Source organism: Chitinophaga caseinilytica, from assembly GCF_038396765.1.
GTDB lineage: Bacteria > Bacteroidota > Bacteroidia > Chitinophagales > Chitinophagaceae > Chitinophaga > Chitinophaga caseinilytica.
In genome coordinates, this window is the sequence record NZ_CP150096.1 from 5,239,848 (window position 1) to 5,297,518 (window position 57,671).

The 57,671-nt window shown below is 55.9% G+C and carries 42 protein-coding genes and 2 tRNA genes (2 of these 44 cut by a window edge); 22 read left to right on the forward strand and 22 right to left on the reverse strand.

Annotated elements, in window-relative coordinates; genetic code table 11:
- The 3 genes from WJU22_RS21535 to WJU22_RS21545 form a co-directional block, all read right to left on the reverse strand.
- Window positions 1-365, reverse strand: the 5' end (the start) of a protein-coding gene (locus tag WJU22_RS21535) for a DUF4349 domain-containing protein (protein ID WP_341840238.1). Its footprint begins 508 nt before the window's first position; the window shows 365 of its 873 coding nt (coding positions 1-365); the start codon lies at window positions 363-365; its stop codon lies beyond the left edge, outside the window.
- 58 nt (window positions 366-423) lie between these two features.
- The gene (locus WJU22_RS21540; RefSeq protein WP_341840239.1) at window positions 424-1,683 is read right to left on the reverse strand and encodes an ROK family transcriptional regulator; all 1,260 of its coding nucleotides are present in this window, start codon (window positions 1,681-1,683) and stop codon (window positions 424-426) included.
- Window positions 1,684-1,964: 281 nt separating this feature from the next.
- Entirely contained in the window at window positions 1,965-3,035 is a 1,071-nt protein-coding gene (locus WJU22_RS21545; protein WP_341840240.1) for a WYL domain-containing protein, read from the reverse strand.
- A gap of 244 nt (window positions 3,036-3,279) precedes the next feature.
- On the opposite strand from WJU22_RS21545, the gene WJU22_RS21550 reads away from it, so the two are divergent.
- The 7 genes from WJU22_RS21550 to WJU22_RS21580 all read left to right on the forward strand — a co-directional run bounded on the left by WJU22_RS21550 (window position 3,280) and on the right by WJU22_RS21580 (window position 9,224).
- Window positions 3,280-3,400: transfer RNA gene (locus tag WJU22_RS21550), tRNA-OTHER, on the forward strand.
- Between the two features lie 154 nt (window positions 3,401-3,554).
- Window positions 3,555-3,686, forward strand: a tRNA-OTHER gene (locus WJU22_RS21555).
- A 138-nt stretch (window positions 3,687-3,824) separates the two neighbouring features.
- Window positions 3,825-6,065: a hypothetical protein gene (locus tag WJU22_RS21560; RefSeq protein WP_341840241.1), complete on the forward strand. Its 2,241-nt coding sequence runs from the start codon at window positions 3,825-3,827 to the stop codon at window positions 6,063-6,065.
- 42 nt (window positions 6,066-6,107) lie between these two features.
- Window positions 6,108-6,857: a nucleotidyltransferase domain-containing protein gene (locus tag WJU22_RS21565; RefSeq protein WP_341840242.1), complete on the forward strand. Its 750-nt coding sequence runs from the start codon at window positions 6,108-6,110 to the stop codon at window positions 6,855-6,857.
- Window positions 6,851-7,918: a DNA polymerase beta superfamily protein gene (locus tag WJU22_RS21570; RefSeq protein ID WP_341840243.1), complete on the forward strand. Its 1,068-nt coding sequence runs from the start codon at window positions 6,851-6,853 to the stop codon at window positions 7,916-7,918. The genes WJU22_RS21565 and WJU22_RS21570 overlap by 7 nt, the downstream gene beginning before the upstream one ends.
- 192 nt (window positions 7,919-8,110) lie before the next feature.
- Window positions 8,111-8,683: a hypothetical protein gene (locus WJU22_RS21575; RefSeq protein ID WP_341840244.1), complete on the forward strand. Its 573-nt coding sequence runs from the start codon at window positions 8,111-8,113 to the stop codon at window positions 8,681-8,683.
- A gap of 28 nt (window positions 8,684-8,711) precedes the next feature.
- The gene (locus WJU22_RS21580) at window positions 8,712-9,224 is read left to right on the forward strand and encodes a hypothetical protein (RefSeq protein ID WP_341840245.1); all 513 of its coding nucleotides are present in this window, start codon (window positions 8,712-8,714) and stop codon (window positions 9,222-9,224) included.
- 74 nt (window positions 9,225-9,298) lie between these two features.
- On the opposite strand, the gene WJU22_RS21585 is transcribed toward WJU22_RS21580, so the two are convergent.
- From WJU22_RS21585 to WJU22_RS21610, 6 genes are all read right to left on the reverse strand, one after another.
- Window positions 9,299-11,044, reverse strand: coding sequence for a right-handed parallel beta-helix repeat-containing protein (locus WJU22_RS21585; protein ID WP_341840246.1), 1,746 nt, complete (start codon window positions 11,042-11,044; stop codon window positions 9,299-9,301).
- 267 nt (window positions 11,045-11,311) lie between these two features.
- Window positions 11,312-12,133, reverse strand: coding sequence for an alpha/beta hydrolase (locus WJU22_RS21590; protein ID WP_341840247.1), 822 nt, complete (start codon window positions 12,131-12,133; stop codon window positions 11,312-11,314).
- Window positions 12,134-12,418: 285 nt separating this feature from the next.
- Complete coding sequence (locus tag WJU22_RS21595) at window positions 12,419-12,814, reverse strand: hypothetical protein (protein WP_341840248.1); 396 nt, start codon at window positions 12,812-12,814, stop codon at window positions 12,419-12,421.
- Between the two features lie 143 nt (window positions 12,815-12,957).
- Window positions 12,958-14,739 (reverse strand): RagB/SusD family nutrient uptake outer membrane protein, encoded by a 1,782-nt coding sequence (locus WJU22_RS21600; protein ID WP_341840249.1) that lies wholly within the window; start codon window positions 14,737-14,739, stop codon window positions 12,958-12,960.
- An 18-nt stretch (window positions 14,740-14,757) separates the two neighbouring features.
- Window positions 14,758-18,126, reverse strand: a complete 3,369-nt coding sequence (locus WJU22_RS21605; protein ID WP_341840250.1) for a SusC/RagA family TonB-linked outer membrane protein — start codon at window positions 18,124-18,126, stop codon at window positions 14,758-14,760.
- A gap of 238 nt (window positions 18,127-18,364) precedes the next feature.
- A complete protein-coding gene (locus WJU22_RS21610) occupies window positions 18,365-19,393 on the reverse strand; it encodes a FecR family protein (protein WP_341840251.1) in 1,029 nt (342 codons plus the stop codon).
- A gap of 316 nt (window positions 19,394-19,709) precedes the next feature.
- Here WJU22_RS21610 and WJU22_RS21615 point away from each other — a divergent pair, with 316 nt between their 5' ends.
- Window positions 19,710-20,279, forward strand: coding sequence for an RNA polymerase sigma-70 factor (locus WJU22_RS21615; RefSeq protein ID WP_341840252.1), 570 nt, complete (start codon window positions 19,710-19,712; stop codon window positions 20,277-20,279).
- Window positions 20,280-20,341: 62 nt separating this feature from the next.
- Here the strand turns inward: WJU22_RS21615 and WJU22_RS21620 are convergent, their stop codons facing one another.
- Window positions 20,342-21,646 carry a hemolysin family protein gene (locus WJU22_RS21620; protein ID WP_341840253.1) on the reverse strand — a complete coding sequence of 435 codons (1,305 nt, stop codon included), beginning with the start codon at window positions 21,644-21,646 and terminating at the stop codon, window positions 20,342-20,344.
- Between the two features lie 924 nt (window positions 21,647-22,570).
- On the opposite strand from WJU22_RS21620, the gene WJU22_RS21625 reads away from it, so the two are divergent.
- The 4 genes from WJU22_RS21625 to WJU22_RS21640 are packed head-to-tail and all read left to right on the forward strand — an operon-like array spanning window position 22,571 to window position 29,557.
- A complete protein-coding gene (locus WJU22_RS21625; protein WP_341840254.1) occupies window positions 22,571-24,883 on the forward strand; it encodes a PSD1 and planctomycete cytochrome C domain-containing protein in 2,313 nt (770 codons plus the stop codon).
- 21 nt (window positions 24,884-24,904) lie between these two features.
- Window positions 24,905-26,359, forward strand: a complete 1,455-nt coding sequence (locus WJU22_RS21630) for a DUF1501 domain-containing protein (protein WP_341840255.1) — start codon at window positions 24,905-24,907, stop codon at window positions 26,357-26,359.
- Window positions 26,360-26,369: 10 nt separating this feature from the next.
- Window positions 26,370-27,395: a 6-bladed beta-propeller gene (locus WJU22_RS21635; protein ID WP_341840256.1), complete on the forward strand. Its 1,026-nt coding sequence runs from the start codon at window positions 26,370-26,372 to the stop codon at window positions 27,393-27,395.
- Window positions 27,395-29,557, forward strand: a complete 2,163-nt coding sequence (locus WJU22_RS21640; RefSeq protein ID WP_341840257.1) for a chitobiase/beta-hexosaminidase C-terminal domain-containing protein — start codon at window positions 27,395-27,397, stop codon at window positions 29,555-29,557. The genes WJU22_RS21635 and WJU22_RS21640 overlap by 1 nt, the downstream gene beginning before the upstream one ends.
- 52 nt (window positions 29,558-29,609) lie before the next feature.
- Here WJU22_RS21640 and WJU22_RS21645 read toward each other — a convergent pair whose 3' ends face one another.
- From WJU22_RS21645 to WJU22_RS21670, 6 genes are all read right to left on the reverse strand, one after another.
- A complete protein-coding gene (locus WJU22_RS21645) occupies window positions 29,610-30,245 on the reverse strand; it encodes a response regulator transcription factor (RefSeq protein WP_341840258.1) in 636 nt (211 codons plus the stop codon).
- A 152-nt stretch (window positions 30,246-30,397) separates the two neighbouring features.
- The gene (locus tag WJU22_RS21650) at window positions 30,398-30,847 is read right to left on the reverse strand and encodes a hypothetical protein (RefSeq protein WP_341840259.1); all 450 of its coding nucleotides are present in this window, start codon (window positions 30,845-30,847) and stop codon (window positions 30,398-30,400) included.
- A 218-nt stretch (window positions 30,848-31,065) separates the two neighbouring features.
- Window positions 31,066-31,962 carry a DUF5017 domain-containing protein gene (locus tag WJU22_RS21655; RefSeq protein WP_341840260.1) on the reverse strand — a complete coding sequence of 299 codons (897 nt, stop codon included), beginning with the start codon at window positions 31,960-31,962 and terminating at the stop codon, window positions 31,066-31,068.
- Window positions 31,963-31,980: 18 nt separating this feature from the next.
- A complete protein-coding gene (locus WJU22_RS21660; RefSeq protein WP_341840261.1) occupies window positions 31,981-33,546 on the reverse strand; it encodes a RagB/SusD family nutrient uptake outer membrane protein in 1,566 nt (521 codons plus the stop codon).
- A gap of 25 nt (window positions 33,547-33,571) precedes the next feature.
- Window positions 33,572-36,997: a TonB-dependent receptor gene (locus tag WJU22_RS21665; protein WP_341840262.1), complete on the reverse strand. Its 3,426-nt coding sequence runs from the start codon at window positions 36,995-36,997 to the stop codon at window positions 33,572-33,574.
- A gap of 92 nt (window positions 36,998-37,089) precedes the next feature.
- Window positions 37,090-38,052 (reverse strand): FecR domain-containing protein, encoded by a 963-nt coding sequence (locus WJU22_RS21670; RefSeq protein WP_341840263.1) that lies wholly within the window; start codon window positions 38,050-38,052, stop codon window positions 37,090-37,092.
- A gap of 134 nt (window positions 38,053-38,186) precedes the next feature.
- Between WJU22_RS21670 and WJU22_RS21675 the strand changes: the two genes are divergently transcribed.
- Window positions 38,187-38,708, forward strand: coding sequence for an RNA polymerase sigma factor (locus WJU22_RS21675; RefSeq protein WP_341840264.1), 522 nt, complete (start codon window positions 38,187-38,189; stop codon window positions 38,706-38,708).
- Window positions 38,709-38,781: 73 nt separating this feature from the next.
- Here the strand turns inward: WJU22_RS21675 and WJU22_RS21680 are convergent, their stop codons facing one another.
- The gene (locus WJU22_RS21680; protein ID WP_341840265.1) at window positions 38,782-39,876 is read right to left on the reverse strand and encodes a Gfo/Idh/MocA family oxidoreductase; all 1,095 of its coding nucleotides are present in this window, start codon (window positions 39,874-39,876) and stop codon (window positions 38,782-38,784) included.
- A gap of 178 nt (window positions 39,877-40,054) precedes the next feature.
- On the opposite strand from WJU22_RS21680, the gene xth reads away from it, so the two are divergent.
- Window positions 40,055-40,828: an exodeoxyribonuclease III gene (gene xth, locus WJU22_RS21685; protein ID WP_341840266.1), complete on the forward strand. Its 774-nt coding sequence runs from the start codon at window positions 40,055-40,057 to the stop codon at window positions 40,826-40,828.
- A 5-nt stretch (window positions 40,829-40,833) separates the two neighbouring features.
- Here the strand turns inward: xth and WJU22_RS21690 are convergent, their stop codons facing one another.
- Window positions 40,834-41,571 (reverse strand): hypothetical protein, encoded by a 738-nt coding sequence (locus WJU22_RS21690; RefSeq protein ID WP_341840267.1) that lies wholly within the window; start codon window positions 41,569-41,571, stop codon window positions 40,834-40,836.
- A 253-nt stretch (window positions 41,572-41,824) separates the two neighbouring features.
- Between WJU22_RS21690 and WJU22_RS21695 the strand changes: the two genes are divergently transcribed.
- From WJU22_RS21695 to WJU22_RS21725, 7 genes are all read left to right on the forward strand, one after another.
- On the forward strand, window positions 41,825-42,418 hold the full coding sequence (locus WJU22_RS21695) for an RNA polymerase sigma factor (RefSeq protein WP_341840268.1): 594 nt from the start codon (window positions 41,825-41,827) through the stop codon (window positions 42,416-42,418).
- A gap of 76 nt (window positions 42,419-42,494) precedes the next feature.
- A complete protein-coding gene (locus WJU22_RS21700) occupies window positions 42,495-43,709 on the forward strand; it encodes a FecR domain-containing protein (RefSeq protein WP_341840269.1) in 1,215 nt (404 codons plus the stop codon).
- Between the two features lie 234 nt (window positions 43,710-43,943).
- Window positions 43,944-47,372 carry a SusC/RagA family TonB-linked outer membrane protein gene (locus WJU22_RS21705; protein WP_341840270.1) on the forward strand — a complete coding sequence of 1,143 codons (3,429 nt, stop codon included), beginning with the start codon at window positions 43,944-43,946 and terminating at the stop codon, window positions 47,370-47,372.
- Window positions 47,373-47,383: 11 nt separating this feature from the next.
- Window positions 47,384-48,799, forward strand: a complete 1,416-nt coding sequence (locus WJU22_RS21710; RefSeq protein WP_341840271.1) for a RagB/SusD family nutrient uptake outer membrane protein — start codon at window positions 47,384-47,386, stop codon at window positions 48,797-48,799.
- Window positions 48,800-48,831: 32 nt separating this feature from the next.
- A complete protein-coding gene (locus WJU22_RS21715) occupies window positions 48,832-49,581 on the forward strand; it encodes a DUF4843 domain-containing protein (RefSeq protein ID WP_341840272.1) in 750 nt (249 codons plus the stop codon).
- 30 nt (window positions 49,582-49,611) lie between these two features.
- Window positions 49,612-51,060 carry a PKD-like family lipoprotein gene (locus WJU22_RS21720; RefSeq protein ID WP_341840273.1) on the forward strand — a complete coding sequence of 483 codons (1,449 nt, stop codon included), beginning with the start codon at window positions 49,612-49,614 and terminating at the stop codon, window positions 51,058-51,060.
- A 79-nt stretch (window positions 51,061-51,139) separates the two neighbouring features.
- On the forward strand, window positions 51,140-52,510 hold the full coding sequence (locus WJU22_RS21725) for a TlpA disulfide reductase family protein (RefSeq protein WP_341840274.1): 1,371 nt from the start codon (window positions 51,140-51,142) through the stop codon (window positions 52,508-52,510).
- 59 nt (window positions 52,511-52,569) lie between these two features.
- On the opposite strand, the gene WJU22_RS21730 is transcribed toward WJU22_RS21725, so the two are convergent.
- Entirely contained in the window at window positions 52,570-53,289 is a 720-nt protein-coding gene (locus WJU22_RS21730; protein WP_341840275.1) for a LytTR family DNA-binding domain-containing protein, read from the reverse strand.
- A complete protein-coding gene (locus tag WJU22_RS21735) occupies window positions 53,286-54,362 on the reverse strand; it encodes a sensor histidine kinase (RefSeq protein ID WP_341840276.1) in 1,077 nt (358 codons plus the stop codon). The genes WJU22_RS21730 and WJU22_RS21735 overlap by 4 nt, the downstream gene beginning before the upstream one ends.
- 200 nt (window positions 54,363-54,562) lie before the next feature.
- Here WJU22_RS21735 and WJU22_RS21740 point away from each other — a divergent pair, with 200 nt between their 5' ends.
- Window positions 54,563-56,896 (forward strand): TonB-dependent receptor, encoded by a 2,334-nt coding sequence (locus WJU22_RS21740; RefSeq protein WP_341840277.1) that lies wholly within the window; start codon window positions 54,563-54,565, stop codon window positions 56,894-56,896.
- Window positions 56,897-56,977: 81 nt separating this feature from the next.
- Here the strand turns inward: WJU22_RS21740 and WJU22_RS21745 are convergent, their stop codons facing one another.
- Entirely contained in the window at window positions 56,978-57,424 is a 447-nt protein-coding gene (locus tag WJU22_RS21745) for an SRPBCC domain-containing protein (protein ID WP_341840278.1), read from the reverse strand.
- A gap of 115 nt (window positions 57,425-57,539) precedes the next feature.
- Window positions 57,540-57,671: the 3' end of a hypothetical protein gene (locus WJU22_RS21750; RefSeq protein ID WP_341840279.1), read on the reverse strand. 468 nt of this gene lie beyond the right edge of the window; 132 of the gene's 600 nt are visible here — the last part of the coding sequence; its start codon lies beyond the right edge, outside the window; the stop codon is at window positions 57,540-57,542.

Genomic DNA, 57,671 nt, shown 5'->3' on the forward strand with positions numbered 1-57,671 from the left:
CCGCCTTTGAGCCCGTCGGCGTTTTCGTACTGGATCACGCCTTTGAATGCAGCGGTTTTGGAACGGATGGTCTGATCGTCTTTCTCGAAATCGGCGGAGCGCGACGTTACTTCCGCCGTTTTCTCGTATTTCTGGGAACTGGCCAGCGAAACGTCTGCCAGTTGCACCATTGCAGGAGCGAGCTTTTCGGAAGCGTAGTTTTTCCGGATGTTGGCGAGCCCGTCGAAGAAGCCGCTGCGGGAGTTGGAGCGGGCGGCCGAGGGCTCCACATAACCCAGAACGATCCGGAAAATAAAGAGCGCGGCAAAGCCGGCGATGAACCAGCGCCCGAGGCGCCAGGCGCGTTTGAGGAAAGGTGATTTCATGGAGGGATGTTATTTCAAGTGTATAGGATGTGGGGATCGAAAAATTCCATAAAAGACATCACCGGTCCTTCGCATCGGCGATCATGGCTTCGAAAAACCAGGTGATCCCCGCCGCAGCGTACCCCAGCAGCCGCGAATCGTCTCCCAGTTCGGACGATACGATCTGCGTCTTTTCCCGGATCTGCGTCATGCAATACGTATTGATCGCCTGCTGCATGGGCAGGGTGATGTATTGCCGCGCCGCCGCGATCTTCCCGCTCAGGATCACCATTTCCGGGTTGAACAGCTGGATGAGGATGGAAATGCCCTTGCCGAGGTTCGTCCCGATGTTGGACAACAACTGGATGGAATACTGGTCGCCCTTGTTGGCCGCGCGGATGATCAATTCCGTTTCGATGCGGTATATTTCTTTGTTGGACAGGTCGTTGATGATGGAGTTCTGTCCCGACAAAATCCCTTCCCGCGCCATTTTCGACAACGTCATCCCCGACGCCACCGTTTCCAGGCAGCCATATTTGCCGCAATAGCACAGTTCCCCGTTTTCGACGAAAGGCATATGCCCCATTTCCCCCGAAAACCCCGAACTGCCGTGCTGCACCTTTCCGTCCATGATGATGCCGAGGCCGATACCCCAGTCCATAAGGATCACCAGTACATTCTTGCGGCCGATGGCGTGGCCGTACCGTAATTCGGCGAGGGCGGAACCTTTCACATCGTTCTGGATCACTACGGGCATGCCGAGTTGCTGTTCGAAGGCTTCGCGCAGGGTGAGGCCGTCGGTTTCATCGAGGAGGTAACTGTAGTTTTCGCCGGAGATGGGGTCGATGAGCCCGGGCATGCCCACGGAGCAGCCTACGAGGCGGGATTCTTCGATTTTGGCGGTGCGGATGAGGTCGCGCACATGTTCGATGAGCGTTTCGAAGAAGGCTTTCCGGTTGCGGGAAAGGGCCACAGGCACGGTTTTGACGGGCGTTACGAAGTGGTTGTTATTGTCCACGATCGCCATGCTCGTTTTGAACAGTTCTATATCGATGCAAATTTCGAAGATCACGTTGCGCTGGAGGCGGAAAAGGTCGGGTTTGCGCCCGCCGATCGATTCCCCGACCCCGCGTTTCTCCACGATCTTCTCCCGCGTCAGCTCCGCCAGCATTTTGAAAACCGTAGGCGCGCTGATGCCGATGGTATCGCAAAGGCTCGAGATGGACGAGGGGCCGTTGGAGTACAGATGTTGCAGCAACCTGTATCGCAACTGGATTTGCTTTTTGCTCAAAGTCGGGTCCATCGCGAAAGGTTCGCGGTTTAACAAATTAACGTTCATATGACCTGCGTTTTCCGGTTCACTACAAATCTTTGAAAAATTTTTTAATGAAGTCACTAATTTCTATTAAAAAATCAAAAAAGATTTCGGCAAGGAAAAATTAGTCCCGTTATTGTACCTGCATACATCAAATTAATGGGGAAGGCCGGCTACAACATGCAAAACGACCGGCCTGCAGCAGCGGGGATTTCTACAACAGACAGGCATTTTGGCAACAAAGCAGCAAAAAGCGACAGAGATGATGATTGAAAAAACCGGTCGGCAAGGCCGGTTTTTCTATTTTATGGGACGGCAGACCCGTTTTGCCCGAAATCGGTGGTTTTCAATTCCTTTTTGACCACGGTATACTGTTCCGCAGCCTTTTGGAGCCTTTTGCGGATGAACCCCACGAGGTTCCTGGGCGCCAGTACCTGCATCATTTCCCCGAAACCCAGGATCTCGCGCTCCAGTTCGAAGTTCAGCGTAACGTCGATCCGGACCATGATGCTCCCGTCTGCCTCCTGGCGGAGGAGTTGCTGCGAATGATGGAGGGGCTTGGTCAGTACGTAGGGTGCCTGGTTGGGATGCACCCACAGGACGACCTTTTGCGGGCGGTCGCGCTCCGACCGCGTGACCCCGAGCGTTTCCGCGAAATACCGTTCGAAGTCGACGCCCGTGTAGGGAACATAGTCTTTGGGGGACATTTCCATGAACTCCACGATCCGGTCGAGCGCCAGGGTCACCAATGCGCTGCCTTTCCGCGGATGGGTGATGAGGAACCACCGGTTCCGGTATTCCTTCAGCAAATACGGATGGTACACGGCCGGGATGGGGGCTTTGGCCTTGAAAGACTGGTAGGTGATGAGCAACGGCACCTTTTTGCGGATGGCCTGGTACAGGGGCAGGATGTGTTCCAGGCCTTTTAATAATTTATTCCCTTCGAGCTGGATGTGGTTGTGCTCGCGGTTCACGGATTTATGGAGGCTGTTTTCCAGCCGGGCGATGATATCGTTCATATCATCGAAATAATCGAACCCGTTCATCTGGCGCAAAACGCTCACGATCTCCGACATTTTCTCCACATCGGCATCCGTCACTTTCGAATGGTTGATGCTGTAATCCCTGTCTGAATACATGTAGTACCGTTTGTTCAGTACTACGATGGGCGCATTGTAGCCGAGCTTGTTGCTGCGCATGAGCTGGATATCGGCCTGAACGGTGCGTTTGCTCACGCCGCCGGTGATGCCTTCGTATTCGTACAGGGCTTCCGACACTTTTTCGATCAGCATGTCCAGCGTCCATTTGCGGTTGCTGTTGCGGAGGCACTGGTCGATCGTCTTATAACGGATCAGGGCAACTTTATGTATCGCCATGGGAAAAGGGGATTTCCGGTAAATATATCCCACGCCGTTCAATTACGCAACAAAACTGCGCAATACAGTTGCGCAGTTCTTCCAACCCCTCATTTATCCTTCCAATTTGTTTTGACATACATAAATGATTATCAAATAATTACAAAATATTTTAAAATTTCTTTTCACTACGCAAGTCCCCTGCATCCTACTGCGCAAATATTTGCATTGTCAAACAACGATAGTTCTTTACGACGCAAAAAACGGAACAGTAGCTCAGCTGGTAGAGCAGGTTAGTTCAGCGATTGCCCAATATAGCGGCCAGGCTGAACTTACTTCACGCGCCTTTAACGCCCGGGTCGCGGGTTCGAACCCCGCCTGTTCCGCAAACGGTCAAGTCCGGCTTACTTCCAACACGGCTCATGCAGGTTCGAATCCTGCCTTTTGGAGCCGGGCCACCACCGGTCAGGTCAATGTCTGCTTACTGCCAACTTCCTTTTAGAACGCAGCAGACAGCTTACCTAAGTTCTTTATTTCGACGGAACAGTAGCGCAAAGTGGTTAGCGCACATCATGTATGAAATCCACCGGTTACCTGTGTGCAGGTCAAGCTGGATTTACTTCTCATTTTTGGATGATGGGGTTGCGGGTTCGAGTCCCGCCTGTTCCGCCAATGGTCAAGTCCGGCTTACTTCGCCTGTAAAAAAGGCTTTCCAAGCAGCCGGGCGATTACTTCACCGGAGGTCAACCGCCGCTTACTCCCATCACTCAAAATGACGAGCGGCGGGATCACCTCCTTCAACAAACCAACATGAACAAACAATTACAAACAGTCGCCATCCGCCACCAGGCGGTTTACATCCCGGAAACGAGCGCCTGTGTTTCCAAAACACTCCGGGAGCCCGCGGCCAGCCTGGCCGTGAACCTCGCGAAGCTGGGATTCAGGATGGACGAGCCCCTCCTCCACCAGGTGAACCAGCTGCCCGCACCGGCCGTACTCGCCGTGTACGATGCTTTCCGCGAAACCCTGCAGGTCAACCGGAACTGGACGCCCCTCGTGAAAGGATGGGACCAGCCTACCAACGAAAAGCGCTCCCATCACTGGATCACCGCCATCGCCAATATCTTCCGCGAAGATTTCGAAGGCACGACGCTCGCCTGCGGGCACCTCATCCCCGACCATACGTTCCCCCTCGAGCGTTACAACGGCTGTCCGTTCTGCGGAACGCCGTTCGAAACCGGTGGAAAGATTTTCACGGGACAAGGCTCAACATACAAACTGCTCACGCTGTGGACGGATGCTTCCATGCAAACCGCGCTCCACGACCTGCTGACCTCCAAAACCGCGCTGGACGCCACACAGGCAGATTCGCTGCGCATTTTGCTGGCACATTACCCGCTGCCCGACGTGGCCATCGGGATGAAAGAAACCCTCATGCTCGTGATCTCCGCGCTGGCAGCCGCCGGCAAGGGAAAGGAAGCGGGAAAGTTCCTGCAAGCGCCCGGAGACATCCTGCGATACCTCTGGTTCCGGCATACGGGGTTCCTGCAGATCGTGCAGCCGTCGGTTATCGTAAAGCGCACAGCGCGGAACCACCTGCACGTAGTGCCCGGTAACAGCAAGGCACAAAAAGCACAGGCTGCCTCCAAAGCCCGGCTGAAACTGAAGTACGGAAGAAAGGAAGCGCGCATGGTGGCGGGATGGATCAACGACATGCCCCTGTCTGCCGAAAAAGCGGCGGAACAGATGCACCCGAAAAGGGAAATCTGGGTACGCTACATCCGGGCGCTCCGCCTCGCTGAATTCAGCCACCGGCCGGGCATGGAAAAACTGGCACGGCTGCTGGACGTTTTTTATCACCGGAAATACGAAGTATGGGCCGGAAAACTGGAACAGGCGCGCATCCGCCACGACGCAGCCACTGCATTCGGTTTGCTGCAGGAACGCCCCGGGCAATTCGCGCGGGCGCTGTTCTCCAACATGCTGTGGTTCGGGAAAGAAGACACGCTGCAGGCATTCGGGCAAGTGAAGGGACAAGTGCCCGCACGGTTGCTGCTGACGCTGAACAGCTACGCAGAAAACTACTTCGTGCTGAAAATGCCGCGGGCGGTGAAGCCCCTGGGAGGTACTGCCAAACAAGTGAAACCCAACCAGCTGCTGGCCCTTTACCCCGACGAACAGCGGGAGGCCATGGCACAGGGGATCGAACAAGTGTTCCTGGAATCGATGTTCGACCGCTATGCCGCACAGCCCACCGCGAGCCGCACCCTGTTCATCGACCCGGTATTGCAGATGATGCCGATGCCCGTGGGAGAACGTTCGGAGAACGTGCAAGACCTCCCGTCTGCCCTTATGGGAACACGCTTTTCCGTTCCGGGCAACCAGGTGCGCCTCTTCATGCAATGGGGGAAAAACCTCCCGGCGCAGCACCTGGACATGGACCTGAGCGCAGCCATCGTTTACGAAAAGAAAACGGAGATCTGCAACTTCGGAAATCTGAGCATCACCGGCGCGCGACATAGCGGAGACATCCGCGCCATCCCGAACTGGAATGGTACCGCGGAGTACATCGATATCGACATCGACGTACTGCAAAAAGCCGGTGCTCGATATGCCGTGTTCACCTGCAACGCCTACAGCCATGGCGCCATCTCCCCCAACCTCGTGACCGGGTGGATGAACAGCGCACATCGAATGCAGGTGGATGCCGATACCGGAGTGGCTTACGACCCTTCCTGCGTGGAGCACCAGGTGCGGATCACGCAGTCGCTCACCAAAGGACTCATCTTCGGCGTGCTCGACATGGCCGCCGGCGAGATCATCTGGCTGGAACAGGCGTTCAACGGGCAAACGGTCCACAGCCTGAACCTGAAGACGCTGCAACTCCAACTGGCAAAGCTCCAGGCGCGGACCACTGTGGGCCGGCTGCTGGAACTGAAAGCACAGGCTCAGGGGCTGACGATCGTGCAGGAAGCGCAGGATGCCGACGAGGCTTACACAAAAGAATGGGCGCGCAACATCGCCGCCGTAACACAATTACTGACCGACTGACGACGCCCTTCGGGGCATCGCCGGCCTTACATCCATAACCCAATGAGACAACAAATAACGACATCGCTGCAATCCCTCGCGGCTGCCCACCAGGTGAAAATACTCTTCGCCTGCGAATCGGGCAGCCGGGCCTGGGGGTTCCCATCGCCGGACAGCGATTACGACGCAAGATTCATATACGTTCAAAAGCCGGAAGCCTACCTTTCGCTCAGCGACGCCAAAGAGCATTTGTCGCTGCCGCTGACCAGCGAGCTGGACGTATGCGGATGGGACCTCCGCAAGGCGCTGCGCCTGCTGTACAAATCGAACTGCACGCCTTTCGAGTGGCTGCAATCGCCGGTGGTGTACATGGAGCGGGAAGGTTTCCGCGAAAGCATGACAGACCTGCTCCCGCTGTATTTCAATGGCCGCAGGCAGATACATCACTATCTCGGCATCGCGCAGGGCGCGCTTGCCACGATGCAGGGAAAGCAGATAGGCGTCAAGAAACTGTTCTATGTATTGCGCCCGCTGCTCGCCGCCAACTGGATAGCGACAAAGGGCGCATATCCGCCCATGACCCTGCAGCCCTTGCTGGAACTCGCTCCTGCCAGCATACAGCGGATAGTGGATGATTTGATACGATGGAAAACGGAAGCCGTGGAAAGTGCGCCGGTGGAAGTTCCCGGAGAACTGATGCAATTTATGACCGAACGTATGCGATCGCTTGCGGAAGCGGCATCTTCCGAAAACAGGATGTCCATATCCACCGCGCCGCTGGACGCGTACTTCCAAAAAATGCTGTCATGTTAGACATAGCTTACCTGAAAGCGAATGGCCTCGTGCTTTTCGAAGCCCTGAGCGGCAGCCGGGCTTATGGGCTGGACACGCCGTCGTCCGACACCGATGTGAAAGGCGTGTTTTTCCTGCCGCGGCATATGTTCTTTTCGGGGGAATATGTGCCACAGGTGGCCAACGCTTCGAACGACGTCGTGTATTACGAACTGGGGCGGTTCGTGGAGCTGTTGTGCAAGAACAATCCCAACATGCTGGAATTGCTCTGCACGCCGGCACCTGCGGTAAATTTCCGGCACCCGTTGATGGACGCGTTCCCGGTGGAAATGTTCCTGTCGAAACTGGCGGAAGAAACCTTCGCCGGGTATGCCTGGTCGCAGATCGGAAAAGCGAAGGGACTGAACAAGAAGATCAACAACCCCGAGCCCGAAACGCGCAAAACCCCGATGGACTGCTGTTACGTGACGGCAGGAGGCAAAACGGTATCGCTGGCGGCCTGGTTGAGGGCCACGCGCAGGCGCCCGGAATATTGCGGCCTCACGGCGATGCCGCACACCAAAGGCCTGTACGCCCTGTATTACGATGAAGCTGCGGGATACCGGGGGATCGTTTCCGGTGCGGATAGCGATGATGTGCATTGCTCACCCGTGGCAAAGGGAACGGCGCCGGAAGCGTACCTTTTCTTCAACCAGGAAGCGTATTCCGCACATTGCCGGTCTTACGCCGCGTATTGGAAATGGGTGGGCGAGCGTAACGAAGCGCGGTTCACCGGCAACCAGGCGCACGGCAAAGGGTTCGATGCCAAGAACATGATGCACACCACCCGGCTGTTGCGCATGGCGCATGAACTGTTTACCGAAGGCGAACTGCGGGTATGGCGGCGCGACCGGGAAGAACTGCTCGCCATCAAGCGCGGGGAACGGGATTATGATGATTTGCTCCGGGACGCGGAAACGCTCATGGCAGCCATCGCGTCCGCCGCGCGGAAGAGCCCGCTACCCGATAAGCCCGATCCCGGCGCCGCGCGAAATGCCCTGGCGGCCGTGCGCGAAAAACTGTATTACCCTGCTGTTCTCTGATAAGGGCGGGCCTGGCCCGCCGATTGTTGCCCTATACCAAAACGGAATGCCCCGCCCCTGAAAAGGCGGGCTTCCGGATTTCGGGAGTTCCCCGGAGAAAATATCCTGCATCGGTCATGGATGGGCGCTTCAGGCTTCCCGCTTCCGTCTGTTTTGTTTATTCAATGAACGGATGCTATCTTTCCTATCCCTATGTCTACGAATAACAAAGAATTGAGCATTGCCGGCCTCCTGCTTCTCCTCGGAATTCTCGGCCTGTATTTTACCATTTCCGATCGCAGCGAAAGATTTTTCCTCGGCGGGGAAACGGAGAAAATTACGATCGAGTTGATCGACATATCGAATTATTATACCGGTAAAAGAGGGACATTGTCAGGTAAAACCCTCCTCAGTGCGCAATACCGGAACAAATTACGGGTGGCGCACGGTGCATGGGAAGCTTTGCAAGAATACCGCGATCTGGATTTCCTGAAGGCTGGCGATACCCTGGAGTTACAGGTCCCTGTTTCGCAATACCAGGAACTGAAACAATATTCCAATCCCGGAGCCGTAAGGGTTGTGGGTATCCGCTATAAAGGCGTGACTTATCTCACGCCCGAATCCGTCGAACAAGCCGAATCGGGCACATTCTGGCTATACATCTTAGGCTACTCAACCTGCGGGATCACCGGCCTGGTGTTGTGGATAGTGAACCGGCGGAAAAAACACGCTGCTACGCAGGGTGAACTTATCGTTGCTCCCCTCGATGCTGAAAATCTTCCGTAACTTCCGATCGATGACAAAATCGCCCGGCATGAAAACCCACATCCTCAACCAGCTCATCAACTTTTTCTGGATGGCACTGTGCTGTACTCCCCTGCTCTGGTACTGGCTCCTGGCCGGATGGGACGTTTGGGCCTGGATATTTATCACCGTTTCATGCGTGATGGGCCTGCTGCCCCGCCCATTGCTGCGATGGACGCAATTGGCCACCACGCGCCGGGGATTCGAGAAACTGGGCGTCAAAACCATCCGGAAACTCACGCAAAACGGCGACTGGGCCAATGCCGCCACCCGCAATACCGGCAACACCGTCGTCAACCTCACCGGTGCGGAAAAATACCGCGCCACCATCAACATGTACGAACGTTTCCACCTCATCTGCGGCTTCTTTTTCCTCTTTTCCGGTCTGCACGCTTTTACGTTTGGCCATTGGATGCTGGGAGTGCTTATCCTTGCCGCTAATCTTGTTTTTAATGTAGCGGCCATTATCCTGCAACAGTATAACAGGATGCGGATCGATCGGTTAACCCGTGAAGTGCTGTAGTGTCACGGTCAGGCCTATGTCCTAAACAAGAAAACCTGCGCGGGCGCAGGTTTTCAGCAGCATATCAAATTCATTTATTTCGACACCGAGATTTTCCCGAAACCCTTTTCCGTATTCTTCTCCACTTTCACATTGGCGCAATCTTCCAGCCGGATGTTGGCCCTGGCTTCGCCGGAAGGCCGGAAATCCGTGCGGATGATGCGGTTATGGGTGAAGGAAAGCCCATCGGTACTGCGCGCGAACAGCACCGGATAATCGTATTGTAAAAAGGTATTGTCGTAAATCCGGATGTTCCGGTGTACGAAGTTCCCCGGCGCCGCCTTCTTCACTTCGGGCTCGATGGCGATGGTATAATTGTGGCCACCGCTGTTGTAGGCGCATTCCTGGAAGGTATTGCCGCGGATAGTCACGTCCGTGACGGGGCCGGATTCGAACCAGCCGGAAGCATCGTCTGCGATGAGGATCGCATGCATGCCGGTGCGGAAAAAGACGTTGTTTTCGATGAGGACTTTCCGGCGGGTGGTGACGAGCAATCCCCGCGTGTTCGTTCCCTCGAAACGGCAGTTCCGTACGGTGAGCGCAGGCGTCCAGGTCACGTTTTCCAACGCGTCGCCTTTCCTGACGCCGGTCACGTCTTTCGTGAATTCCACTTCCATTTCCCTTTCAGAAACCAGTTTGGCGGACTTTACTATCGGATACGCATATATTTTCAGGGAAGCGGCGTCGAGCAGCGCGGTGCTGTCTCCGGCGAAGAATGCCTCCATGCCGTAGGTCTGCGCGTGGCCGAAACGGATCTTTAGTTTACGGGGGCTTATTACTTCCTGTACGATGAGATGCGTGCCATGCACATTCACCGGATCGTCGTGCGCGCCGTTGAAGCGGCAATTTTCGATCGTGATCTGGCCGCGGCAGCCGGAAAAATGCATGCAGTCCGCAAACGCGGCGATGCGCCGGCCATTGTCGCGCGGGATAACGAAAACGCTGTCGTACGACAGGTTCTCCGAAAACTGCGCCACGATGCCGAGGCCGTGCATGTAATGCATCCGCACATCGTGCAGACGCACGTTTTCCGACCGGTTGATGAAAGCGCCCACGTGGTCGCGGATCGGGTCGCGGACGGACAGCACATCTCCCGGAACGAATTTCCTGTTCCTGAAATTGCCACTGAAACGCACGCTGAGCGGCCCTGTACGCAGGGCTTTGCTCCGGTCGAACGGCGCCCAGTTGTCGTACCAGTTCGTACTATCGGCCGTATGCACCCTGATGGCGTGGAAATGTTTCATCCCCCAGCCTTCTCCATACCATTGGAATTTACCGTCGCGGATGTCGAAACGGGAATCGGGATGGATGGCGGTTTCCACGGTCGAATCGCTGGCGGAAACGATGGTGAGTTCCGACATGCTGGGCCTTTCGAAATCCATCCGGATGCCCCTGATCGTGAAGTTGCGGCAATGGTCGGCCACCCAGGTGATCATTTTTCCGTGGAACACCAGCAGCGCACCGTTCCCTACGAGCGTGAAATTGTCCATGTTCTCGAACAGCAGTCCGGTTTTCTTCATTTTGGACGGGCATTCTGTTTCGGAAGAGGTATTGGAGATGAAATATTCCCTTTCGGCGGCGTGTTCGGGCCAGATGTCGTACCGCCCCGGTTCCAGCACCAGCACGGCCGCTTTTTTCTCCTTGCATGCCGCAATGGCCCGCTGGATAGCCGGCAGGGCGTCTTCATACGTGCCGGGCCGCGCCCCGAAATCCGCTGCGCGAATGGTGTCGCCCGGAGCGGCGGCTGTTGCAGAGATCGTGCCGGCCAGAATGGCGGCCATTGCACAGGTAGTTTTGAGTAGCATTATCCCAACTTTATCGTTATCCAAATTCGCGTGGAAAGGCGCCGTTCCGGGAGGAAGCGGCGCACCGGCCCTATAGATGTCCAATGTACACTTAATGTGCCGGTCTTCCAATCCCGGGAGAATATTCCGCCAGCAAATCGGAAAAAAGTATTATGAAACCGTTTGCAATCCAGGGGAAGAAAAAACCTGCAATCCATGCAGGTTTTCAAAAGGAAGGTACAATTTGTTCAGCTACAGCCGGGCTTATGATCTGATCCAGTTCAAAAGGTCTTTATTGATCGTTTCCGCTTCCGTGGTGGGCATGCCGTGCGGGAAACCGTCGTACGAGATGAGCGTTCCGTTTTTGGCCAGTTTCGCGGACTTGGGAGCGGAGTTTTCGTAAGGCACGATCTGGTCGTCTTTCCCGTGCATGACCAGCACCGGTACGTCTACCCCTTTCAGGTCTTCGGTGAAATCCGTTTCGGAGAAAGCCTTCACGCAATCCACATGCGCCTTGATGGAGCCCATCATCCCCTGGCGCCACCAGTTGTCCTGGATGCCCTGGGAGATTTTCGCGCCGGGGCGGTTGTAGCCGTAGAACGGGAAGGTGATGTCCTGGTAATATTGTGCCCGGTGCTTGGCCGTGTTGGTGCGGATCTCGTCGAACACCGCGATATCCACGCCGCCCGGGTTGGTGGCTGATTTCACCATGATGGGCGGAACGGCGCTGATGAGCACCACGCGCGCTACGCGGCCTTTCCCGAATTTATGGGCATAATGGATCGCTTCCCCGCCGCCGGTGGAATGGCCGACGTGGATGGCGTCTTTGAGGTCGAGGGCTTTTGCCAGTTCCGATACGTCTTCGGCGTAGGTGTCCATGTCATGGCCGTGCGCTACCTGGGAAGACCGGCCGTGCCCGCGCCTGTCGTGCGCGATCACGCGGTAGCCCTGCTCGAGGAAGAAGAACATTTGTGCGTCCCAGTCATCGGCAGACAGCGGCCATCCGTGATGGAACACGATCGGCTGGCCCTTCCCCCAATCCTTGTAATACATTTCGGTTCCGTCTCTTAATGTGATCTTACTCATTTGGGTGCGTTTTTTTAGCGTTAAAGAAATAATGCTTTGTTCCACCAATCTACGTATCAATTCCATGCGAGCGCGCCGCCGGCCGCATTCCGACATCAGTTTGCAGGTTCCGGGCAACGGCGCGCGACCGTTCAGCTGTAAATCCCCTAACAACCAACGCCTGCACGTTGTTCGTCGCCCCTGCCCCAAACCTGAAAATTAACCCGCACGTAACGGAAACGGGCCCCGTTGCAACGGGGCCCGTTTTGTCTGCGACTGTAAACTGCTTTGCGCAGGCGGGTAAGATTACAAGCTACCGTACCAGCCCTGGAGCGTCAGGTAGTTATAGATTTGTCTCGCTTTGAAACGCATGGGCGTACCATTCACGGTGCCGGTCCATTCTTCGATCGTTTCGAGGCCGTCGAAGGAATGACTGGTGCTGGTGGCGGTCATCAGGTAACCGTCAACCGTAATATAGTCGGGCGAAAGCGGGTTGCCGTACACGACCATCGTGGCGGAACCGCCGGTGTTCAGGGCAACGGTATAGCTGGCCGGGGCGGGCGAATGCGGGTAATCGTCCCAGGTTTTGAAGCCGTACACCTGGCTGAAGACTTTCGCTACGGCAGCGTTAGCCTGGGAGATGTTGAATGCGGGCGCAAATGCGATGAAACAAAACAGGGTGCAAAGAAGGATTTTTTTCATGGGTTTTAATTTTCTGGAAGTGAATAATGAGGAATTAAAGCCCACGCAAAGCAGCGTTCAAGCCGTAGTCCGACAGGGTGATGGCGGGAAAAGAGAGCTACCGGTGCAGGCACCGGTAGCTGTTGGATTTCGGTCCCTTTCCATTACCAACCGAATATCTGTTTCAGCGCAGGGTTCAATACAGTCTGCGTCTGGGGAATAGGTCGATAGTAATATTTCGGTTCCACGAAGGTCCGCGGCTGGTCGCGGTCTACGGTGAACATGATGCGGCCTTTGGTGCCTCCGGAGAGATAGAAGTTGTTATCCTTCCCGGCGGCATCTTTGAGGTGGAATTTCGTGAGGTTTTTCTTCACGTCTTCCGGCAGCCCGGCGATGGGGGATTCATCGTTCGGACTGGCCAGGATGGCGATATCCGGATTACCGTCCCCCGTCACGTCCATGGCACCGAGCGCGGGCACGTACATGCCGCCCTGCGCGTCTTGCAGGCGGGCGCCGGCTTTCCAGCGCATGAGGTCGGAGAAGCGCAGGCCTTCGCAGGCGAGCTCTACCCTTCTTTCGCGGCGCAGTTCCAGCAGCAGGGTGCTCGCAACGCCGGGATACTGGGCGGCCAGTACGGGGTCTGCCGCGGGTGTCAACGTCATGGCCGGCATTTGCACACGGGCGCGAAGGAGGTTTACCGTATTGTTGAGGTCGGTTGCCGTAATGGTCCCCAGTTCGGCTTTTGCTTCGGCGAGGTTCAGCAGCACTTCGGCGTAACGGTAGATGGGGAGCGCCGTGTAGTTAGCGTCCCAACCCTGGCGCTGAGACGGCAGGCGGGGGTAGAATTTCACCTGATCGTACCCGCCGATGGTGGGCTTGATCACGTAAGGCTTGTTATCCAGGTTCGGCGAAAAACCGGGCGAGGCAATGGTCTCGTTCATGCGGGGGTCGCGGTTGGCGAGCACTTCCAGCAAGGTTTTTGTGGCGTAGCCGGGCTGCGCGGTGAAAGGCGTCCCATCTTTCATGAGGTAGGTTTCGGCCAGGCTGTTGCTCAGCGCCCACTGGTACCCCAAAACGGTATGCGTGTTGTTCGATGCGCCCAGCGCCTGCTGGTAGTCGGCCCACATGATAATTTCCTTCACACCGTTGAGGGTGGCGCTGCAAAACAGGGCGCGGTAGTCTTCCCCACCCTTCCCGGTATTGTTGATAGTAAACCGGTTGCTGCCCATGATCTGCTCGGAAGCCCACACGGAACGTTCCAGGAATTTTTTCCCTTCGTTGGTGAGGTTTACTTCCGGATGATACTTCCGGAATGTGCCTTCGTACAGGCCGAAGCGGCTCAGCAGGGCCAGGGCGGCCCATTTGGTGACACGGGTGCGGTTGCCTTCGTCGGGTTTGATGTTTTCGACGGCGTAGTTCAGGTCTGCCAGGATGGAATCCGCGATGAGCGCGCGGCTGTCGCGACCTTTGTAGAGATCTGGATCGTCCGTTGCGAGGGGCTTTCCGTACCAGGGCACGTCGGAATAATCCCGCAATTTAGAGAAGTAGAACATCGCCCGGAAGTACTTCGCGATGCCGATAAAATGACGGATCGCCGCGGCGTCGCCCTGGGCTTTGCCGGCGTTCACCAGCATGAAGTTGATGCGGCGCAGGTCTCCCCAGTTATTCCATCCCCCTACCGTTACCGGCGTCACCGTTCCGCGCACGAGCCCGTCTACGTAGCCTGCTGCCTGGTAGTTGCTCGTGTTGTCGGATTCGATATCCTGGTATGGAACGGGTTGCATCCCATAAAAGCCATTGCTGTAGGTCTCAAGGTCCTGCGGGTTATTGAAGAACACTTCTTTCGTCACTTCTGTTTTCGGGAACCGGTCGAGGAAGTTCTTTTTGCACGAAACGGCCGCCACCGTCACCATTCCGAAACATATATAAAAATTGATCTTTTTCATGTGTTGTTAGCTTATCCGTTAAAAATTCAGGTTCAGGCCGCCGGAGTAGGTTTGCTGGAAGGGATACACGGAACCGTCCAATCCTTCCGGATCGATCTTCGCTTTCAGGTGGGAGCGGGTCCAGATATTTTCCGCGCTGAAATAAATGCGCAGTCTTTCGATGCGGGCTTTTCGGGTCAGCGAGCCGGGCAGCGTATAGCCGACGGTCACGTTTTTCAGGCGCAGGTAGGCTGCGTTCTGGAGGTACCCGGTTTGCGCGGCGCCCAGTTCGGAACCGTCTTCCGCGATATAGGATTTGAGGCGGGGGAAGTAACCGTTGGGATTTTCGGGTGTCCAGGCGTCGAGGTTGTGTACCTGTACGTTGGCCCAGGGTTGTGCGTATACGCCCCAGAAGTAGTGGTTGCTGGGGTTGGGATACCAGTCGCGCTTGCCCACGCCCTGGAAGAACACCCGGAGGTCAAACCCTTTCCAGTCGGCGCTCAGGTCCAGGCTGTAAGGCAACCGGATGCTGCTGTTGCCGATCACCCGGCGGTCTCCCGGATCGTCCACGGTATTTTTGCCATAATCGATCTTCTTGTCGCCGTTCAGGTCGGCGAATTTCAGGTCGCCCACATAGAATTTGTACTTCTGATCGTCGGAGCCCACTTCCGTCTGGTCGGGCCAGTTTTTCAGCTCCTCTTCCGACTGGAAGAACCCTGCCGAGGTAAAGCCCCAGATCTCACCCCATTCCTCGCCCACGTAGCGGTCGCCGATCAGGCGGGTAGGATTGTCGTATTTGGTGATGTAAGATCGGCTGTCTGCCAGGATGAACCTTGCTGAATAGTTCAGCGGCGATCCGCCCACCTGCACGTTATCGCTCCATTTCAGGCTCAGCTCCCATCCTTTCGTTTTCAGCGAAGCGCCGTTCTCACGGGGCTCGCCGGTACCGAACACGGCGGGCAGCGTTTTGCTTTTCACGAGCATGTCTTTGGTTTCGCGGGTATAAATATCGGCGTCGATGCCCAGGCGGTTGTTGAGCCACGACATATTCACGCCGAAGTTGCGCGTCTGTATCTTTTCCCAGGTGAGGGAAGCGGAAACGGCCCCGGGCTGGTTCACCATCATCGGCCGCGCCCCGTCGAGGATCTGGCCGATCTGGCCCGAGCCCATGGTGGGGATGTAAGCGTAAGCCTGGGAAATGGCCTGGTTACCGAGCGAACCGTACGATCCGCGCAGCTTCAGGAAATCGAGATGGATGGCTTGCGCCACCGGCTTGAAGAAGTTCTCGCCCGTTACCACCCAACCGGCCGATACCGAGGGGAAGAAGCCCCAGCGGTCTTTGGTCGGGAAGCGCGACGTACCGTCGTACCGGCCGTTCAACTCCAGGATGTACCTGTCGTCGTAGATATAATTCAACCGGTAAAACAGTCCCTGCACCGCCCAATCGGCGATCGTCTGCCGCTGGGTGATGGTGCCCGTGGCCAGCTGCGGCGTGGGCAGCGATGTGCTGATGAGGCCCTGGCGCGTAGTGCGGGCGGATTCGTCGTAACGGTATTCCTGGTTAAAACCTGCCAACGCCTGCACGTAGTGCTTCTTGGCGAAAGTTTTGTGGAAATCGGTATACACGTTGAACACGTTGTATCGCGCGGCGTCGCCGCCGGTGGTGGCGTAGGAAGGATTGGCGCCCGTATATTTCACACTTTGGCCGGGCCCGTCGTAGTACGGCACCTGGATGTCAAAGGAATTGATAGTATTGTTGGTGCGGCGGATGGTAGCGTCGCCTTTCAGATCCCACACGTCTTTGATGATGTTCAGCTCACCGTTCAGCGTGGCGGTGTATTCGTTGATGTAATTCTTGGTGCGGCCGCCGGTCTGCAACCTGCCGAAGATGTAGCCGCCGTCTTTGGTCCAGCTCCCGTCGGGGTTGCGGAGAACGGACAGCGACGGGATGCGGTTCAGTTCATGGAAGAAGTTGCCGTCGAGGAATACCGGCGCATCGTAGTCGCGGTTGGTGAACGTGGTGTTGGCGCCGAGTTTGATGCGGTCAGACAGTTGATAGTTCACTTTTGCTCGGAGGTTGTACCGGTTCATGATATCGTTGCCGTATTTCAGCTGGCCTTCGTAACGGAAGTATTCACCGGAGAGGTAATACGCCACTTTCTCGCTCTTTTGCGAAACGCTGAAGTTGGTGGTAGACGTGGGCGCGGAGTTTTTATAAGCCTCGTGGAGCCAGTCTGTGGTACCGTAATAGGCGTATCTGGTAGCGTCGGTAGGGTCTACGATCACGGCGGGGAGCGAAGGGTCGGCGGAGCGTTTCTTCGCGTATTCGCGCACGGCGTCCGGGTACAGGTTGTAGAGCGGCGTGGCGGCGCGGTGTTTATAGTCCATCGTCAGGTATGGATCGGTAACGAGCTTCGGAACGGCGCCCAGGTTGCGGAGCGCGTAGTTCGTGTTCACGGAGATGGAAATCCTGTCGGAAGTACCGGATTTGGTAGTGATGAGGATCACGCCGAAAGCGGCGCGGGCACCGTAGATAGCTGCGGCAGACGCGTCTTTCAGCACGGTCACGTTCTCGATATCGGCCGGGTTGAGGCGGTTCAGCTCGTCGGGCGTGGCCGGAACGTTGTCTACAAGGATAAATGGCCCCCCTTCCGTCAGCGAGGTAAGACCGCGCACGTTAAATCCGGGATTGGAAGTAACGCGGCCGTTGCTGAGGGTGATATTGAGGTTGGGCAGCAGGCCCTGCAGACCGGTGGCGATATTGTTGATGGGCCGGTTCTGGAGCTCCTTGCCGGAAACCATGTCTACCGCGCCGCTGAGGTTCACTTTCTTCTGCGCGCCATATCCCACCACTACTATTTCCGTCAGCCCGCTGGAGCCGGCTTTGAGGACAATGTTGAGGTCGCCGGTGCCGGCTACTATTTCCTGCGCTTCATGCCCGATGTAGGAAAATACGAGCGTGGAGCCTTCCGGCGCTTCGAGGGAAAAATGCCCCGTGGCATCGGTCTGCGTGCCTTTGGAGGAGCCTTTTACCATCACGGTCACGCCGATGAGCGGCGTCCCGTCTTCCGACTGCACGATACCGCGGATCGGCTTGGCCACAACGGTTTCCCCACTGGGCGTAATGACGATCAGCTTTCCGGAAAGCAGTCTGAAGGTGAGATCGGTGCCGGCGAGGGTTTCCCGCAGGATGTCGATCACGTGCGCGTCTTTTACGCGGATGTTCACTGTTTTGTCAGGGATGGTTACGTTGCGGTAGAGGAAAGTGTAGTCACTTTTCTTGCTTACCAGCGTCAACAGCTTCTTGATATTGATGTTGGCGTAATCCAGGCTGAGCTTTTCCTGCGAATATCCATTTGCGCTAACCTGCAGGAATGCAGCCAGCAGCAGTACGGAAGTCAATTTCATACGCAGTAATATTTTTTTTAATCGCTCTTCAGGTACAGGTAAAATGCATGTACGGATTTTTTTCATATTTTTGGATTGTCGGTTGAATAAGATAGCCGTCCCCTGTGTTCTCAAGACAAGGCGGCAGTTTTCGGCCGGTATATAAAAGGAGGTGTTGCCGCACTTCCTTTTTTTGTGGCCATGGTCAGCGGAGTAGTGTTGCTATATCATAGGCGCAGCTTTTTGATACGTGAATGGTTTACCAGATTTCAATTTGATGATCGCCCAGTGATTTGTATTGGAACTGCATCGTCAATTGCAGTGCCTGAAGTACCTCGGGCAGCGGTTTGTTGTTAAAGGCGCCGGAGAAGACCTCGCCTTTCAGCTTATCATTGTTCAATGTTATACTTACGTTATACCAGCGTTCCAGCTCGTTGGCCAGCTGTTCGAACGTGACGTTCTCGAATTCCAGGCGCCCCTGCATCCAGGCGGGCTCGGGGCTGGAAAGGGTCACGGCGGTGTTGTTGCCGGTGGTTTGTACCCGGGTGTCCGGGGCCTGCGGTTTCAAGGTTGCCGCCGGCGCGTCTCCCGTAGCCGGCAGATCGATCACCAGCTTCTCGAGGGGCCGCAGTCGCACCTGGGCTTCCTCCCCTTTCGTTTTATAAGCGATCTCCACCTTCCCGGTAATGAGGAATGTCTCGACACGGTTATCTTTCGGATAAGCTTTCAGGTTGAAAGTGGTGCCCAGCACGCGTACGTCCACCTTCCCCGTCCGGATAACGAACGGATGCTCCGCACTGGCCTTCACGTCGAAAAACCCTTCGCCCGTGAGCGTCACGATCCTGTCTCCCTTCGCCAGTGCGGCGGAATCATATGTCAGCTTGCTGCCGGCGTTGAGTACCACGCGCGACCCGTCGGGCAGCAGCACTTCTTTCTTCGTTACGCCAAAAGCCGTTTCCGCGACGGATTCCCGGGCCGATGCGCCCGTCATCCAATACAGCACCCCGCCTGCGCCGGCCAGCAGGGCCACGCCGGCCGCGGCCAGCCACCGCCTGGGCATCATTTTCCGGCGGATGGCCGGGGCGGGCGCCAGCAGCTCGTCGAGCTTGCCCAGCCCGCGCTGTTTGCGGCGCAGTTCATCTTCCGTGGCGGCATCGCCGGGTTTGGGAAGCGGGGTCAGTTCTTCCACCATGTTCAAGGTATAGTGAAGCCCGGGCTCGGCAACCAGCAACCGCTCCAGCTCTTTAAGCTCTTCCGCCGTTGCCTCGTTCGCCACTTTCCTGGACATCAATAAAAATAAGCGCTCTTGTGTTTCATGCATCTGAATAGGACCTTTTACAACAGAAGGACGATGTCCGCTTCCAAAAACCCCCAAAAGAAAATCCCCTTTTTTTCAATCGCCTGAAACTCCGTCCTGTCAATCGTTTGCAAAACACAACTACAGACTTAGTTTGATAAAAAAACGATGCATCGGAATAAAAGGGAGTTTGTTTTTTCCCGCGAATATTTCATACTTTACCGGAAATCGAATCGCTATATTATTTTTTTCATCTGGGTCTTTTGTTAACTTTAGCATAATCTACGTATGATAAATTGCAGCCGGTATGACTGACACTGCAGCCTTATTCAGGAAAATGACGGCGGAGAACGACCAACTTGCTTTCCGGCAGTTTTACGACCATTTCTTCGTGACGCTGTTCCGTTTCACCTGCTCTTTGCTGAAAGAAAGGGAAGTGGCGGAAGAGATCACGCACGACGTGTTCGTACAATGCTGGCAGAAGCGGCATGAGCTGGGGGATGTGCGCAATCCGCAGGTGTACCTGTTCGTGGCCGCCCGCAACAAGGTGGTAGACCATGCCCGCCGGCAATCGCAGCTCCGCAGCCTTCCCCTCCAGGAAAGCGACGAGGAGCAACTGCAATTCTCGCCCGATCCGGAACAGTTGCTGATCACTTCAGAAATGATGGGAAAGATGGAGGAAGCCATCCGCGAACTGCCGCCCAAATGCCGCGAGATATTCATTCTCGTGAAGCAATACGGCCTTCGCTACAAGGAAGTGGCCGCCATCCTGGAACTGTCTACCAAAACGGTGGAAAACCAACTGGCCATCGCACTCAAAAAACTCACCACCGCCGTCACCTTCCGGCTGGAAATGAAAGTGATGAAGAAAATCTGATCCCTCTACGATATGAAAAAAGCCCACCGCATGGTGGGCTTTTCCTTTTATGATCATGTTGTTTATTGCGCTACGTCGCGCACTTCCACTTTGGCGATGCGGTGCTGGTCCATCTGCTTCACTTCGAACCGCAGCCCGCGCCATTGGATGCTGTCGCCGGCAGCGGGGATCCTCCCCATCCGGTCGAGGATGAAACCGCCGAGGGTGGCGAAGTTCACGAGGTTCAGCTTCTTCTGGTCGGCCGGGATGTGCATCCGTTCGAGGAATTCCACGAATGGGATTTGCGCGTCGGCGAGGATGGAGCCATCGTCCTGCCGTTTCATTTCATACTCGAATTCGTTCGTCTCTGAAATATCGCCCACCAGCGCGTCCACAATATCGTTGATCGTGATCATGCCCTTCACGGCGCCGAATTCGTCGACCACCATGGCCTGGTACACTTTTTCCTTGCGGAATAGGTCGAGGATCTGATAGGTGCGGTTATGTGTGGTGATGAGGAGGAGTTTCTTTTTGTAGGATTCCAGTCGTAGGAGAGAATCGGCAAGACTGTCGCTCAGCAGGTCTTTCGAATACACGAACCCGTACACGGCGTCGAGGTCGCCATTGGTGAGGGGGTAAAGGGTATGTTTGTTGGACAGGATTTTTTTCCGGTTGACGTCGGCCGCATCGTTGACATTGAGCCATACGAGCTCGTTGCGGGGCGTCATGAGCGTAGAAGCCTGCCGGTCGCCGAGGCTGAACACGTTCTGGATGAGGGCTTTTTCCGTTTCTTCGATCACGCCGCCCTGGTGGCTTTCGGCGATGATAACTTTCAGCTCTTCTTCCGAGTGGATGTCGCCATGTTCGTGGATGGGCCTGATGCCGATGAGCTTGAGGATGGCGTTGGCCAGGCCGTTGAGCATCCAGATGAACGGGCGGAACACGGCGTAGAAGATTTTGAGCGGCACTGCCACGGCAAACGTGGTGGGAACGGGTTTGCGGATGGCGAGGGATTTGGGCGCCAGCTCGCCGAACACGATGTGCAGCACGGTGATGCAGAGGAACGCGATGGGCAGCGCGATGCTGTGCGCCGTGGCCGGCTCGATGTGCAGGCCCAGGCTATTGAAAGCCGAAAGGATGAGCGTCGTCATGACATCTTCGCCTACCCAGCCGAGCCCGAGCGAAGCGAGGGTGATGCCGAGTTGCGTGGCGGCGAGGTAACCGTCGAGGTTATTGACGATGCTTTTTGCGACGCCGGACACGGCGGCGCTGCGGCCGGAACTAACTTCTATCTGTGAAGAACGGACTTTTACGATGGCGAATTCCGCCGCTACGAAGAAACCGTTAAGTAATACGAGGAATAAAGTAAGCAGGATGTCAAAAGCCATTACTTGTTAAACATGGTGAAGATATAAAGATAGGGTAATGTGGGGCGCCGTGCAAGGGATAATAATTATTTTGATTTCATATGTGTAATCAGCCGTGCACTAACCCGAAATACCGCGATAGGTTCCGCTAAAAATGCTACATCAAATGTTTTTCACCCGTTTCAGGCATTGCCGTTCATACCACTTGCGATTATTATCATCGCCGAAGTTGCAGTTATTGTAAAACAAGACGGCTTCCCTCCTAAACGCAAACATATGTCTGTAACGTACAAACAATTCAGGTTACGGCAAATCTGTGGACGAATCGTTACCCGCCTGAGGGATTGATTTGCCCCGGGCCGGGCTCCGCAAATACGGGAATATGTCTGCCAATATGTATACTTCGTAATTCCGGCTGAAATAGCGTCCTGTACGAGACATTCCCGCAAAAATGATCCGCACCGGCAATCATAATTCTCATTAAATCCACGCAATAAATCTTAATTTCAACACCATGATCCGGTTCGGTTTTCCCATTGCCGGATGCAGATGGCCGAAAGCCCCGGAGCGGTGGCTTTGCGCTTCACCCAAATGCGTTCGCAGGTCGATAGAACTTACCGTTTATTGACCGCTAATGGCAAAGGCTGCAGGCAGGTATAAATTACGGGGACTCGCGCCCCGGCCGGAAAGATTGACGGGCATGCGGCTCCTTCGTAAAGCAACCACTGGCAACAATTTCAGTGAATTTTAAAAAATAAATGTTAAATTCACACTCAACAGTCAATCAAAAGTAGAATCGCGTTAAAATAGTTGCAAATATTGCGTCAACTATTATCAATATAGCGTCAAAGATAAGCAGCGCCCCGGGGGCAATCCTGACACCATTAACAGCCACGTAAGTAGTGATCGATATTTGTGAACAATGAAATCTTGCACGTCCGTACCATGTTCCAACGTTATATAATTTTCGCATTCGGCGCACTCGCCGCTTTTACATCCTGCAACGATAGCCGGTCTCACCGTACCGCTGAAGCCATGCCGGATTCCGTGGATTACAATTTCCATATCCGGCCGATTTTGTCTGACCGGTGTTTCGCCTGCCACGGCCCCGACGCCAACAAGCGCGAAGCCGGCCTCCGGCTGGATATCGCCGACAGCGCCTACAAAGCCCTGAAGGAAACGCCGGGGATGCACGCCCTCGTGCCCGGGAACCCCATGAAATCGGCCGTTTTCCTCCGTATTTCGACACAAGACAGCACCCTGCGCATGCCGCCGCCGGCTTCCAACATGACGCTCACCGCCTTCGAGATCAAACTCATCGAAAAATGGATCAAACAGGGCGCTAAATATAAACCCCACTGGGCTTTCGTTGCACCCGCCAAACCCGCCGTCCCTAAAGACGGCGACGGATGGGCGCGCAACGAGATCGACCGGTTCGTGCTGGCCAGGATGGAAGAAAAAGGCCTCGCTCCCAACCCCGCCGCCGATCCCGAACGCCTCCTCAAACGCCTCAGCCTCGACCTCACCGGCCTGCCGCCCACCGCCGACCGCATGGAACGCTTCGCCAAAGACACCAGCGAGCGCGGGTACGAGAAAATGGTCGACGAATTGCTGGCAGACAGCGCCTATGGCGAGAAAATGGCCGTTCATTGGATGGACGTGGCCCGCTACGCCGATTCCCACGGCTACCAGGACGATAACTACCGCTCCATGTGGCCCTGGCGCGACTGGGTGATTTACGCTTTCAATAAAAACCTCCCCTACAAGGATTTCGTGACCTGGCAGCTCGCCGGCGACATGATGCCCGGCGGCGGCCGCGAACAGCTCCTGGCCTCGGGGTTCAACCGCAACCATAAAATCACCGAAGAAGGCGGCGTCATCGATGAAGAATACCGCGTTTCTTATGTCATAGACCGCGCCAACACCTTCAGCAAAAGCCTCATCGGCGTCACCATGGAGTGCGCCCAGTGCCACGACCATAAATACGATCCCTTCTCCCAGAAAGAATACTACGAGCTTTACGCTTTCTTCAACAACGTGAAGGAAGTGGGCCTGGAATCCGTTGTGGGCGGGCCGGAAACCTACGCCAAGAAGCCCTTCATGGAAATCACCCGCGAAGACATGGAAGGCGCGCTCCGGTTCATCAACCGGCAAGATACCAACCGCCTCATCGTATCCATCATGGGTGAGCAGGACTCCGTGCGCAAATCCTACATTCTCGGCCGCGGGGTGTTCGACAACCCGACCATCGAGGTGAAACCCGGCACCCCGGCTTCCATCATGCCCTTCAATTCGGCCGCCCTCCCGCCCAACCGGTTGGGACTGGCCACCTGGCTCTTCGATGCGAAAAATCCCCTCACGGCCCGAGTGTTCGTCAACCAGATGTGGCAGCAGATATTCGGAAAAGGGATCGTGAAAAGCACAGGCGATTTCGGGATGCAGGGAGAGCTGCCCAGCCATCCGCAACTGCTCGACTGGCTGGCGGTTGATTTCATGCAGCATGGATGGGACGTGAAGCGGCTGATGAAACAGATGGTCATGACGGCTACTTACCGCCAATCGGCCAATATCACGAAAGACAAGCTGGAAGCAGATCCGGATAATATTTACCTCTCCCGCGGGCCGCGGTTCCGCCTGCCTGCGGAAACCGTGCGCGACCTGGTACTGGCGTCGAGCGGGATGCTCGTGCACACCATCGGCGGCCCCAGCGTGAAACCTTACCAGCCCGCGGGCCTGTGGGAACTGGCCACTTCCGGCCGCGGATCGCTGGCCACTTACCGGCAAGACCATGGCGAAAGCCTGTACCGCCGTGGGTTGTACACGTTCATCAAAAGAACTGTCCCGCCCCCGTCCATGATGATCTTCGACGCCAGCAACCGCGACCAGTGCGAAGTGAAACGTTCCGCTACCAATACGCCACTGCAGGCGCTCATCATGCTCAACGACCCAACGGTACTGGAAGCCTCGCGGGTATTTGCCGGGAAACTCCTGCAAAAGGGCGGCGATACGGAAAAGAACATCCGCCAGGCGTTCCTCGCCATCGTTTGCCGGACGCCGGAAGCGGCGGAGGTCGACGTGCTGTCGAAATACTTCGCGCAGCAGCAGGCCTGGTTCAAAAGCAAGCCCGCCGAAGCGGAAAAACTCCTCCGCCATGGCGAATTCCCCATGGCCAAGGGGCTCGATGCCTCCTCCTGGGCCGCCATGATGCAGGTCATCACCACCATTTACAACCTGGAAGAAACTTTATCCAAAACCTGATCCCCGGTAAAAATACGCGCCATGAAAAATGAATTCATTGAGCGGCACCTGAACATGAACCGCCGCAAATTCCTGTCGAATCTCAGCCTCGGTGTGGGCAGCGTGGCCCTCGGCTCGCTCCTCATCCCCGACCTCTTCGGCAGCCGCACACCGGAAGAAGCGGCCTTTGTGCCGGGGATGCCGCACTTCGCGCCCAAAGCCAAACGGGTTATTTACCTGTTCCAGAACGGCGCGCCCTCGCAGCTCGAAAGCTTCGACTACAAACCGAAACTCCGCGAAATGATGGGCCAGGAGCTCCCGGCGTCTATCCGCATGGGACAAAGACTGACGGGCATGACGGCCGGCCAGTCGTCGTTCCCCCTCGTCGGCTCCCATTTCGATTTCCAGCAATACGGCCAGGCCCGCGCCTGGATCAGCGACCTCTTTCCGCACACCGCGAAGATCGTCGACGATATCTGCATCGTCCGCTCCCTGTTCACCGAAGCCATCAACCACGACCCCGCGCTTACCTTCTTCCAGACCGGCGCCCAGCAGGGCAACCGGGCCAGCTTCGGATCGTGGATGAGCTATGGATTGGGCAGCGAGAATAAAAACCTCCCGGCATTCTGCGTACTGCTGTCGCGCGGGAAAGGCAACGGCCAGGGCGTGTACTCCAAGCTCTGGAGCAACGGCTTCCTCGACAGCATCCACCAGGGCGTACAGTTTAGCAGTGGCGACAGTCCCGTCCTGTATCTCAACAATCCCGAAGGCATCGATTCCACCAACCGCCGGCAAATGCTCGATCAGCTGGCGGCGCTGAACGATAAATCGTACAAGGAATTCGGCGATCCGGAAATCAGCACCAAAATCCAGCAATACGAAATGGCATACCGCATGCAGACGGCCGTTCCCGAACTGACCGACCTCTCGCGCGAGCCCGACGATATCCTCAAAATGTACGGACCGGAATGCATGGTGCCCGGCACTTTCGCCGCCAACTGCCTGCTGGCCCGGAAGCTTTCCGAAAGCGGCGTGCGCTTCATCCAGCTGTATCACCAGGGATGGGACCAGCACGGGAACCTGCCCAACGAAATGGCCGGGCAGGCGAAGGATGTGGACCGCGCGTCCGCGGCGCTCATCACCGATCTCAAACAACGCGGGCTGCTCGATGAAACGCTCGTGATCTGGGGCGGCGAATTCGGGCGCACGAATTATTGCCAGGGGAAAATGACGGCCGACAATTACGGCCGCGACCATCACCCCCGCTGCTTCTCCATCTGGATGGCCGGCGGCGGCGTGAAACCCGGCATCGTTTACGGCGAAACCGACGAGTTCGGGTACAATATCGTCAAAGACCCCGTGCATGTGCACGACTTCCACGCCACCGTGCTGCACCTCATGGGCCTCGACCACGAAAAACTCACATTCAAACACCAGGGACGCCGTTACCGGCTCACAGACGTTGCGGGACAAGTCATTCCCGGACTGATGGCCTAAATACCGAAACATGGAAAGAAGAAAATTCATCCGCGCCGCGGCGCTCACCACCGCCGGGTTCTACATCTCCCGCGACCTCTTTGCACGGCCGAAAGGCCCCGTTTACGGGCATAACAAAATGCGGTTCACGCTCGACGAAAAGTGGGCAAAGGCCGACGTGTCCCGCTTCCCCGTGAAAGACTGCCACGAAATGGTGCAGGACGCGAAGGGAAGGATCATTTTGCTCACGAACGAGACAAAAAACAACGTCCTCATCTTCAATAAATCCGGGAAACTGCTGCAAAGCTGGGGAACGCAATTCCCCGGTGCGCACGGCCTCACGCTGGCGAAGGAAAACGGGGAAGAATTCCTGCTTATCACCGATACGGATTTGCACCAGGTTTACAAAACCACGCTCGACGGGAAAGTGCTGCTGACGATCGACTATCCGAAGGAAAGCGGGAAATACGATAAAAAGGAAGCGTTCGTGCCGACGGAAACCACCGTGGCGGAAAATGGGGATATCTACATCGCAGACGGTTACGGTGCGCAATACATTTCCCGGTTCGACCGCAACGGCAAGCTGTTGGATATTTTCGGCGGTCGCGGTGAAGGCGACGCCCATCTCGACAATGCCCACGGTATTTGCATCGATCGCCGGAACGGTGCGCCTACCCTGCTGGTCACCGACCGTACGCGGAATTGCTTCAAGCGGTTCAGCATGGACGGGCAATTGCTGGAAGTGATCTCCCTGCCCGGCGCCTGCGTGTGCCGGCCCGTCATCAAGGGCGATCATTTGTACGCTGCCGTGCTCCGTTCCCCGGAAATGGGCAAGGAAGCCAGCGGGTTCGTGACGATCCTCGACAAAAACAATAAAGTGGTGTCGAACATCGGTGGTACGGAACCGAAGTACGCAGACGGCAAGCTGCAGCCGATGGAGCAGGCGGAAAAGATCTTCGTGCACCCGCACGACGTGTGCGTGGACAACGACGAGAACCTGTATGTGGCGCAATGGGCGTCCGGAAAAGTATATCCCTATAAACTCAGCAGAGTCTGATGAACCAACATAGCACAAAATGGCAAAGCATCGGCGGAAGCCTGCTGCTGGCCAGTAACATATTCGTTTTGGTATTGCTCCTGGCGGGCGACCGGCTCGCAGTGCCTTCGTGGCTCCAGGTGGCGGGGCGCATGCATCCGCTGGTATTGCATTTCCCGATCGTGCTCCTGCTGATCGGCGCGGTGCTGCCGTTCGTACCGATGCGCAACCCGGAAGCGGTGGCCTGGAGGAACCAGGTGACGGCGGTGATGTTGCTGCTGGGCGCGCTCAGTGCAGCCGTAACCGTGATGATGGGATTGTTTTTGTCGCGCGAAGAAGGATATTCGGCCGAGGGGCCGCTGTTCTGGCATAAATGGGGCGGCGCCCTGTTGCTGTGGACGGCTTCCGCCCTTTACTGGTTACGGAATAGTTTGAAGGGTTGGGGGAACCGGGGGTTTTCGCTCGGGATGATCGTGCTGCTGATGGTGACGGGGCACTTCGGGGCGGTTGTCACCCATGGCGAAAACTTCGTGCTGGCGCCGGTAACACCCGCGTTCGTACGGCCGGTAGTGCCCATCGACCAGGCGGAACTGTTCGCGCATGTGGTACAGCCCATCCTGGAAGAAAAATGCATGAGCTGCCATAATCCCGGCAAGGCGAAAGGCGGCCTGTCCATGAAAGATTCCGTGCAAATGCTGGCCGGCGGCAAAACCGGCGAGCTGTTCATTTCCGGCGATCCCGCGGCGAGCCTGCTCATGCTGCGCCTGCATCTCCCGGATGCCGACAAAAAACACATGCCGCCAGCCGGCAAACCGCAACTGACGGAAGCGGAGATCGCCATCCTCCACCACTGGATACAAAACGGTGCGAAGTTCGATGGAAAAGTAAAATCCCTCCCGCCGCAGGATACCCTGTACCAGCTCGCTGCCGCGCGCCTCACGCCTCCCGGTGGTGCCGAACAGCTGGACCTCCCACATGCCGACGAAAAGCTCGTCGCCAAACTTAACAATAACTACCGCGTGGTGTACCCCGTGGCGCTTTATGCGGCGCCGCTGGTCGCCAACTGGTACAACCGGGATAAGTTCGACATCGGGTCGGTGAAGGAATTGCTGCCGCTCAAAGACCAGCTGACGGAAATGCACCTGCAGAAGATGCCCGTTAAAGACGAAGACCTGGCGCTGCTGGCGCAGTTCCGCGAGCTGCGGGTCCTCAACCTCGGGTTTACGCAGATCACCGGCAAAACCCTCGGCGAACTGGCCAAACTGCCGCATTTGCAGAGGCTTTCCGTAGCAGGAACGCCTGTAGCGGCGCAACAGCTGCTGGCACTGAAAAAGGCGCCCAAACTGGATAAAATCTACACCTGGAACACAGGGATCTCATCCACCGACATGCAAAAAATCCAATCCACCTTCCCCGGTGTGGAACTGGTGAATGGATTTATCAGCGACGGACAGGAACAGCTCAAGCTCAACCAGCCCGAAATCGTCAATACCGCCGCTATTTTCAAAAACGACATGCAGCTGATAATGAAACACCGCGTGAAAGGCGTGGAAATCCGGTATACGACAGACGGCTCCGCGCCCGACAGCGTCAATTCCCCTGTTTTCAAAGACAGTCTCCGCCTCACCGAAAGCACCGTGATCCGCGCCATCGCCTGCAAAAAAGGCTGGAACGTGAGCGATCCCGTGCAATATTCCTTCAGCAAATCCACTTACCGGCCGGACAGCATCACGCTTATCAGCCAGCCCGAGGGGCAATACACGGGCAACGGCGCCAAAACGCTCAACGATGCCGAGAAAGGCACTTTCAATTACAGCGACGGCAAGTGGCTCGGGTATGTCAACCACCCGCTGGAGGCGGTAGTACGGTTCGAAAAGGCGGTACCGCTGAAGCAGGTATCTTTCAGCACCTTCCGGCACCAGGATGCCTATATCTTCCCGCCGGAGCAGATCGAAGTCTGGGGCGGAACGGATAAAAACAACCTGCGGCTGCTCCGCAAAACATCGTTACCCGCGGCAAAACAGGGTGATCCCGTGGCGCCGATCACATACAACTGCGATTTCCCGGAAGCGGAAGTTTCGTATGTGAAGATCGTCATGAAACCGCTGGGTAAGATTCCCGTGTGGCATCCCGGAAAGGGCGGCCATGGCTGGGCTTTCATCGACGAATTGATGTTCAACTGATTTTTAAGGACACAACTATCTGATAAGTAGCGCATGGCCTCCGGGCTGTGCGCTACAATAATCCTTCCCGCACCACGAGCACGAGCAGCTCTGCTACATTTTTCACTTCGAATTTCTGGAGGAGGTTTTTACGGTACGTATCGATCGTGAGGCGGCTCAGGTGAAGCTCGGCGGCGATCATGGGTGTAGTTTTGCCTTCAGACAGCAATTGCAGCATCTGCTTTTCGCGATTGGTAAGCGATGGCAAGGTGCGTTGCGGATGGGCGGGCGCTTTGGCCAGTACCCTTTTTACATCACTGCAAAAAACCACGCAACCGGCCTGCGCTTCGCGGATACATTCGATGAGCTCGCCGGTAGCAGTGCTTTTCAACACATATCCGCCGGCCCCGTTTGAAATCATCTGCAATACCACGCCGCGCTCCGCCTGGCTGCTCAGCCCCAACACGATCGTTCCGGGCGACAGCAGCTTGATTTCCCGGCACAGCTCCACCCCATTGGCATCCTGCAGCGCGATATCGAGCAGCACGGTGTCTACGGCATTGGCGGCGAGGAACTGCATGAAATCTTTCCCGGAATTGAAACTGCGGACGTCCTCAAATCCGCCATGCTCCATCAGCAGCGAGCGCAGCCCGTCTGCCAGGATGGGATGATCGTCTACCACCGCCAGTATTTTTCCATTTTCCGCCATGCGATCGTTGTTGTTCCGTGAATGTGGAAGGATAAAATTATCGATGTTTGGGCATTTAACAAACAATGGACTGGAACCGCCTGTAAAGCGGAAAACGCACTTCCGTGCGTTTTCCCTGAAAATGCTGCGTTGCAAATGGCTGGTTTCCGCGTTTATTCCGGTTTGTAAGTCAGGTTCTGATCGTCCGTACCACCAGCAGGCACTACCTTGTTCTGCACGTTCGTTTTCACCTTTCCATCGATCTCCACTTTATAGCTCACCGTCAGCGGGGCGCCATCGTTGGAATAATCGAAGTTCAGGGAACCGAAATCGAACGCCTTTACCGTTTCCAGCACGTATGTTTTGGTACTGCCGAGGAATTGCTGTTCCTTCAGTTCGATCGTGTGCGTGTTGCCCTGGGTGGTACCGTTCATTTTCCATACGGGTGAACCGTACTGGCTGGCGTCGTGGTTGGCGGCGCCGATCTGGAAATATACGTTGTCGCTGGCTTCCAGCCCCACCACCGAAATGGTGACCTTCATATTCATTTTTTTGGTGCCGGGCGCAGGATCGTCGTCTTTACCACCGCAGCCGGTAGACACAAAAGCAGTCATTGCCAACATACACAGCCCGGATAAAATGCGTTTTGTTCTTTTCGTTTCCATTACTTTTTCAGCGTTAAAATGTGAGGAATAACGCAAAGGTAGCCCCGCATCCTACCCCGGTCAATACCGGTAAACGGTGCTTTTCACCCTCCTAATTGTAGGGTATTGCCTGCTTATGCAACAAGAAAAAGCCGGTCCCCGAAAGAGGACCGGCCCAATGGTTAACCTTGCATGTACTATGGGAGGATGTTCACATCCACCGACTTCACGGCGGATTTGCTGTCGTATATCGTAGTGGTGGCCGCTTCGAACGTGGCGGTATAGCGGCCGGGGGATTTGTAAATGGTGAAGTAGGATTCCAGCCGGTTGTCTGCCATTTTTTTGATGGGCACGCCCACATCCGGGACCGCCTTGTTCAGCATCAATCCTTTCGAGATGATCCAGCTTTCCGCTTCGTCGCTGTTCGCCGCTCCGCCCGTCACCTTGAAGGAAGAAGCGCTCAGCACCCATTGCACGGCGGGGTTCTTCATTTTCACGACCGCCCAGGAGCCGGCGGCGAGGTTAGCGGCCACGGGCATGCGGGCCTGGTCTTCGTCCACCACATTGGTCGCCGAAAACGTCTGGACCGTCCAGGTACGCTGCGCTACCGCCGATTTCTGGCCCGTGTAGCGGTACGCGATGTAAACCGGCTTGCCGCCGTTGCCGAATTCCGACAGATCGATCACGCCGGAAGCCGTTTGGGTAGTGCCGGTGGAAAGGGTGGCGCGGTCTGTGATGTCCGTCCAATGCGTATTCGGGCTATACACGCTGGCCGAATCGTACACGCCGGGGAAATCGGTGGAAATGAGCAATTGCAGCGAGCCCGCCTGGTTGCCGCCCTGGCGGTACGATGTGAACTGCATTTCAGGTTTTCCGGCCGCGGTGGTGCGGTTGCGGTACTTGTACTGGTGGGTGCTGTCGCCCGCCCAGAAAGTTAAGGTATAGGGATTGCCGGTGAGGTAAAAGAACGAGGTGTCTCCCAGTGGATAGGAGTCGCTTTTTACGGTAATATTGAAATCGGGCGAAGGGGAATCCTTCGTGCTGCAGCTCACCGCCAGCAGGCCGCCCATGATCGTATACAGGAGTTTCTTCATAAATTTCGTTTTACATGTTTACCAACCCGGGTTTTGCTGCATGCTTTTGTTCAGCGACATTTCGATGGCGGGGATGGGGTACAGCAAATGCCTTTCCGACACCCTTTCCGCTGCCGTGGCCGCGTACTGGTAAGTGTTGGTAGCCCTGGCCCTGATTTCCAGCGCCTGGTCCCGCATCGCCTCCAGGTAGATACCCCAGCGGATGAGGTCCATCTTCCTAACGCCTTCGAAGCACAGCTCGCGCGCCCGCTCGTCCTGGATCTCCTGCCGGAAAGCCACCTGTCCCAATCCTGTGATATCAACGGCAGGATCGGCCGTGGCGATGGGTTTGCCGTATCCGCGGCGGCGCACCATGTTGAGGTATTCGAAAGCACCCGCGGGGCCGCTCACTTCGTTTTCCGCTTCGGCCAGCATCAGCAGCACGTCTGCATACCGGATGATGGGGAAGTTGGTGGGCGTGTAGTTTTTATTGAGGGGCCGGAGCAGCTCGTATTCCCGGCGCCATTTCCCGCAGTTGCGGTTGTAGATGCTCGTGGCGCCGATGGGCGCTTTCACCCCCGCGGAATTGAGCGTGTAATTGGCGATCGCCCAGTCGCGGCGGAGATCGCCCGCTGCATAGAGATGGTACAGCTTGTAGGTGGTACTGTTGAACCCGTAGGCATAGCCGATCTCCTGGTCGTTGGACGAAGTGCAACGCACGCCGTTTTCATTGCCGTGGCGCCCGCCGAGGCGGTTAGCATCGCTGTTGTTGCCCCAGTTGCCGGTTTCCCAGATGCATTCCTTCCAATCGTTGACGTCCTGGCATTCGTTGATGTAAATCTGCTTGTAGTCCGGGTTCAGCTCGTGCTGGCCGGATTGCACCACCTTGAGCGCCGCCGCGCGTGCATCGGCGTATTTGGCGGTGTTCTTCAGCGGTTCGCCGGCCCATTGCAGGTACATGCGGGCCATGGCGGCGCGCACGGTGGATTTGGAGATGCGCTCGGTGGACTTGATATCGGTCACCTCTCCTACCAGCTCTTCCGCCGCTTTCATTTCCGCTTCCACGAAAGCGTAAACACTCTCTGCGGAATTTCTGGCGATGTCTACATTGTTCACGGAGCTGGAGGGCTCGGTTTTCAACGGCACGCCGCCATAATACTGCACGAGCGTAAAGTAATACCAGGCACGCAGGAACCGCGCTTCGCCGATGACCGCCTTTTTCCGGCCGGCATCCATCTGTGTTTTTTCGATATTGGCGAGCAGCATGTTCGCCCGCTCGATACCGGTATAGAGGTACGTCCACATTTCGGTGACCACGGGGTCAGACCCGTCGTAATTGAACCACCAGACACCTACCAGCTGATTGGTGACGGAGTAAAAACTTTCGTCGGTGCTGGCGTTGTGGCGGATGGGGATCCTGCCGCCCCACATGAATTCCATGGCGCAGATGGAGTATACACCAGCCAATGCGGAATTCACTTCCGATTCGGTATTATAGTAATTGTTGGGAGATACGGTGGAGAGGGGCTTTCTGTCCAGGAACTTGCTGCAGCCCGTCGCAAGCGCGAGCAGGGCGAGGCAGGTGATGGAAATGAGCTTCTGCATAATCATTCAGTTTAAAATGTCAACGTTACAGTCCGAGGTTTAAGCCGATGGTAGCGGTCCGGGCGCGGGGGTACGACGAATAATCGAACCCGGGCGTGAGGGCGGAATAACCGATGGCTACTTCAGGATCGGAGCCGGTGTACTTCGTCCAGGTAATGAGGTTCTGCGCCGCAACGAACACGCGCAGGCTCTTGATCTTCGCGCGTTGCAGCAATGCCTGCGGTACGTTATATCCCAGCTGCACGGTTTTGAGCCGGAGGAAAGAACCGTCTTCCAGCGTACGGTCGGAATACACGTAGCCGTACTGTCCGCCTGCGCGGGGAATTTTGCTGGTGGGGTTTTCCGGCGTCCAGCGGCCTTCGAAGCTCTTATACTGGTTGAGGTAGGTTTTGTTGCCGTTCTCGAAGTTGATCCGGTTGGCGTTCATGACCTGGGCGCCGTACGACCACTGGAAGAACACGTTCAGATCGAATCCGCGGTAGCTGAAATCGTTCGAGAAACCGCCCACGTGCACCGGAAATCCGCGGCCGATCACCGTTTGGTCGGAAACGTTCACGACGCCGTCGCCATTGAGATCGCGGTAGCGGATGTCTCCCGGCCTGATCGCCGCGCGGGTATTGCCGTTGGTGGGAATGCCTTCCTTCAGCAGGTAGCCGCCGTTGGGCAGCGCATCGAAATCGTCGTACCCATACACCCCATCCCAGATATACCCGTAAAATTGCCCCACGGGCTGCCCGATCTTCGCGATATACAACGCCACGCTGCTGTACCAGGAGTCCCAGCCCATGGTAGACGTGAGCGATTCCTGGTTCTGCGTCAGCGCCAGCACCTTGCTGCGGTTGAACGAAATGTTGAAACTGCTTCCCCAGCGGAAATCCTTCGTTTCCACATTGCGGGTATGCAGCGTGATCTCCAGCCCTTCGTTGCTCGTTTTCCCCACGTTCTTGAACGCGCTGCCGTAACCCACGGTGGGCGGCAATTTGGCGTTCAGCAGCAGGTCAGACGTTACTTTCCGGTAATAATCCAGGCCCAGCGTAATGCGCGATTTCAGGAAAGACACATCCAGCCCCACATCCGTCTGCGCCGTGTTTTCCCATTTCAGGTCGGTACTGGCCATCGTAACGGGGATGGCGCTCTGCTGCAGTTCGTTGTTGAAGGAATAATAGGAATTCCGCACGCCGAAATCCAGCAACGCATACGTGGCGTAGTCAGACACGCGGTTGTTGCCCGTAATGCCCCAGCTGGCGCGGAGCTTCGCATTGGAAATGAACCGGATTTCCTTCATGAAACTTTCTTTCGAAATTTCCCAGGCCACCGCGCCCGAAGGGAAGTAGCTCCACTGATTGTCTGCCCGGAACTTGGAAGAACCGTCGCTGCGGAAAGACGCCGTGAGGAAATATTTATCGCGGAACACGTAGTTCACCCTCGCCAGCCACGATGCCAGCGCCCATTCCGATTCGCTGCTGGTGATGGGTTGCGGCACGCCCTGGCTGAGGCCGTTCAGCCCCAGGCTTTCGTTCGGCAGCTGGTTGGCGCTCATCCCATGTACGGCATAATGGTTCCCCTGCGCCGTGAAACCCGCCACGGCATTGAGGCGGTGGTATTTATTGAATTTCTTGTCGAACGTGAGCGTATTCTCATTCAACCAGTTGGTGCTTTCGTAATACATAATGGAACCGTTCACCTTGTACACGGTGTACGGGTTCCCGCTGCGTGTTTTCGAGTTGTTGAACGCATCGTTGCGCTGGGTATTTTTGTTGAGCCCGCCGGAGATGCGCAGGCGCAGGTTCGGGAGGATTTTATATTCCCCGAACGCATTGGCGATGAGATTGTCGACGTTCCGCAGGCGGTATTCATTTTCCGCGCTGAGGAAGGGATTGATGCGGTAATCCGTTCCCGAGTTCACCATATCGTCTATCAACTCGTCTTCGAAGTTCTCATTGATGGGCTTTTCCGACCGGATGGGCCCCGAAGGCCGGTATCCCCACGCGCTGTACAGCAGATTGTTCATAGACGACAGGCTGGGCGCGGAAGGCGTGGTACCGGTGGTTTTGGTGTTCGTATACGTCACGTTCCCGCCCACCTTGATCCGGTCGTTGATGATCTGGTCGAGGCTGATCTTGGCCTGGTAACGTTTGAACGCGGAATTGATGATGGTCCCCTGCTGGTCGAGCGCCTGGCCAGACACGGCATACTTCGTTTTATCCGATCCGCCGCGCATGGAAATACTGTGGTTCTGCTGCGGCGCCACGCGATAGAGTTTCCCCTGCCAGTCGATGCTTTCCACGTTCTTATAATCGTCCAGCGTTACGCCGTTGGCGAGATAGGTTTCGTCCAGGTCGCCCACGTTGATCTCCTGCTGGAGCTTTACGAACTCGTACGCATTCATCACCGGGATGCGCTGGATGTTCTCCATCCAGCCATAGCGGCCGTTGTAGGAGATCGACGGCGCGCCGGTTTTCCCTCTTTTGGTGGTGATGATGATAACGCCGTTGGCGCCGCGCGCCCCGTAGATCGCGGTGGCAGACGCGTCTTTCAGCACATCGATCGTTTCGATATCGTCGGGGTTGATGAGGCTGTTGTTCGCACTTTCGATGGGGAACCCGTCGATCACGTACAGCGGCGAATTATCCTGCGTAAGCGAGTTGTTGCCGCGGATGGAAATGATGATGCCCGAGCCCGGCTGGCCTTCCGACGACGAAACGTTCACACCCGCCACGCGCCCGGCGAGGGCTTCGTCGAACGACGATACCGGCGCCTTGTTCATATCGTTCACGTTCACGCTGCCCACGGAACCGGTGAGGTCCGAACGTTTCTGGGTACCGTACCCGATCACCACAGTTTCGCTCAGTTCGCTGGCCGATACTTTCAGGGTAACGTTGAGGACGTCTCGCCCATTGAGCGGCTGCTCCTGGCGGCCGTACCCGAGCAGCGAATACGTTAGCACCGCGTTGCCGGACAGGTCTTTGAGATGATACATCCCTTCCGCATCGGTGGCCGTACCGATGGGCGAGCCTTTCACGCTGACGGTCACCCCGGGCATGGGCTGCCCTTCTTCATCCACCACTCTACCGGTGATATGGATAAGCTTATTGGACGGTTGCGGCTTTGGAGCGGGACGGGCCTTTTCGATGAGCACTTTCCCTTCCATCACCCGGAACTGCAGCTGCTGCTGCGTCAATATTTTTCTGATAACGTTTTCCACGCTTTCTGCCGTGGCGGAATAGTTGACGGGCGCCTGGAAGGCCGCGTCGTTGGAAGTGTAGACGAACACGGTGCCGGCTTCTTTCGTAATGGTTTTAAGCGCGTCTTTCAGCGGCGTGTTCCTGAAATTGACGGAGATTTTTTTGGCAAGGCCCACCTGCCCCATGGCGCCCGACGATACGATCAGGAGCAAAAACACGAGCGGCGCGGCCATCCACTTTTTCGACGAGAGTAGATTGTTCCACATAGATTTGATTGTTGTGCATTCTTAATTAAAATTCAGATGGAGGCAGAATGGATCATAGCTGCATAAGGACGTGTATTTTAAGGTTGAGATAATCAGCGGGAAGGCGCGCACCCTTTGCCGGAGAGGTACACGGTGTCTGCCGAGCGCGTGGCGCGGGTGTTGGTCAGCGACGTGATCATTTTCAGGATCACATCGAGCGGTTCGCGGTCGAACTGTCCGTTGAACCGGCAAAGCGCCAGGCGATCGTTGCCCAATACAACCTGCACGCCATATCGGCGGGAAAGTTTTTCCGCGACTTCAGACAGCGGCGTATCGTCGAACACCAGTTTCCCCTGCTGCCAGGCGATCTCGTTTTCCGCGTTGGCGAGGGTTTCGGCCGTGAGCCCTGCGGAACCCGGCACGAATACGGCTTTTTGCTTCGGCAGGAGCGTCAGGGCGCGATGGCTGGCGGTGTCGCGGACAGACACCTTGCCCGAAAGCACGGTGACAGACTGGCGACGGCTGCCCGGATAGGCGGATATATTAAATGAAGTGCCCAGGACGGTTGTGCTGAGGGCGCCCGACTGGATGACGAAAGGCTTCGCGGCGTCGGGGCTCACGTCGAAATACGCTTCTCCCGTCAGCTGCACCGCGCGGGTGCTTCCTTCGAAATTTTGCGCGTACCGGAGGTGGCTGCCGGCGTTCATGATAACTTTGGAGCCATCGGGCAGGGTGATGGCGCCCGTTTTGCCGGCGGGCACGGAGATATCGACCATCCGAACCTCGCGGGGCTTCAGTTTATCCTGCTTGAGGAGGTACCAGCCGGCGGCCATGAGCCCTGCGAGCACGGCGGCCACCTGCAGCCAGCGGGCCCGGCGCGGGCGGACGCGGCGCATGAGCTTCCCGGTGAATTCGGCCTTTTCCGGATCGGACAGCCGTTCACCTTCCCCGTCGTGCCGGTCCATAAAATCATCGATCCACGCTTCCGGATTGCTTTCCAGCCATGCTTCCACTTCTTTCCGTTCATCCGGCGAAGCCGTTCCCTTTAAATATTTTTCTAATAGATATGGGTCCATCGTTGCGCTTTTAATCCGCTAAAACCTTTTGAAAGTCTGTTCTCTGCTCTTAAACACGTTTTTTTAAAGACTTGCCTATACAAGGTTTCTTTTCTTTAACTATTTTTTATTTTTAGGGTTCCGAATCCCGGGAAATGACGCTGATACGAAACATATCGCAACAACGGTTCAAGAAGATCGTGGACAGCACGGTTGACCGGCTGTATGCGAGCCTTTTCCATTTGTGCAAGGACAAGGAGCGGTGTGAAGACATTATGCAGGAGGCGTACATCCGGTTGTGGAACAACCTCGACGCGGTGAAAGACGACGAAGCGGTGATTGCGCTGTTGCGGACATATGCCCGCAATATTTTCCTGGACGAGGTGCGGAAAACGGCGCGGCGGCAACAGGGCATGCAGCATCATGTTCCAGAAGAAAAAACGGATTCCCCGGAAGATTATCTCCGCAACCGTGAGCTGAACGCCCAATTGCAGGCGGCCATCAATAAACTGCCGCCCCAGCAGCAAATGATTTTCCGGCTGCATAAGGAACATGCGCTGAGCTACAAGCAAATTTCCGCGCAGATGAAAATCGCGACGGGCACCATCGAAGTGCAAATGAACCGCGCCCTCAAATCCCTCAAGAATGAGCTTTCCCACCTCAACGGGCAACCCTGACATCAGGTTGACGGCATCACTATAAATAAGAAAGCCTCCGGATCCCGGAGGCTTTCTTTATACTAAAACGTTTTTATCCAATTTTGACGGACTTCCCTCCTGCTGCGGCGGAAGCGTAAATGGCCTCGATCACTTTCATATCGCGGAGGCCTTCTTCGCCGGGCACGTTGTTCGGACGGTTTTCGAGGATCGCTTTGGCCACGCCGTCCATATGCGCGGCTTGCTGGTTGATGTGGGTAAACGGCATGGGACCGTTGCTGGTCCTGCCCTGCTGTCCACCGTACCCGAAAGCATTGTTCACTTCGAACCAGCCTTTTTCCGCGGCGGCGTACAGGCGGTTGACGCCGGCGATGTAGGTCGTAAACGAATTGGCGATTGCGCCGCCCGGGAACTGGAGTTGCCAGGCCAGGGATTCTTCCACGTCTTTAAACTTCACCGGGTCCGTTTTCGGGAATTCCTGTGCGGTAACGGAAATGGGCTCCAGGCCAATGGTGTACCGCGCGCCCTGGATGGCGTAAATACCGACGTCCATCAGCGGGCCGCCGCCGGAAAGGGCGTGTTTGAGGCGCCACTGGTTGGGGTCTCCGGCCCGGAAACCGTCGCTGGCTTCTACTAGTTTCACCGCTCCGAAAACCTTTTCGCGGCTCAGGCGCATCATTTCCAGGTGGAACGGGTCATAATGCAGGCGGTAACCGATAGCCAGCTGTTTGCCTGCTTTTTGGCATGCGTCGATCATCTGCTGGCCTTCGCGGACATTGACGGCCATGGGCTTTTCGCAAAAAACGTGTTTGCCGGCCTTCGCGGCGCGGATGGTAAATTCCGCGTGCATGGAGTTCGGCAGCACGATGTAAACGGCGTCGATATCTTTATTACCGGCGATTTGGTCGAAGTTGTCGTAATTATAGACGTTTTTATCCGGGATGCGGTATTTCTCCACCCAGACCGGGATTTTGGAGGGCGTGCCGGTCACGATCCCCCGCAGCTCGATGTGCTGCGTTTGCTGGAGTGCGGGCGCCAGTTGGTTGGTGGCATAACCGCCCAGGCCTACCAGGGCGATGCCGAGTTTCTTTTCCCGGGAAAAGCCGGCCAGGCCGGTCAGGGGCGATGTAACGGCTGCAGCGCCAAGTATCGCCGAATATTGGAGGAAATCGCGACGGGTGTGGTTCATGGGATGTCGGGTTTTAAGGCTAGATAAGATACGGGGAATTCCGGGGAAGAACAAGTATGGGTGTCTCTCTGCAAGTTTTTTCAGCAACACATCAAAAATCAGGGATGAAAGAAACTCGGCTTCAAAAGCCATGCTGCGGCGGAAAGATCCCTTCCCCTGAAAATCCTATCTTCGGCAGATGAAAATTGCCACTTACAACGTAAACGGCGTGAATGGCCGTCTGCCCGTACTGTTGCGCTGGCTGGAAGAAAGCCGGCCGGATTATGTGTGCCTCCAGGAGCTGAAGGCGCCCGAAGAAAAGTTCCCCCTGCAGGCGATCAACGACGCCGGTTACGAAGCCATCTGGCATGGACAGAAAAGCTGGAACGGCGTCGCCATCCTTTCGCGGCACGGCTTGCCGGTGGAAGTGACGCGCGTGCTGCCCGGCGACCCGGAAGACCTCCATAGCCGGTATATTGAAGCGGAAGTAAGCGGCATTACGCTCGGATGCCTCTATCTGCCCAACGGCAACCCCGCGCCGGGGCCCAAGTTCGACTACAAGCTGGGCTGGTTCGAACGATTCGCGCTGCATGCGAAGCAGCATATCGATTCCGGGAAACCCGTGGTGCTGGCGGGGGATTACAACGTGATCCCCACCGGCCGCGACGTATATAAACCGGAACGCTGGGTCGACGATGCGCTCTTCCGCCCGGAAACGCGGGCGGCTTATGAAAAAGTGATCTCCCAGGGGTGGACGGACGCGCTGCGCGCCCTCTATCCCGACGAAACCATTTATACCTTCTGGGATTATTTCCGCGACGCGTTCGGCCGGAATGCCGGCCTGCGGATCGATCATTTCCTGCTGAGCCCATCTATTAAAGACCGGCTGAAAAGCGCCGGCGTTGATAAAAATGTCCGCGGATGGGAGAAATCCAGCGATCATGCGCCGGTGTGGATCGAATTGAAAAACTAATCCCGTTAAAAATATTTTTCCATCGTCAGCCCGTAATTCATGAACAGGTTCTCCCGTTCCGTGCGGTTGATCTTGTTGTATTGCAGCGCCGCCGTGATCGCCAGCCACGACCGCAGTTTGATGGAAAGGGAATTCGTGCTTTTGAGGATGTGATCGTCGATATACCGGAACGATTGCTGATAGAAATGCGAACCTTCCAGCACCACGATTTTGCTGATGGTGAATTTATAATACAGCCGCAGGGAATTGCGGAAAGTATGGTAAACGTCGGGGATCGTGTCTTTCATCAACAGATCGTTGTTCTCGAACAAGATCCCGTTGCTGAGGTTGACGAGTGCCGCGGGCCGGCTGACCACATCGTACGCCGCGCCGAGCCCGCCCTGGAACTGGTCGTTCACCTTGAGGGAATAACTTTTGAGATAGCTTGTGAGCCCCCAGTAATAGAAGCGCCGGTCGTCTCCCTGGTACCAGTTAAAATTAAGCGAAGCCGAAAAATCGCTGTTGGTCTTCGACGCATCCTGCCGGCCGTAAATATATCCCGCATCTGCGTTCAGCACCACTTTCCGCTTACTGATCTTGAACGCCAGCCAGTTGTTCAGCAGGTACGATTTCGCGTCCTGCGTCCGGTTGATAGACCCCGTGGAGGCATATTTGACATAATAATGCGTAGAATCCGAGAATTGTGCGGTGGCCTGCAATGCCAGCCACATCGCACCAAAAATGATCAAGCCCGTCTTTTTCATCTTCCTGCCGCCGCAATTAACGTGCCTGTTGATTGATTGTCAGTATTTTCCTGCGCGTCTCCGGCGGTCGCCGGCCACCTTTACATAATAGGCGTCTACCGTGGCCGCGTCTCATCTGCCGTTGGCCAGTACCGGCGTGCGTGTGGGGCCCGGTTTGACCATGTGGAGCCGCCATTCCCCCGAAAAAGTTCTGACCCCATACTATCGACCTATTCATTTTTATTATAGTTTGCATCGCGTAACTAGCCAACACTTGCCGATCAACCAGAATCATAATGACAAGGAACTGCTTTTGCTCGTAGCAGAGGGCGACGAACATGCATTTGCCCGGTTTTTCAGACAATGGAGCCCGCTTTTGCAACACTGGATCCATCGCCTCGTCAAAGACGATAACAGCCGGCTGGAAGCCTTGCAGGACGTATTCATCCAGATATGGACGTACCGCGACAAGCTGCCTGAGGTCGCCAACATTACCGCCTGGCTGAAAACCGTTACCACTCACCAATGCTTCCGGCACCTGGCGCGCCAGAAAGCCTGGTACGCCCAGATGACGCCGCAAACCGCGGAAGCCGCCGGCTATCCCTCTCCCGAGCCCGGGGCAGACCATCACCTGAATTTCAAGGAGATACAGGCCGTTATCCAGCAAGCCCTCGCCACCCTTTCCCCGCAGCAACGGCAGATTTACCGCCTCAGCCGCGAAGAAGGCCTCAACTCAGACCAGATCGCCCGGAAACTCGACCTTTCCCGCGGCCATGTGAGAAATACCATCAGCGCCGTCCTGGCCCACATCAGGGCCTATCTCCTCCAGGCCGGGAAGATTTTCTGGCTGGCCTGGATACTTTTTTAAAAAATATCGCTTCCCGGCATTACACCTCCACTTTCTCCCGGCTCTTATATACTGACACCTTAAACTGCCTTCACCGATGATGAACAAAGAAGACATGGCTTATCTCATCCAGGGTTATATGCAAAACACCCTGAGCGATGCCGAACGGCAAACGTTCATCAACGAAGTGCTGACGGAGGAAAACCGGGCGCTGTACCAGGAAGTGGCCGCGTCGCTGCTGGAAGACGCCCCTGCGCTCGCGCCTTTCGATGAAAAGCTGTGGCCCCTCTTCCACCAGGCATTGAACGCCGACAAACCATCACTACACATAGCATCAAAAACCAACCCGGCCGTTCGCCGGCAACATTCCATCCGCAAATGGGGCTGGGCGGCGGCAGTGATCCTGCTCGCCGCTTCCAGCTTCCTGCTGCTGAAACGTTTCGGGAATGACGGTACGCAAAACGACGGCCCGGCCTCCGTTGCGCAAAACATCCCCCCCGGCCGGAACGGCGCCGTGCTCACGCTTTCCGGCGGACAGCAAATCGTGCTCGACAGCCTGGAAAACGGGATGGTGGCGCGTCAGAACGGGGCCGACGTGGTGCTGAAAAACGGGGGACTGGCGTATGATAAAACCGGCGCTACGCCCGACGAACTGGTATATAATACGATGACCACGCCCAAGGGCCGCCAGTATCAGCTCACGTTGCCCGATGGCACGAAGGTCTGGCTCAATTCGGCCAGCTCGATCCGCTTCCCCACGGCGTTTATCGGGAAAGAGCGCCGGGTAGACATCCACGGGGAGGCTTATTTCGAAGTGGCGAAAAATGCGGAAATGCCCTTCCGCGTGCGCGCGGGCAACGATATGGAAATCGAGGTGCTGGGGACGCATTTCAACGTAAATGCGTATGAAAACGAAAGAACGCTGAGGACAACCCTGCTGGAAGGGCGCGTCAAGGTAACATCTTTGCCCGGCATGCAGCATCACGGCACGGCCACCGGCGTGATCAACCCCGGCGAGCAGGTGGAAATGACCCGCAACGAAGGCGTTACCGTGGTCCGCAATGCCGACATCAATAAAGCGATGGCCTGGAAGAACGGGTTGTTCAACTTCGAAGGCGCCACGCTCGAAGAAGTGATGAAACAACTGGAACGGTGGTACGACATCGAGGTAGTATATGAAAACGGGATCCCCAACATCGCGTTCGACGGTAAAATGACGAAAGACATTCCCCTGGCAGGCCTGCTGGTCATGCTGGAAAAGTCGAAAGTACGTTTCAGGCTGGAGGGAAGAAAACTGGTGGTATTACCTTAACCAGGCAGACTAACGACCTATAAAATAACGGATCAACCAAAACAAAACCGGAAGTGCTCGAACACTCCCGGCAGATAGTTCGGTTGATCTGAATGGAGCTTCTATTCTCTTTCATTAAACAACCAAAACTTACCTAAAGGTATGACAAAATTCGCTTTTGGGGCGAGTCCCTTCCTGCCCGCAGCTACCGAGCGGCCGGCCTGGCGACGCCCTATCACCAAAATCCTGCTGGTTATGAAACTAACCGCTTTTTTGCTCACCGCTGCTCTTTTACAGGTATTTGCCTCCGGGAAGGCCCAAACCGTCTCTATTTCGGGAAAAGACCTAACGCTCAGGCAGGTTTTTTCCACCATTGAATCTCAAACCGGGTATGTTCTTTTCACCAACCGCGAAATGCTCGAAGGCACCCGGCCCGTTTCCCTGAAAGTGACCGATATGGAACTGACGGCTTTGCTGGACGTGGTTTTGAAAGGCCAGCAGCTCGATTACATCATCCAGGGTAAAACGATCACGCTGTCTGAAAGCGCCGCCCGCAGGCGGATGCAGCGGTACGCCATGCCGCCGGGCCTCGAAGCATTCGCCGCTCCGCCGGTACCGGTGCGGATCACAGGGCCCGACGGCAAGCCCCTCGCAGGCGCCACCATCCAGGTCAAAGGCACCGGCATTACCGGGGTCACGAATGCGGACGGTGTGTTCGACATGGAACTGCAGGCCGGCCAAACCATCACCGTCTCCTTCATCGGCTACGAGTCCCGCGAAGTAGTAGTGACCCCTGTCCTCCTCACCCGGAGCTTCGTTTCCGGCGCAAACGGCAAGCCCAACGGCATCACCATAGCACTTACACCCAAAGTGGAATCCCTCGGCGAAACGGTTGTCCTCGGTATTTACAACCGGCCGAAAGAAAGCTTCACCGGCGCAGTGACCACCATCTCCGGCCAGCAGCTCCGCAGTGTGAACGGACTGAACGTGCTGCAGGCGCTCAAGGTATTCGACGCTTCCATTCATATCCCGGAAAACGTGCAATACGGCTCCGATCCCAACCGGCTCCCCACCATCACCATGCGCGGCACCAACAACTTTCCCACCCAGGGCGGCAACAGCAAAGCGCCCGTTTCCGGGGCCGATTTCTCATCTAACTACATGAGCAATCCCAACCAGCCCCTGTTCATCCTCGACGGTTTCGAAGTGAGCATCCAGAAAATATACGACCTCGACATGAGCCGCATCGCGAGCTTCACGATCCTCAAAGACGCCGCCGCCACCTCCATTTACGGCTCCCGCGCCGCCAACGGCGTGATCGTCGTGGAAACGGTGCAGCCCAAACCCGGGAAGCTCCGTCTTTCCTACAGCGGGCAGGCACAGGTAACCGCGCCCGACCTCACCGTGTACGACCTGACCAATGCCGCCGAAAAACTGGAAGTGGAGCGCCTCGCGGGCGTGTACAGCCGGTATAGCGACGGCGCTCAGGCCGGGCTGGACGCGTATTACCGCCAATTGTACAGCAACCGCCTCACGAAGGTGCAACGCGGCGTAAACACCTACTGGCTTTCCAAGCCCGTCCACACCGGGTTCGGCCAGCGGCACTCCATTTACCTGGAAGGCGGCGACAACTATGTGCGCTACGGCATCGACTTCGGGTACAACAACAACGCCGGCGTCATGAAAAACAGCGGGCGCAACAATTACACCGGCGGCATGAACCTCAGCTACCGGCATAAAGGGCTGCTGATCAAAAACGTACTGAGCGTTGCTTTCAACAAAGCCAAAAACTCCAACTACGGCTCCTTCAGCGAATATTCCCAAATGAACCCGTATTGGGAACCTTTCGACGAAAACGGCAATGCCCTGCAGGTCGTGGAACAATATACCATCCAGGGCAGCAAATCCACCCCGTACCTGAACCCGCTGTACAACGCCACGCTGCATATCGTGGACCAGTCTACCTACACCGGCATCACCAACCAGACCAACCTGGAATGGCGGATCAACGATGCTTTCAGGGCCATCGGCAAACTGGCCATCAATAAGCAGACCGACCAGAGCGACAAGTTCCTGCCCGCCAAGCATAATTCCTTCTATGAGGAAGACGATTTTACCGAAAGGGGCAGCTACACCCAAACGCACAGCCAGTTCTTTTCGTACGACGGCTCTTTGCAGCTGGATTACAACAAGCAGCTGGGCAACGGGTACCTTTACAATACCACCGGCGTCAACATCGCGGAAACGAACAGCGATTACGTGGGCGTTACGGTGACGGGGTTCCCCAATGAAAGGATGAACGACATCGGCTTCGGCAACGGATACCCGGCCAATACGAAGCCCGACGGCGGTAATGCCGTTACCCGCCGCATATCCGCGTTCAGCAATTTCAACTATACGTACGACAGCAGGTTCCTGGCCGACGTGAGCTTCCGGGCCGACGGCTCCTCCCAGTTCGGCGTCAACAAGCGCTTTGCGCCTTTCTGGAGCGCGGGTTTGGGATGGAACGTCCATAACGAAAAGTTCTTCCGCCGGTCAGCCGTCGTGAACAGGCTGCGCATCCGCGCATCCATGGGCTCCACGGGCGATAACCGCTTCCCTCCCTTCATGGGCATCACGTCTTACAAATACTACACGGACCAGAACTATCGTTCCAAAGTAGGCGCCGTGCTCATGGGCTATGGCAACGAAAACCTCGCCTGGCAGCAAACCATCAAGCAGAACCTGGGCACCGACCTCACAATGTTCAACACCCGGCTCAACCTCACCTTCAACATTTACCGCGAAAATACCAACGGCCTCATCCTCGACATCAACACGCCGCCGTCTGACGGGGTCACCAGCTACAAGGAAAACGTAGGCAAGCTCCAGAACAACGGTTACGAGTTCAATGCCACGTACTTCATCGTCAAAAACGAGAAAAACCAACGCTACTGGAGCTTTTTCGTCAACGGCAACCACAACCGGAACTACATTAAAAGCATTTCCAACTCGCTCAAGAAGCTGAACCAGACCAACGATAAAAACGATGAAGGCCAGCAAACGAAACCGCAATACCGGTTCGAGGAAGGCCAAAGCACCAATGTGATCTGGGCCGTACGTTCCAACGGCATCGATCCCAGCAACGGCCGCGAGGTGTATGTGAAGAAAGACGGGAAGTTGACGTATGACTGGGACCCGAAAGACAAGGTGATCGCCGGCGACATTACGCCCGACCTGAACGGCAACTTCGGCACCAACATCACGCTGCACGGATTTACGCTCGGCGTTTACTTCGATTTCCAGTTTGGCGGACAGGCGTACAACCAAACGCTCCAGAGCCGTGTGGAAGGCGCAGACCTGCAGTACCAGGTAGACAGAAGGCTGCTGCTCGGCCGGTGGACGAAGCCTGGCGACGTGAAGTACTTCCAGCGGCTGATATACGCCAGCAACGGTATTTTCATCCCGCCCAGCAATGCCACTTCCCGCTTTGTGCAGAACAACAACTACCTGAACCTGGGCAGCATTTCGCTGGGTTACCAGATCCCCGACCGGGTTACCCGGCGCTGGGGGCTCAGCAATACCCGCCTGGGCTTCATCGCCAATGAAGTGAAACGGTGGTCCACCATCAAAATGGAACGCGGGCTCGACTATCCCTTCGCGCGCAATTTCACGTTCAACATCACCACTTCCATCAACCAATAAAATGCCGACCGATGTATCCCAGATATTTCAAGCAACTCATCATATTCGCCCTTTTCGCCGTGATGGCGGCCGGGTGTAAAAAATGGCTGGACGTAAGCCCCAAAACCCAGATCCGGCAAAGGGAGCTGTTCGAAAACGAGCAGGGGTTCCTGGACGCGCTCACCGGCGTGTACCTCAAGCTCGGCAGCAGCAACCTCTATGGCCAGCAAATGACCTACGGGCTCCTCGATGTGATGGCGCAATGCTACAACATCACGTTCGCCGGGTCAGACAATGCCAGCAACACTTTCAGACAGGCCGGCGTGTACAATTATGCAGACGACAGGGTGAAGACCCGGATCGCCGCCATCTGGAGCGAAACCTATGCCTGCATCGCCAACCTGGACAACGTCCTCGTTCAGATCGACGAAAAGAAAAAGCAATTCACCCTCGATAATTTCGACCGGGTGAAAGGCCAGGCGCTCGCCTTGCGGGCCTACCTCCACTTCGACCTCCTCCGCCTGTTCGGCACCGCGCCGATCGTAGACGGCGCCAAGCCTTCCATCCCTTACGTGACCACATTCGGGGTGGGCGTTTATCCCTTGCTGCCGGTGAACGATGTGATCGCCAATTGCCTCAAAGACCTCGCGGAAGCGGAACAGCTGCTGGGCGGCAACAAAGAAGTCAATATCCTCTACAGCGAAGACCCCACCAGCAATTACATGAACTACTGGGCCGTAAAAGGGCTGGAAGCGCGCATCCACCTCTATGCGGGCGACAAGCCCAAAGCGCTGGCCGCTGCTCAGGAAGTGATCGGCAACCAAAAGCTATTCCCTTTCGTGGAGCCTTCCAGGGCGTCGGCCACCATCAACCGCGACCGCCTCTACGCCAGCGAGCACCTCTTCACGCTGCAGGTGTATAAGCTGAAAGATTATGCGGAAGCGTACACCAAATCCAGCAGCGGCCTGCCCCTGCTCAGCACCACTACCAGTAAAACCCGGGCGCTCTTCGAAACCACGAGCGGCGGCAGCTCCGACATCCGGTTCAACTATTCGTTCGTCCAGATCGGCAGCGGATACGCCACCAGCAAGTACTGGCAGGAAGCCACCAACACTTATCTGAAAAACATCGTGCCCATGGTCCGGCTGTCCGAAATGTATTACATCGCCGCAGAATGCGCCGCTACGACGGAAGAAGGTGTTGGCTACCTGAACACCGTTCGCCACAACCGCGGCCTGACCTTGCTCAACGCCAACATCACGGCAGACAAGCTGAAGGCCGAGATCCTCAAGGAATACAAGAAGGAATGCTATGGCGAAGGCCAGCTGTTCTACTATTTCAAGCGGATCAACAACCCGCTGATCGACGGTAGCAGCAAAGACGCCACCAGGGTGTACGTGCTGCCCCTGCCCGAAGATGAGGTCGAATTCGGAAAACGGTTCGAATAAGCAACGATGATCCACTTTAAATTTTCTCAACCATGAAACGATCCTTTCAATATACCTGTCTGCTCGCCTTTGCCGCCACTTTCTGGTGCGCCTGCGAAAAAACCGCTTTGGTGGAATACGTCCAGCCAGACATGATTTACTTCTTCAAAGACCCCAACCTGTCGGAGAAAGACAGCCTGTCTTATTCCTTCGCCATCAAAAGCGAGACAATGCAGTTCGATACCGTTCAGATCCCCGTTAGGATCATGGGAACGGCGAAAGACTACGACCGGGTGGTGACCTGGGGAACGGTAGACAGTCTTACCACCGCCGTGGCCGGTACCGATTACGAAGTGCTTCCCGCCAAAGTGCCCGCAGGGGCTTACACGGCATATGTGCCCGTGAGGATACTCCGGAACGCGGCGCAAAAAACGAAAGAAGTGCGGCTCCTGCTCGAAATCCGGGAATCGAAAGACTTCAAGCCCGGTATCGATGACGCGCGCGGCGGCGACTGGGCCTATCCCGGCGCGGGGATCCGGTACCTGGTCAAGATCAACGACTTCCTCACCAAGCCCAATAACTGGGACAGCTGGCTGAAATATTTCTTCGGCTCCTACAGCCAGGTGAAATACGGCTTCATCATCGACGTCACCGGCAGGGCGGAATTCCCCGACACCGGGCCTAATGCGCTTCCCTACGGCCAGTTCCAGTATTTCGAGTCCGTTTGCCGGAATGCACTGGAGGCTTATGAAGCCGAGCATGGCACGCTCATAGACGAGTTCGGCAACCCGGTCACTTTTTAATGATTCGCTAAAAGACTTAAACCGATCAAGATGTTGAAACATATAAAACTCCTGTGTTGCATTTCGCTGGGCATAGCCATGGCAGGATGTTACAAAGACAAAGGCAATTACGATTACATTGATATCAACGAGGTTTCCATTACCAGCGACTCCAGCGCCGTAGTGGTGCTGCAGCAGGATACGCTCCGGATCAATGTGCAGCTGAAGCAATCGATGCCCGATGCGGCCGGACTTACCTATGAATGGGTATTCTATGCCGCAAACGGGACGCCGCAGGAGCGCCGCCAGCTGGGCACCGGAAAAAACCTCACCGCCATGATCTCCGAAAAACCGGGGAACTACAACCTCGATTATTTCGTGACCGACAAGAAAACCGGCGTCAGCTTTCAAAAACGGTTCTCGATCAGCGTGGAAAGCGCGTTCGGTGAGGGATGGATGGTGCTCGAAGAGAACGGCGGCACAACCGACATCGGGCTCGTTACCCGCGGGAAGAAGATCTTTAAAAACATCTACTCCACCAGCAACAAAGGGCAAAAGCTGCCCGCAGGAGCCAGGGATATCAGTATCATCCAGTACCGCGGCCAGGAAATCTACATCCTTTCGCCGGCGGATATGGTCCAGGTGGATTATGTCGACTTTACGAAGATCAAGCGGTTCGACCAGTTCTTCTACGACGCGCCCGCGCCCAAACCGGAAGGGAACTACCTGCTGGGTGGGTCAGACAAGGTGATGTACAACAACGGGTTGGTCTATACCGCCTCCACCGTGCTGCCCCCGCCTTATACGTTCGGCCTGCCGCTCATCGGCGCCGGGGAGGGGCCTTACTACATGGAGCCCTATCCGATCTACTCCGTCTCCGAAGGCAAATTCTTCTACGACCGCATCTCCCAGCGCTTCTTCAGGGCCGGCCCGTACGACATCGAGCTGAGCCCCTGCCCCCAGTTCGACCCCGCAGCGGATGCGTACAATATGAACAACATCGGCAAAAAGCTGCTGTACGCAGAGCATAACGTGACGGACATGCACAACCTGCTATTCAAAAACAATAACAACGACTCCCTTTTCATTTACGTCCTCGATGCCGGCATTCCGAACCCCGCCGTCGCGAAGTACGACGTTACCGGGCTGCCCGGGCTTTTGGGGGCAGATCATTACCGGATGTCCAAAACGCTGACTTACCTCTATTACTCCAACGGGAATAAAGTCTACAAGCTCGACATCCTCGCCCAAACCTCCACCCTGCTCTACACTTTCCCCGCCGGCACGCAGGTGGCCGACATGAAAATGTATTTCAACTGGAAAGATTTCGACGACGCAGACAATGATCGCCTCATCGGCATCGCCACCAACGAAGCCGGCCATGGAAAACTATATTATTTCCCCCTGGCCGTAACCGGCAACTTCGAAGGGAACACTTACCGGACCGTTTTCGACGGGTTCGGCAAAATCAACGGAATTGCTTACAAAAGCGGTAACTAAATCGCTGTTTATCCCGGTATGATGGCCAGGGCCCTCCCGCACGGGAGGCCCGCCGTCATCCCTCAAATCTCCCATCACCATGCAAATCAACAAAACACGCTTCATTACCGCCCTCCTGTTATGCGCCGGCCTCCAGGCCCTCGCGCAAAAACCATTGACTATCATCCGGGGCACCGTAGATAAAGAGCGCGCATCCAAAGTGCAGCTCTACCAGGTGGTAGAAGGCCAGATGACCGAATATGCCTCCACCACCCTCGATGCTGGCAACAACTACGCCTTCGCCCTGCCGGAAGTAAAAGAAGGTTTTTACTACGTGACAGACAATGCCGGCAAATCGTTGCCCGGCCGGCTCTACCTGAAGTCCGGCGACGCGGTGAAGCTTAACATACTTGCTAACGGAACGGAACTATCCGGCACCTCGCCCGAAAACAAGGTGCTGAACGAATGGCAGCAAATGTACAATGGCATCGCCGTGCCCGCATTCCTCTTCTGGAGCGACCGCACCGAATATCCCGAGTTCTTCACCCACCTCACCGCGTTCATTCCCAAAGCGGCGGCATTCAAAAAACAGGTCAACACACCGAATAAACGGTTCAACGAACTGCTCAAAATGGTGATCGACAGCGACGTGGAATACGCTGCTATCCAGTTTATCTATACGCCGCGGTCTGTCCATCCCACCAAAGACCAGTATCCCGCGTACTACAACACCATCCTGCAGCCGAAGAAATTCTGTGACACCCGCATCCTCCAGCTGGGCGACGGGCTCGACCGGATGGACCGCTACTCGCTGTACTGTAACATGAACAGCGGCACCGAAATTACCCGGGAAGAACGGCTGTCATACTCCCTCAACCTCTTCTGCAACGATACGCTGAAAGGCATTTACCTCGTGCAAGGGCTGGGGCGGTACCAGTCGCTGGAAAAGCTGCGCGACGACGTGGCGCCTTTCAAAAAATACCTCCTCACCGATTCCAGCAAGGCGAAATACCTCCGCCGCGAATCGGCCCTGGCCTCCTACGCCAAAGGGGAAAAGGCGTACAACTTCGCCTATCCCGACGTTAACGGCGATACCGTTTCGCTCGCCAGCCTGAAAGGGAAAGTGGTGCTGGTAGACACTTGGGCTACCTGGTGCATGCCCTGCCGCGCGGAAATCCCGCATCTGCAGAAACTGGAAGAAGAACTGAGAAACAAAGCCATCGCGTTTGTTTCACTGTCTTGCGACGAAGCCAAAGACGAAGCCAAATGGAAAGCGTTCGTGGAGAAGGAAAAACTCACCGGCATTCAACTGTACGCAAAGGGCTTCAGTGAATTCACGAAATACTACAAGATCAACGCCATCCCCCGTTTCCTGATTTTCGACAAAGAAGGGAAAATCGTGACGGTGGATGCGCCCCGGCCATCGGACCCGGCGCTGAAAACGCTGCTCCTCCAGTTGGCGGAAGGTTGATATCGCATCCGGGAAAAGTAAGGAAAGAAGGGCTCGTCCCTTCTTTTTTTGCTTTGGGGTTATTGCCCGGCCTTCAGCACTTTGAAGACGATGTCGCGGTAGTTGGCGCCGATGGGCAGCTCCAGCCTGCCGATCTCCACGTCTTGCGCCGTGAAGGCCGTGACTTTGGAAAGGTTGACGATGAAGGAGCGGTGTATCCGTAAAAAACGTTTGTCTTTCACTTCGATCTCCATATCGCCGATCTTGAATTTGGCCATGAAGGTAGACCCATCGGCCCGGTGGAGCACCACATAATCTTTCACGCTTTCGATATAGAGGATATCGTTTACGGGGATGCGGTTGTATTTATTGCCGGTTTTGATGGCGATGTATTCCTCCTCCGGCTGGTGCCGCGCCATCGGGTTCACCGGCGGATCTTTGGGGGAAAAGCGCGAATAATACCTTTCCACCGCTTTGAAAAACCGCTCGAACGTGATGGGCTTGAGGAGATAATCGACGATATCCAGCTCATATCCTTCCAGCGCATATTCCCGGTAAGCCGTCGTGAAAATGACGGCGGGCGGCTGACGGAGGGTTTTGAGGAATTCGATACCGGTGATCTGCGGCATCTTGATATCGAGGAAAAGCAGGTCTACGGTTTGGGCACGGAGCTCCTGCGCGGCCTGCATGGCGTTGGCGCAGGTACCCACCACTTCCAGCGCGCTCAGGCGACCGATATGGTTCTCCAGGAGCGCGATGGCCAGGGGCTCGTCGTCCACGATAAGGCATTTGATCTTCACACGGGCAGGTTTAAGCGCAGCGCCAGCTTCGCCGTAAACACGCGCTGGTCTGCCATGATCTCAAATGTATGCGTTTCCGGGTACAACAATGCCAGCTGCTTGCGGATATTTTCCAGGCCGATGCCCAGCTGCCCGTTCACCTTCTCCCGGAACGTATTGCTGATCTCGAAAACGAACTGGTTTTTCTCCTGCGTCAGCGAAATCCTGATCTCGGGGCAGCCCGCATCTTCTCCCGCGCCGTGCTTGAAGGCGTTTTCGGTGAGCGACAGTAATATCAGCGGCGCGATCTCCACATCCTGCGCCACGCGGTGCTCGAACGAAACGGCCAGGCGGTCGTTGTACCGGAGTTTCTCCAGTTCGATGTAGTTCTGCAACAGTGCTATTTCCTGCGAAACCGGCACGAAAGGCTTGCCCGACCGGTACAACAGCGTATCCAGGATTTCGGACAAGCGCGCGATGGCTGGTGAAGTTTTGGGGGAATGAAGGATAGACAGCGAGTAGATATTATTGAGCGTATTGAACAGGAAATGCGGGTTCAGCTGCGCTTTGAGCGCCTGCAGCTCGATGTCTGCCTTCTGTTTCTCCAGGTCGAGCGCGCGCTTGTTCACCACATACTGGTCTTTGAGCAGCTTGATGAAAATAAACACGAACGCGAAGGAAAACGAATGGATGAAGTAATTCCAGAACAGGTAATCCACGTCGGTGAAAATCTCGAGCAAAGGCTCCTGGCTGAAGGGTTTCGGCCGGATGATCGGCTCCAGGAAATACACGACGAACGTTCTCGACAACGCCATGATGAGATAGAGGCCGAACATCGTTATCAAAAACGTGCGCAGGTAATGCTTCCCCGCCAGGAACCTCGGCAGGGAAAAATACGTGAGGAAATACGAGGTAATGGCCGCAAACCCGATGAAGAAGAAACTGTTCAGCAGCTCCTGGCCAAATGTATACGTCGGGTTCGTATAGGTATTATACCGTGCGATCGACAAAATATACACGCACAGCCAATAGGTGAAATGGGTGAGAAACCGGTATTTGCTGGTAAACTGTATGAATCGCTCTATTAACGGCATGGTATCAAAAATACCAAACTTCGCGGCTCGCAGCGCCGCCCGTCGACGAATTTGCCCGCATCGCCCCCGAAAACGCCCCCTTAGCAGCCAAACCCTGATTTCTACCCCCATTCCCCTGTCTATGGCCTGCGCCCCCCCGTTCGTCGACCCGCCCGGATCCGCCCAGCGGATAGTGCCACATTTGCAGAAACTCCTGAGAAATGAAGCACTTATACCAGCTGATATGCTGCCTCGCCATCGCCCTCCCATCCTTCAGCCAATCCTTCTCCCTCGAAGGAAAGATCGTTTCCGCCACCGACCGGGCGCCCGTTCCCGGCGCCAGCGTGCTGCTCCGGTCGCAAAAGGACACGACCCTTCAATTTCGCACCGCCGCAGCAACAGACGGCCGTTTCCACCTGACGCTCCCCGCCGGGAAATATACCTTCCAGGCCCGGGCGCTGCAATTCGACGGGGACATGCGCACCGTCGTGCTGCAGGGGAATATGGATCTGGGGGACATCCGCCTGTCTGCCAACGTGCAACAACTGTCTACCGTGCAGGTACAGGGCGAAAAATCCTCCATCGAGTTGAAAACGGATAAAAAGGTGTTCAACGTGGGAAAAGACATCCTGTCCCGGGGCGGCAACGCCAACGATATCCTGAACAACGTTCCGTCCGTGAATGTGGACATGCAGGGCAATGTATCCCTGCGCGACAATCCCTATGTGCGCATCCTCGTCAACGGGAAACCGTCTATGCTCACCCAGAACAACGGCCTGTCGCAAATCCCGGCGGCCAACATCGAAAAGATAGAAGTGATCACCAACCCATCGTCGGCCTACGAATCGCAGGGCAGCGCGGGGATCATCAACATCGTGCTGAAGAAAAACGCGTCGCTGGGCTTCAATGCCTCGCTGCAGGCGGGGATCTCCAGTCCGCAGAACAACAGCGTCAACCTCAACGCCAGCTACAAAACGAAAACCTTCAACCTGTTCACCAATATCGGGTACCGCGACCGTTCCCTGCTGTTCCTGGAAGACGTCGGGCGCATCCATAAAAACCCATACACTCTCCTCCGCCAATCCAACCGCTCCGACGCCAATTCAGACAACATCAATTTGTACGTGGGGACCGATTTCTATCTAAACGAAAAAAATATCCTCACCGCCAGCTACTACCGTACCCACATCCGCAACAACGACCGCAACCGCATGGATTACGCGTATTTCGACCAGCATGGCACGCAAGACAGTACCATCACCCGTTTCGAAAGCTACCGCGAACCGCAGATCTTCAACGAACTGGAGCTCAACTACACAAAAACGTTCAAACAGCCCGGCAAAAAATGGACGACCTACATGCAGTACGATTTCTGGAACGACGATGAAAACCAGGACATCCGGCAGCATTCGTCCGCCGCAACGCCGGTCCACCTCGTTACCCGCGACATCGAAAGCAGTAAGGACATTTACCTGCAAAGCGATGTTAAATTACCCCTGAAGTCGGGCCAGCTGGACATGGGCGTCCGCGGCCAATGGCGCGCCATCCGTAGCGAATATTCCGCTGCGCAGGACGGGAAACTGCTGCCGGGCAACAACAACAAGCTGTTTTACGACGAGAACATCTACGCCGCATACGCCCAGTACGGTACAAAATGGAAACAGCTGGAAGGCCTGGTGGGGCTGCGAAGTGAGTTGTCGCACATCGGTATCATCGACCGGGAGCAAACGATCGACCGGAGAAAGCGGTACATCGACTTCTTCCCCACCCTGCATTTGCAATATGGGTTTAAAAACGAGCTGAGCCTGCAGGCGAGCTACAGCCGGCGGATCAACCGGCCGCGGTTTTGGCAACTGAACACGTTCTCGGGCTTGTCTGACCAAAGGTTCCTCCAGCGCGGGAACCCCAACATCGACCCCATGTATACCAGCGTCGCAGAACTGGCGCTGCTGAAGAAGTTCGGGAAGATCAGCGTGAACCCGGGCCTGTATTACCAGCATACCACCAATTACTTCGATGCGGTGATAGAGCCCCAGCCCGACGGTACTTTCGTGCGCACCTTTGCGAACATGGGCCGGGAAAACCGGTACGGGTTCGATATGACGACTACGTATAACCCTTATGGTTGGTGGCGCCTGTCGTGGGACGTAAATTGGTATTCCTTCAACCAGCGCGGCGCTTACGCCGGAAAAAACTACGCTACCGATGCCACCACCTGGTTCACGACCCTGCGTTCCAGCATGCGCTTCCCGAAAGTCGTGAATATCGATGGTAGCTTTACCTACCGGGGGAAACGAAGGGAAGTACAATTGTCGGTGGCCGAACAATACCGCGCCAATATCGGCCTGTCCAGGGATTTCTTCGACGACCGGCTCTCGCTTTCCTTCAGCGTCAACAACATCTTCAACTCCAATACCTACAACGCCGAAATGGACACGCCGGAATATTCCCTGTATTCGCATTACGTACAACAGGGCGTGGTGTATACCGGAAATGTGGTGTACCGTTTCAACCGGAAGAAAAGCCAGGTAGACCGGATGCCGACGGAGAAATAAGCGGCTGGAAAGTTTTCCCGGACGCCGCCGTCCATTGTTTAACAGAAAGCCACTGCGGGAGACTGCAGTGGCTTAATTTTTTTAGTTCCAGTTATCGATCTTGACATCGTCCGGGAAGGGCTCGCCTTTACCCGTTTCGACCAGTTTTTTCAGGCTCAGCAGGAAAATGGCCCATTTGGTACTGCAATGATGCATGAACTCGACGGGCTCTCTCCAGTTCAGATGCTGGAACAGCAGGATCACGTAATCGCCGTCCTGCTTCAGATCGAACGTGATGGTAGTGCCTACCCATTCTGCCGGGCCAGCCACCACTTCCCATTCCACATGATGCGGCGCATCCAGTTTGGTCACCTTCATATCGAACCCATCGGTATTGAACCGGAAAGCGACGATGTTGCCTACTTTATCGCCTTCGCCCTTGGTGTCGGTCGTCCACCAGGCCGCAAGCTGGTTGCGGGAAGTCAATGCGCGGTAAACTGCTTCGATGGAAGTCGTTTTAATTCCTACTCTGTGCAAGATATTTGCCATGGTAATTTGCTTTCTCCAAAATTACCGCGTCACGGAATCACCTTTCGGGTGCTAAATGGACAACTTCCAGTGGTGTTCTGGACAATTGCCCCGTTTGGGCCGGAACAGCAGGAATTTATGAAGCAACGATCGGCGACAGGGAAATGAAATCCCCGTTATCATACCCAATGGTTACAGGCAGCGGCGTAGTTGCCACGCGGAATTTCGAATGGTCGAGCTGTGTCTGGATGATGTTATCAAAAACGAA

Excerpts from the sequence above, each read along its gene's own strand:
- WJU22_RS21635 (WP_341840256.1), top strand. The coding sequence starts at position 26,370 with ATGGAAAGAAGAAAATTCATCCGCGCCGCGGCGCTCACCACCGCCGGG.
- WJU22_RS21600 (WP_341840249.1), bottom strand. The coding sequence starts at position 14,739 with ATGAAAAAGATCAATTTTTATATATGTTTCGGAATGGTGACGGTGGCG.
- WJU22_RS21700 (WP_341840269.1), top strand. The coding sequence starts at position 42,495 with ATGATGAACAAAGAAGACATGGCTTATCTCATCCAGGGTTATATGCAA.
- WJU22_RS21745 (WP_341840278.1), bottom strand. The coding sequence starts at position 57,424 with ATGGCAAATATCTTGCACAGAGTAGGAATTAAAACGACTTCCATCGAA.
- WJU22_RS21675 (WP_341840264.1), top strand. The coding sequence starts at position 38,187 with ATGACGCTGATACGAAACATATCGCAACAACGGTTCAAGAAGATCGTG.
- WJU22_RS21640 (WP_341840257.1), top strand. The coding sequence starts at position 27,395 with ATGAACCAACATAGCACAAAATGGCAAAGCATCGGCGGAAGCCTGCTG.
- WJU22_RS21740 (WP_341840277.1), top strand. The coding sequence starts at position 54,563 with ATGAAGCACTTATACCAGCTGATATGCTGCCTCGCCATCGCCCTCCCA.
- WJU22_RS21650 (WP_341840259.1), bottom strand. The coding sequence starts at position 30,847 with ATGTTGGCAATGACTGCTTTTGTGTCTACCGGCTGCGGTGGTAAAGAC.
- WJU22_RS21615 (WP_341840252.1), top strand. The coding sequence starts at position 19,710 with ATGACTGACACTGCAGCCTTATTCAGGAAAATGACGGCGGAGAACGAC.
- WJU22_RS21540 (WP_341840239.1), bottom strand. The coding sequence starts at position 1,683 with ATGAACGTTAATTTGTTAAACCGCGAACCTTTCGCGATGGACCCGACT.
- WJU22_RS21630 (WP_341840255.1), top strand. The coding sequence starts at position 24,905 with ATGAAAAATGAATTCATTGAGCGGCACCTGAACATGAACCGCCGCAAA.
- WJU22_RS21655 (WP_341840260.1), bottom strand. The coding sequence starts at position 31,962 with ATGAAGAAACTCCTGTATACGATCATGGGCGGCCTGCTGGCGGTGAGC.
- WJU22_RS21575 (WP_341840244.1), top strand. The coding sequence starts at position 8,111 with ATGTCTACGAATAACAAAGAATTGAGCATTGCCGGCCTCCTGCTTCTC.
- WJU22_RS21605 (WP_341840250.1), bottom strand. The coding sequence starts at position 18,126 with ATGAAATTGACTTCCGTACTGCTGCTGGCTGCATTCCTGCAGGTTAGC.
- WJU22_RS21725 (WP_341840274.1), top strand. The coding sequence starts at position 51,140 with ATGCAAATCAACAAAACACGCTTCATTACCGCCCTCCTGTTATGCGCC.
- WJU22_RS21670 (WP_341840263.1), bottom strand. The coding sequence starts at position 38,052 with ATGGACCCATATCTATTAGAAAAATATTTAAAGGGAACGGCTTCGCCG.
- WJU22_RS21645 (WP_341840258.1), bottom strand. The coding sequence starts at position 30,245 with ATGGCGGAAAATGGAAAAATACTGGCGGTGGTAGACGATCATCCCATC.
- WJU22_RS21545 (WP_341840240.1), bottom strand. The coding sequence starts at position 3,035 with ATGGCGATACATAAAGTTGCCCTGATCCGTTATAAGACGATCGACCAG.
- WJU22_RS21705 (WP_341840270.1), top strand. The coding sequence starts at position 43,944 with ATGAAACTAACCGCTTTTTTGCTCACCGCTGCTCTTTTACAGGTATTT.
- WJU22_RS21720 (WP_341840273.1), top strand. The coding sequence starts at position 49,612 with ATGTTGAAACATATAAAACTCCTGTGTTGCATTTCGCTGGGCATAGCC.
- WJU22_RS21735 (WP_341840276.1), bottom strand. The coding sequence starts at position 54,362 with ATGCCGTTAATAGAGCGATTCATACAGTTTACCAGCAAATACCGGTTT.
- WJU22_RS21715 (WP_341840272.1), top strand. The coding sequence starts at position 48,832 with ATGAAACGATCCTTTCAATATACCTGTCTGCTCGCCTTTGCCGCCACT.
- WJU22_RS21590 (WP_341840247.1), bottom strand. The coding sequence starts at position 12,133 with ATGAGTAAGATCACATTAAGAGACGGAACCGAAATGTATTACAAGGAT.
- WJU22_RS21565 (WP_341840242.1), top strand. The coding sequence starts at position 6,108 with ATGAGACAACAAATAACGACATCGCTGCAATCCCTCGCGGCTGCCCAC.
- WJU22_RS21680 (WP_341840265.1), bottom strand. The coding sequence starts at position 39,876 with ATGAACCACACCCGTCGCGATTTCCTCCAATATTCGGCGATACTTGGC.
- WJU22_RS21610 (WP_341840251.1), bottom strand. The coding sequence starts at position 19,393 with ATGTCCAGGAAAGTGGCGAACGAGGCAACGGCGGAAGAGCTTAAAGAG.
- WJU22_RS21660 (WP_341840261.1), bottom strand. The coding sequence starts at position 33,546 with ATGCAGAAGCTCATTTCCATCACCTGCCTCGCCCTGCTCGCGCTTGCG.
- WJU22_RS21710 (WP_341840271.1), top strand. The coding sequence starts at position 47,384 with ATGTATCCCAGATATTTCAAGCAACTCATCATATTCGCCCTTTTCGCC.
- WJU22_RS21570 (WP_341840243.1), top strand. The coding sequence starts at position 6,851 with ATGTTAGACATAGCTTACCTGAAAGCGAATGGCCTCGTGCTTTTCGAA.
- xth (WP_341840266.1), top strand. The coding sequence starts at position 40,055 with ATGAAAATTGCCACTTACAACGTAAACGGCGTGAATGGCCGTCTGCCC.
- WJU22_RS21585 (WP_341840246.1), bottom strand. The coding sequence starts at position 11,044 with ATGGCCGCCATTCTGGCCGGCACGATCTCTGCAACAGCCGCCGCTCCG.
- WJU22_RS21595 (WP_341840248.1), bottom strand. The coding sequence starts at position 12,814 with ATGAAAAAAATCCTTCTTTGCACCCTGTTTTGTTTCATCGCATTTGCG.
- WJU22_RS21690 (WP_341840267.1), bottom strand. The coding sequence starts at position 41,571 with ATGAAAAAGACGGGCTTGATCATTTTTGGTGCGATGTGGCTGGCATTG.
- WJU22_RS21620 (WP_341840253.1), bottom strand. The coding sequence starts at position 21,646 with ATGGCTTTTGACATCCTGCTTACTTTATTCCTCGTATTACTTAACGGT.
- WJU22_RS21665 (WP_341840262.1), bottom strand. The coding sequence starts at position 36,997 with ATGTGGAACAATCTACTCTCGTCGAAAAAGTGGATGGCCGCGCCGCTC.
- WJU22_RS21625 (WP_341840254.1), top strand. The coding sequence starts at position 22,571 with ATGTTCCAACGTTATATAATTTTCGCATTCGGCGCACTCGCCGCTTTT.
- WJU22_RS21560 (WP_341840241.1), top strand. The coding sequence starts at position 3,825 with ATGAACAAACAATTACAAACAGTCGCCATCCGCCACCAGGCGGTTTAC.
- WJU22_RS21580 (WP_341840245.1), top strand. The coding sequence starts at position 8,712 with ATGAAAACCCACATCCTCAACCAGCTCATCAACTTTTTCTGGATGGCA.